The sequence below is a fragment of the Sinorhizobium sp. M4_45 genome (genome assembly GCF_002885915.1).
Lineage (GTDB): Bacteria > Pseudomonadota > Alphaproteobacteria > Rhizobiales > Rhizobiaceae > Sinorhizobium > Sinorhizobium meliloti_A.
In genome coordinates, this window is sequence record NZ_NWVE01000011.1 from 115,344 (window position 1) to 171,034 (window position 55,691).

Here is a 55,691-nt window from a genome sequence, read left to right on the forward strand (position 1 = left end):
GCGGCGAGGACAAGTGCCGCGGCCCCGATGGCGTAGGGCAATGCCGCGCGCCGGCCACGGGCGATCCGCCCGATCCAGCCGCGACCATTCTTTTCGTCCGCATCGAGCCGCACCGCATAGACGGCGAGCGGCTCGGGAATGTTCTTCGCCTGCCTCCGGCCGATGCTGTAGAAGAGCTTGCTGCGGTTTCGGTCGGCACTGCGGACCACCGCCTCGCTCACGAAAATGCCGCCCGGCTCGGCCATGGCTTCGAGCCGCGACGCGACGTTCACGCCGTCGCCGAACATGTCGCCGTCGGCTTCTATGACGTCGCCGAGGTTGATGCCAAGGCGCATGTCGAAGGGCTGCTCGGAAAATCCGTTCTGGATTTCGATCGCGGCATCGAGCGCCTCGTTGACGCTCGGAAACGTCGCGAGAAAACCGTCCCCCGTCGTCTTGAAGGTGCGGCCGCCGTGCTTCTCGACCGAAGGTATGATCAGTCCGCTGAACGTCGCCCGCAGGGCGGCATAGGTCGAGGATTCATCCTCGGACATTAGGCGGGTATAGCCGACGATGTCGCCAGCTACGATTGCTGCGAGTTTACGTTCCATCACGAGCCTCGACAGTCTTCACGCGCATCTTTATGGGACCGACCCCACCCGTCCACTCACAACTCCGTGTCCGCCGCATCGCCTGAGGAGCCTATCCTGCGGACAACGCGTACGCATTCCAGCTCGCCGCTGACAAGAAACCGGGATGATTGGCCGTAAGGAGGAAATGGCTACGCAGAAGGACGCGAACAGTCGCTCATACACTGCACAGGATTGCGGCCTTTGGGTGGCGACATTCCATTGCAGTCGGTCGGGTGCAGTCGGACGTTTCAGTGCTTCATCAAAACACTGAGACGCCCCAACCTTGAAGCTGCGCAGTTTCGGACGGAAACCGTTACACGCTTTTCCTGGATGCGCTCTCGCGCCACGCGAGGACCGGCCCCACGGCCTCGCGAAGCGCTGCGAGATCCGCCTCTTCGACCTTCCGGAAGGGGCGTCTGGAGGCTCCCCCGGGAAGACCCATGATGCCGAGCAGCGCCTTGGATCCCGGCATGACGCCGACCTTGATCAGCACCTGGATCACCCGGTTCGCCATGGCCTGCAACAGCCGGGCCTCCTCGATCCGCCCAGCCGCTACGCAGGCCCTGAGCACGACGAACAGATCGCCCATGAAGTTATAGGTGGTTCCTATCGCACCCTGTGCACCCATCGCGAAACCGGCCAGGCACATTTCATCATAGCCGTTGTAAACGATGGCGTCCGGTGCCGCATCCCGGATGCGTTCGAGCTGGAACATGTCGCTCGACGTATGCTTGATGCCGATGATGTTGGGATGGGAGAGAAGCTCGCCCAGTTCGGGCAAGGTGAAACCGCTGGTGCGGGCGGGGAAGTTATAGACGATGAGAGGCAGGGCCGAAGTATCGGCCAGCTCCCGGTAATGCGCCATGACTTCGGGCCGGGAGAAGTCGTAATAGAAGGGGGGAATGGCCGAGATCGCCTGGTAACCCGATTTGGCCGCGTGCTGCGAAAGCGTGAGCGCATCCCTCGTCGCGATCGTGCCGACATGAGCGATCAGCTTCAGGCGCCCGGACGCGGCGGTGGCAACGTCGGAGAGGTAGTCCGCGCGCTCGTCGAGCGACTGCAGCATCGCTTCGCCCGAGCTGCCGCCGACATAGACGCCATCGATGCCGAGCCGAACCTGAAAATCGAGGAGCGCCCCGATGGCCTGCCGGTCGATGCTTTCGTCTTCGCAAAACGGGGTAAGGAGGGCCGAATAGATCCCTTCGAGTTTCATCTTATGATCGCTTTCACTGGCTCGTGGAAAAAAAGCTCGGGCAATTGGCGGCGGGCGGCGGTGCCAAGCTCGATCACCGCTTCACCGGGGGCGGAACTATAGGGCCAGAGCAGCTCCGGCCCAATCGGGCACCAGCGGCCGGCGGCAGCCATCGCCTTGTCGAGTGCGGCGTTGGAAAGACCATATTCCACGGCAAGAGGCAGGACGTGCTCGTTCATGAAGCCGACGACGCGGGCCTCGAAGTCAAGAGCGCCTGCCGGGTCCTCCCGAAGATGATGCCACCACCTGACGGCGCCGGCGGGGCTCAGGCAGGCGACATTGGAATAGGAGCCGCGGCCGCCTGCGAGGCAGCCGCTCGCCATGAAATGTCCGGGAATGAAGACGGCGAGATCCGGCAGCTTGCGACGAAGCTCCCCATACCAGACTTCGTCGCCGCCCGGCAGTTTCGCCCCGATGAGCATCGGGAGACCGGCCTTTAACCTTGCGATCTCGTCGAGGCTCAGCCGGCACTTGGCATGAGGCGGGTTATAGACGATCAGCGGAATGTCAGGCGCAGTTGCCGCCATGCCGGCGAAGAAGACCTCCGCCTCGTCATAGCTCGGCGCCCACCAGTCCGGCAGGGTGATCTGAACGGCATCGGGTCGCAGAGAGGCGACGCGGGCCAGGCGTTCGCGCGCGACACGCCCATTCGAATGGGAAACGCCGATCTGGAACGGCAGGGCGACGGAATGGCAAAACTCGGCGACCAGCTGGCTCAGCCGGTCGAATTCTTCCTCCGTCTGGCTATGGAATTCGCCCGCAGTGCCGTTGGTGTAGACGCCCTGAAGTCCGCTTTCGCGAAGCGCGGAAAGCTGCTCGTCCAAAGCGGACCATTCGATTTCCCCTCGCCGGCCGACTGGCAGGAGCACTGCTCCCCAGATGCCTTCGGGCGGCTTGGCTTGGAGGCTCATCGGGCGGCTCCGAGCATCTGGTCGGGGATGAAGGTGACGAGCGCCGGAAAGACGGTGATCAGAACCAGGACGACGAAGAGCGGAACGAGAAGAGGCAGGATGCCGCGTGCGAGCACGCCGAAGGGAATGTCGGCAACCTTGGAGACGACGAAGAGCGCAACGCCCATGGGCGGCGTCAATATGCCGATCATCAGGTTGAACACGACCATGACACCGAAATGGACGGGATCCACCCCGAATTGGAGCGCGGTCGGGACCAACACCGGTACGATGAGCAGCAGGATTGCCAGGGCCTCGATAAACGTCCCGAGCGCAAGCAGCATGAGATTGACGAGGATCAGGAATGTCAGCGGGTCGTGCGCATAAGTGAGGAAGAACGTGGCGACGTGCTGGGGTACCTGCTCGCGCGCGATCACATAGCCGAATAGTGACACGCCCATGATGAGAAGGCCGACTGCGGCCGTATGGCTGACTGTCTCGCGCAGTACGGTCACGAGTTTGGCGAAGGTGATCTCACGGTAGACAAAGACACCGAGGAAGAGAGCATAGCTGGCCGCGACCACCGCAGCTTCGGTCGGCGAGAACACCCCTGCAAAGATGCCGCCGATGATGATGAAGGGCGTGATGAGCGGAAGCAGCGCATGCCAGAACGTGGACCACACACGGCGAAAGCCGGCGCGCTGGGCGGTCGCATAGTTCCGGCGCCAGGCGATCGCATAGACCATGATCATGAGCGAGGCCGCGCAAAGAAGCCCCGGTACGATCCCGCCGAGGAAAAGGCCTCCGATCGAGGTATTGGCGATCACGCCATAGACGACGAGGGGAATGGAAGGCGGGATGAGCGGGCCTATGATTGCCGATGCGGCCGTGACCGAACCGGAAAACTGCTCGTCATAGCCGGCGTCGCGCATGGCCTTGATCTCAAGCTGACCAAGGCCGGCGGCATCGGCGACGGCGGAGCCGGACATGCCGGAAAACAGCACGCTCGCCATGATGTTCACATGACCGAGCCCGCCCCTGATATGGCCGACGAGCGCCTTGGCGAAGTCGAAGATGCGCTCGGTTACGCCCGAAAGATTCATCAATTGTGCGGTGAGGATGAAAAAGGGGACCGCCAGCAGCGGGAAGCTGTTGAGGCCGGCGATCATGCGCTGGCCGGCAAAGTTCAGGCCCGTTCCCTGCCAGAGCATGTAGGCAAGCGCAGCCACGATCAGCGTAAATCCGACCGGCATGCCGGCAATCAGAAGGGCAAACCATCCCCCGAAAAGCGTCGCCATCTATAGATACCTTTCGAAGGGGGCTTCGGCCGAAGGGCGGCGGCTGCCGAAGAGCAGCCGGACATCCCGCGCCATGACAAGCATGATCCGGACAGCCGCCAGCAGGCCGAATACGGGCAAGGCGCCGTAAAGCCACGATTCCGGAACGCCGATCGCGATCGACATGACCTTGTGGGCGCGCAAGGTCCCGAAGAAACCGTAGTAAACGAGAACGAGCAGCGCGGTGAGCACCAGGACATCCAAAACGATCCGCAGGAAGAGCTGCGCCCGCTCCGGGAGCATTTGCGGCACGATATCCATGGTGATGTGTGTCCGTGAGGTGACGCCCTCCGCGGCGCCAAGCGCCACCAGCCAGACGAAGGCATAACGCGCAGCCTCCTCCGTCCAGAACATCGGATCCTGGAAGACGAAACGGGTGACGATCTGCAGTGCGATCACGACGAAGGCGAAGACCAGCAGGATCGTGGCCAGTGTCTCTTCGATATGGGCAAAGCTTCGCCAGCGGCTTGGATTGGCCATTTGTTGAACTCCCCGGAATGGAGGGCGCGGCCAGCTCTGGCCGCGCCTGCGGGTGGTTAACGGAGATCGAGCAGCGTCTTCACCGTGCCGGTACCGAATTTAGCGTCGAGATCGGCATAGACTGGCTTCATCGCCTCCTGGAACGCTGCCTTGTCGGGCTCGATCACGGTGATGCCGCGCTCGCGAAAATCGCTGACGAGGTTCGCTTCCTTCTCGCTTACCAGCTTGTCGTTCAGGGCGCCGCCCGCCTCGAATGCCTCCATAACGACCTTCTGGTCGGCGGGCTCGAGCGCATTCCACGTGTCTTCCGACATGAGGATGAGTTGGTCCTGCACCAGATGCCCGGTCAGGGAAACATGGGACTGCACCTCGGTGAACTTCATCGAGTCGATGATGGGTAGCGGGTTTTCCTGGCCGTCCACCTGATTGGTCTGGAGTGCAAGATAGACCTCGGCGAATGCGACCGGCGTGGGGCTCGCGCCCATCGCCTTTGCCCAGGTAAGAAGCGGCGCGGAGTTCGGGACGCGCAGCTTCATGCCCGCGAAATCGGCAGGCTTTTCGATGGGCTTCTTTGCCGTCGTGTGCCGCGTTCCAAAGTACCAGGAGTCGACCATGCGCCACTTGTGCTCGGTCCGCATCTCGTCGACGATCCCCTTACCCCACTCGGAGGCGATGATCTTCTGAAGGTGATCGAAGTCGCCGACGACGTAGGCGGTGCTCGCCAACACGGCCCGCGGAACCCAGGCGTCCATGCCGCCGAACGGATTCAGCGTGAAGTCGAGTTCGCCGAGCGTCACCTGCTCCATCATCTCGGTGAATGTCCCGAGCTGAGAATTCGGGAAGATTTCCAGCGTCAGTCGGCCGCCCGATTTTTCCTTGATGATGCGCGCGGCCTCCGTGACGCCCTCGAATTGCGGGTCGCCGGCCGTACCCTGCATCCCCAGGCGCAAGGTGCGCGCCTCTTGAGCCATGGCTTGCGAACCCATCAGCAGCCCCGCAAGCACGATCGTAATCAATCCCGTTTTCATTGTTGCTCCTCCCACTATCGGCCCGATGCTATGGGCTCGTTTGCCTGTATTTGCGCGCCGCACTCTCCAGGTGCTCGCGCATGACCCGTCCGGCACGCTCCGGATCGCGGGCGCGGATGGCCTCCACGATCACCACGTGCTCCTCGAAACTCTCCCGGTTGGAAATCTCCGGCCTGGTCGGCAGAGGCCTTTGGCCGATCAGCCAATCCACGAACGCATCGTGGACCGCGACGAAAATGGGGTTCGAGACCATCTGGGTCAGCGTGCGATGAAAGGCGACATCGGTGGCGGCAAAGGCGCGGGCCTTGCCGATCGCAGCCTCGTTGCGCGCCAGCGCGGCGTCGATCGCCTCGATCTGCTCCGCTGTCGCATGGGCCGCAAGATGGCGCGCGCATCCCTCCTCCAGAAACAGGCGGGCCTGCTCGAAATTGGCCACACCCTCGGGTTGGCCGAGCAGCATGCGCGCAGCGCCAGCAAGCGAAGACAGGAAATGGTCCGGCGTCGGCCGCGTGACTTTGGCACGCTCGCCCGTGCTGACCTTCACGAGCCCCATCCGCTCCAGGGCATAAAGCGCTTCCCGGATCGAGGGCCGCCCGACCCCGAACAATTCCATCAGGTCTCGCTCGGAAGGGAGCGTCGCACCCAAAGGATAGATCTCGTCGCGGATCATCTCCTCCAGTTTCAACCGGACTTCGTCGGAAAGCTTCTTGCGGACGGCGAGTGTGCTCATGGTGTGATTGTTAAGGTGTTATACCATATGAGTCAAGAGAACTCGCAGGCGCAGTCGACAACCGCGCGCTCACACCGCTTGCAGCAGCGCGGCGCCACCTATCCGCCGCCCGTGCGGACCGCAGCGTTCATCTGGTTCAATGTCTGCGAAGAAGATATCCGATCGCCAGGCCGAGACCGGCAAGGACCAGGATCGTTTGCAGAGGACGGCGAGGCTCGGCGGCGCCGGCGCGTTCGTCCGCGCGCCCGGCATCCGGGGTGTCGACCACCCTGGTATGCGGGCGATCGAAGCCGGACGCGACCTGCTCATGCCAACGTCCGGCGGGATCCTGGAATTCGATGGCCTCGGTAGAGCCGGGAAGCTCATGATGGCGCGCCGCGATCTCGGCTGCGGCCAGTGCATCGTCATGGGTAAGGAAGGTTTCGGAGAAGACGTCGTCTACCTTGTAGGCCCAGCCCCCGTCGTGTTCCACAATCTCATATCGTATCGTCACCATGGCGATGCTCCCGTTTGAAGGAGGAAAACATCCGGCGCCTTGCTTGGTTCCGCAATTATCGGCGTCCGCGAAGGTCGCCATGGTGACGAGACACTGGCTGCTCCGATCACCGGGTATTCCGACCGACCGATTTGCAAAGTATTCCCCTTGCTTGACAAAGCGCAACGATCGTAACATGCCCTGACGTGCCCTTCTGCGTGTAATACAAACTGCCGCTGCGACCTTTGCGCGTCCGACTGGACGTGTGGCGCTGCAGGCATAAATCTCGGAACGGCTCAGTGGCACGCGAAGCATTATGGGAGAAATTGATGAAACATGAACGGATTACCCTGCGCGGAGCGCAGATCGCCGCGCTCTCGGCAGCATTGTTTTTCTCGGGCAGCGCCGCGGCGCAGCAGAAATTCGTGACAATCGGCACCGGCGGCGTCACCGGCGTCTATTATGCCGCGGGCGGCGCCATCTGCCGGCTTCTGAACAAGGACCGCAAGACGCACGGCATCCGCTGTTCGGTCGAATCCACCGGCGGATCGGCGTTCAACGTGAACACGATCAAGGAGGGCGAGCTCGACTTCGGCATGGCGCAGTCCGATGTGCAGTACAACGCTTTCAAAGGCGAAGAGGCATTCAAGGAGGGCGGCGCGCATGCCGACCTCAGGGCGGTCTTCTCGATTCATCCGGAGCCGTTCACGGTGCTGGCGCACCCGAATGCCGGCGTGACGAAGTTCGAGGACTTCAAGGGCAAGCGCTTCAATGTCGGCAATCCCGGTTCCGGAACGCGCGCTTCCATGGAGCGCCTGCTCGGCGCCATGGGCTGGACGCTCGCCGACTTCTCGCTCGCATCCGAACTCAAGGCGGACGAGCATGGCCCGGCGCTTTGCGACGGCAAGATCGACGGCTTCTTCTACGGCGTGGGGCATCCCTCCGCCAATATTCAGGATCCGACGACGACCTGCGCGGCGAAGCTGGTGCCGCTGACCGGCGAAGTCGTCGACAAGCTGGTCGCCGACAATCCCTATTACGCCAAGGCGACCATTCCGGGCGGCCTCTACAACAACAATCCGGAGGACACGGAAACCTTCGGCGTTCTGGCGACACTGGTCACCTCCGCCAACGTTCCGGAAGAGAGCGTCTACGCGCTGACGAAAGCGGTTTTCGAGAATTTCGACGAGTTCAAGTCGCTGCACCCGGCTTTCGCCAATCTCGAGCCCGCCAAGATGATCAAGGACGGCCTCTCTGCACCACTGCATCCGGGTGCGGAAAAATATTACAAGGAAAAGGGCTGGCTGAAGTAAGCTTCGCTTTCTGACGTCTACCGGCGGGCCAAAGGCGGCTCGCCGGCAATATCGGCATGGGAGGGTGTCACGAGCGAACTTCAAGAACGGCAGGTCGATGTCGACCTCGAGCAACTGGTCGCCGAAGCGGATACCGGCGGACGCAACGCCAAAGGATTGACCGGGCAGATCTTGCTCTGCACCGCTGTGGCATGGTCGCTGTTCCAGCTCTGGTACGCGTCTCCCCTGCCCTTCGTCTTCGGCTTCGGCATTCTCAACGATACCGAAGCCCGCGCCATCCATCTCGGTTTCGCGCTGTTCCTGACCTTCCTTGCCTATCCCGCGCTGAAGAGTTCGCCGCGCGACCGGGTGCCGCTCGCCGATTGGGTGCTCGCGGCGCTCGGCGCCTTCGCGGGCGCCTATCTGTTCCTCTTTTATGGCGAGCTTGCCGGACGGCCCGGCCAGCCCTCGACGCTCGATCTCGTCACCGGTACGGTCGGGATCCTGCTGCTGCTCGAGGCCACGCGCCGCGCGCTCGGCCTGCCGATGGTGTGCGTCGCCGCCGTGTTCATCTTCTACACCTTCGCCGGCCAGTACATGCCCGACGTCATCCAGCATCGCGGCGCTTCGCTGGTGAAGTTCATCAACCACCAGTGGCTGACGACGGAGGGCGTTTTCGGCATCGCGCTCGGCGTATCGACGAGTTTCGTTTTCCTCTTCGTCCTGTTCGGAACGCTGCTCGAAAAGGCCGGCGCCGGCAACTGGATGATGCAGATCTCCATCGCCTTGCTCGGGCATCTGCGCGGCGGCCCCGCCAAGGTGGCCGTCGTCTCCTCGGCGCTAAACGGCGTCGTCTCCGGCTCCTCGGTTTCCAACGTCGTGTCGGGTGGCATATTCACCATTCCCCTGATGAAACGCACGGGACTTTCCGGTGTGAAGGCCGGCGCGATCGAGGCAACCGCATCGATCAACGGCCAGATCATGCCGCCGGTCATGGGCGCCGCCGCGTTTCTGATGGTCGAATATGTCGGCATTCCCTATTCGGAGATCGTCAAGCACGCGCTGCTTCCAGCAGTCTTTTCCTACATCGCGCTTCTCTACATGGTGCATCTGGAGGCGGTGAAGCTGAACATGCAGCCGATCCCCCAGCGTCCCACGCCGGCACGCGAAAGGTGGCTGCGCATGGGCCTGGGGCTTGCGGGCAGCGTGCTTGCAATCTGCCTGCTCTATTACGGCATCATTGCCATCCGGGCCGCATTCGGAGCAGGCGCGCCCTTGCTGCTCGCGATTGCGGGCGTGGCGCTCTATCTCGCGACGATCTGGTATTCGTCCCGTTATCCCGACCTGGAACTCGACGATCCGGATGCTCCTATCCTCGAACTGCCGCGCGCATGGGACGTTACACGGACCGGGCTCGATTTCCTCATTCCCATCGTCGTTCTGCTCTGGTGCCTCATGGTCGAGCAGCTTTCGCCGGGCCTCTCCGCCTTCTGGGCCACGCTGACGATCCTCGCAATCGTCGCCACCCGCAAACCGCTGATGGCGATCTTCCGGAAAGAGAATTTCGCAAGCGCGGTCCGTGCGGCCGCCTGGGACCTCGTCGACGGCCTGGCGCTCGGCGCGCGCAACATGATCGGCATCGCGGTCGCAACGGCGACGGCCGGCATCGTCGTCGGAACGATCACGCTTACGGGTCTGGGCCTGATGATGACGGAACTCGTCGAATTCATCTCGGGCGGAAACGTCATCATGATGCTCGTTCTCATTGCCGCGATCAGCCTTGTGCTCGGCATGGGGATCCCGACTACCGCCAATTACATCCTGGTGGCCACTCTCATGGCGCCGGTCGTCGTCGAGCTCGGCTCGCAGGCGGGCCTTGCCATCCCCTTGATTGCCGTCCATCTCTTCGTCTTCTATTTCGGCATCATGGCCGACATCACGCCGCCCGTCGGACTGGCCTCCTTCGCGGCGGCGGCGATTTCCAAGGAAGACCCGATCGCGACTGGCTTCCAAGGAGCATTCTACTCGCTGCGCACCGCGATCCTGCCGTTCGTGTTCATATTCAATCCGGCGATCCTGCTGATCGGCGTCGACACCTGGGCGCATACACTTTGGGTCGCCTTCGTCTCGCTTGCCGCCATCCTCATCTTCTCGGCCGCGACGATGAACTGGTTCGTGACGAAAAGCCGGCTGTGGGAGAGCGCGGTCCTGCTGCTCGTCTGCTTCACGCTGTTCCGTCCCGATTGGTGGCTCAACCAGATCTCGCCACCCTATGAGGAACTGCCCGCCTCAGAATTCCTGCGGTCCGTCGAGGAGGCTCCGGCAAAGGGCCGGATCAACTTCGTGGTCCAAGGCTTCGACCTGATGGGTGACGAGGTTCGCAAGACCGTCAACGTCCCGCTCGGCGAGCCCGGCGAGCCGCTTCAACGGCTGCAATCGATCGGGCTCACGGTCACACCGGCGGGCGACAGTCTGATGATCAGCAACGTCGACTTCGGCTCCTATGCCAAGCGCATCGGCCTCGATGTCGGCTTTGACGTCGTCGCAGTGCTGAGAAAAGCCGAGCAACCGTCAGGCGCCATCCCGGTGGGTATCGCGCTGGCCGTGACCGCGGGAATTGCCGGCTTGCAGTTCGCGCGCAGAAAGGCCGACCGCAGCGGAGCCGGTCTGACGGGCACCGCGCGCAAATAAGCGACAGTCATGCCGCCGAGGATTCCCGCACGACCAGTAGTGGCGGGGCGATCGCGTGCCGTTGGGGCTCATTGCCCTCCATCGCTGCGATCAGCACGTCGATCGCCGCTTCCGCGACCTGATCCAGATGCAGGTTGACAGCCGTCAATTGCGGCGTCGCGAGTTTTGCCCGCATTCCGTCGTATCGCGTCGCCAGTCGTAGACCATGCGGAACGGGACGGTCGAGCAACCGGGCGGCATCGAGCACGCCCCTGGCGAAAGCGTCGACAGGCACGCATAACGCGTCGATATCCGGATTGCTTCGCAGGAGCCTTTCGGCAGCGGCGGCAGCCTCCGATTCCCCGCCGCTTTCGTCGATGCGCACGGCAACCGGTGAAAACCCCCTCTCCGCGGCGTAAGCCGCATAGACGGCCTCGGTCTCGATGTAGGAATTGCGCCGCTGCTCGCCGGTAATCAGGCCGACCCGGCGGCTGTTCGCGCCAAGGTGCTCCAGCATCAGCCGGGCCGTCGCAGTGCTCTGAATATCCACCGACGGAATGTCCTCTCTCCCCGGCGCCCGCCCGATCGAGACAACGGGTACGCCGCGGGCAGAGAAGAAATCCAGTAACCGGTCTTCGACCATGGGTTCGATGATTATGGCGCCGTCGACTTCCAGCGCGTCGAGGTTGGAGTCGGGCTCCAAAGGCGGCACCAGGCAGAGGGCGAGATGCCGCGAAAGAGCCGTAACGGCAGCGGCGGCAGCGATCTCCATCAGGAAGCCCAGCCGCGCAGGGCCTGCAGCCACAGCAAAGGGCATTGACGATGCCAGGGCGATGATCCCCGCCCCGCCCGTTCTGAGCCTGCGGGCCCGGGGATTGGCCCGGTAACCCATCTTGTCCGCCAGCGCCACGATCCTGGCTTTCGTCTCGGGGTCGACATAGCGCCGTCCGCTGAAAGCGTGGGAAACCGTGGTCGGCGATACGCCCGCTGCCTTCGCCAATTCCACGATCGTCGATCTTGCCATCCGAACACCCCGTCCATGAACCGGCCCGGATGATGGCATTGCGGCGCGGCTTTTACAAATCGATTTGCCAGACCGCAAGAATGTGCTATCACACACCATGCAAAACGATTTGCATAGCCAGCGGGAGAGAGGCTGGCGTGGGAGGAGATCAAATGAGCGGGAACAAAATCGATTCTATCGACCCGACGGACCAAGTGCTGCCGCCGCGCAGCCTGCTTCTGTTCGGTCTTCAGCATGTGCTGGTGATGGCTGCTTCGCCGATCACCGCGGTGTTTCTTGTAAGCAAGGCGCTCGGCTTTTCCGATGCGCTGACCGTCTCGCTGATCAGCGCGACGTTTCTGATCTGCGGCCTGGGCACGATCCTGCAGAGTTTCGGACCGGCGGGCTTCGGCGCGCGGCTGCCGTTCATCATGGTGCCGGGTGGCGCGCCGATCGCGATCTTTCTGGCCATCGCCCAGCAGACCGACGTGCAGACCGCCGTCGGCGCGGTGATCCTCACCGCAGTCTTCTATTTCCTTGCGCTGCCGGTATTCCGCCGGCTGCTCCGCTATTTTCCGCCCATCGTGGTCGGGACCATGCTCCTTCTCGTATCGGTGAACCTCGTGCGCATCTACGGCGGCACGATCACCGGCAAGCAGGGGAGCGAAGGCTTCGCCGATCCGATGAATGTCGGGCTTGCCCTTGCGACGATCGCGCTGACGATAATCTTCGCAAGAGTCTTCACGGGCACGCTTCAGCGCATCTCGGTGATGCTCGGCCTCATCGCGGGTTCGGCGATCGCCATGGGAGCCGGGTATATGGATCTTTCCGGCATCTTCGACGGCCCGGTGATTGCCGTGCCCCAGCTTCTTCCGTTCGGAATGCCGAAGTTCGACTTTTTCGCCGCCCTTCCGCTGATCGTGTTCTCGATCATATCGATGGCCGAAGCGACCGGGCAGACCATTGCCACCGCCGAGATCGTCGGGCGTCGGGGCGACGCTCACGCGATCGTGCCCGCGACCATCCGCGGCGACGCCGTCGCCTCGCTCGTCGGCGGTCTGTTCGGAACCTCGCTTATCATCACCAGCGGTGAAAATGTGGGTATCGTCCGGGCAACCAACGTCAAATCCCGCTACGTCACCGCAACGGCCGGCGTAATCCTCGTCCTCATCGCCCTGTTTGCGCCGATCGGTCGTCTGGCGAATGCCCTGCCCGGCCCCGTCGTCGGTGGAACGGCTGTGATCGTGTTCTCGATCATCGGCGTGATCGGGATCGATCTTCTGCGTCGCGTCGATCTGCGCGAGCACGGCCCGATGTTCACGCTCGCGGCGGCGCTTTCCATGGGGCTTCTGCCGATCCTGGTCCCGGGCGTCTACAGCCAGTTCCCGCAATGGAGCCAGATGATCCTCGCCAACGGACTTGCCGCCGGAACAATCACGGCGGTGATTGTGAACGCTTTTTTTCAACACCTGCCTCTGGAGCAATTCCAGGCAAAGTGCGCAGCCGTTTTCCGTCCGGAGTAGCGGCAAAACAAGGATCAGAGCATTTCCGCGGTTCAAAGCGGGAATGCTCTGGACGCCTAAAAGGCAGCAGCCAGCAGCGTCGAAGCTGAAATTCAAAGGAATACAAAAGTGACGGAATTGCGCAACAAGTTACAGGGCAGCGGTGAATTCCTGCTTCACCCCGGCAAGGTTCTCCTGCCGGACGGGCCTCGATCCGGAATGGGGGTAGTGGTCCGCGACGGGCGCTTCACGGACATCGGGGCCGCAGGGCTTGTCGGCAGCCGGAACCCGGATCTGACACCGATCGAGCTGCCGCATCATCTGGTGATGCCCGGCTTCATCGATACACATACCCATCTGACCCAGTCGCTCGGCAAATCGCTTGTCTTCGGCGAGCCTTCCGAGATCTTTCGCCGGATATGGGTGCCGCTCGAAGGCAGTCTCGACGAACGGATGGTCTATCTTTCCGCAAAGCTTGCGGCGCTCGAGTGCCTGCGCGGCGGCTTTACCGCCGCCGTCGATGCGGGCACGCGTTCAGCCGGCCATATCGATGCGCTGATACGGGCGGCGCGGCAAACCGGCCTGCGCAGCGTCATAGGCCTGATCTGCAACGACCTCGGCGGAGCCGCCATCGTCCCCGAACGCACGACGATCCTCAAGAATGCGGCCAGGCACCTGGCCGCATTCGAGGGCGACCCTCTCGTTCATGCCTCGCTCGCCATTTCCATTCCGGAGGCTGCCAGCGACCATATGCTGGCCGACGTTTCCCGAATGGCCCGTGAATCGGGAGCGATATTCCAGACCCATGTCAACGAACACCTCGTCGCCGTCGAGCGCTCGCTGGTCGCAAACGGCCGTCGTCCGCTGGAGCACCTCGCCCATCTGGGCGCCCTCGGCCAGCATGTGCTGATCGCCCATTCCACGCTGGTGACGCCTCACGAGCTGAACCTGTTGCGCGACAGCGGCACGGCCGTCGCCTACAATCCGGTCGCCAGCCTCTGGAAGGGCAATGCCATCGCGCCCGCCCTGCAGATGGCCGCCCTCGGCATTCGCTTCGGACTGGGAACGGACGGGACGCGCGCCGACGGCTTCCGTCTGATGGATGCCGCCGAAGGCCTGCAACGCGCCGGCTTCGGCCTTGCGACAGGCGACGCCTCCTGCGGCGGCGGCTGGCTCTGGGTCGAGCGGGCAACAGCTCAGGCTGCGGACGCCGCAGGTCTCGCCGGAGTGACCGGTGCGATCCGCGAGGGGCTTGCCGCCGATTTCCTTCTGGTCGACCTGGATCGTCCTGAATTCACCCCCTCCCACGATCTCACGTGGGAGCTCGTGCGCTACGGCAATCGCGACCAGATCGATGCAGTCTTCACCGCCGGGCAACTCCGTCTATGGCAGGGCTGGCCGGTTGGATGGGATGCACGCGCTCTTCTTGCCGAGGTGCGCGAGGTTACGGCCGAGGCCATCGCAAGGGCGCCGATCCAACGCGTCCACAAGCCGTCGTCCGAGCATCGGGCGCTGGGGCATTTCGCATGACCCTCGGCCTTTTTGCGATCCTGAGCGCCGTGACGCTCGTCTCGTCCTTCATCCAGGGTGCGCTCGGCATCGGCTTCGCACTGATCGTGGCGCCCGTCGTCGGCATCCTGAAGCCCGATCTCCTGCCGGTGACGCTGCTTCTTCTGATGCTGCCGCTCAATTTCCACGTCGCCTGGCGGGAACGGTCGGCGGTCGATTGGTCCGGCGCGAAATGGATCACGCTCGGCAGGTTCGCCGGCACCTTTGCCGGCGTGTGGCTGCTCGCCGCGCTCTCGACGCAGCAGCTGGATCTGGCCGTCGGCTGGTTCACGGTCATCGCCGCCGCCGCCGCGCTCTTCGCGCCACCCTTCGAACCGGGCCGCCCGAGCGCGCTTGGCGTCGGACTGTTCACCGGTGTGACCGAAACGGCGACCGGCATTGGCGGCCCGCCGCTCGCTCTCCTTTACCAGCACGCCCAGGGGCCGATACTCAGAGCAACCGTGGCGGTGTGCTTCTTCGTGGGCGAAATCATGTCGCTCGTGATACTCGCCTTTGCAGGGCGTCTCGGAGCGGACCAGCTACTGGCTGCGCTCTACCTCGCACCGGCGGTTCTCCTCGGAAGCGCTCTGTCGCGGCTGACGCACGACCATATTCGCGGCCGCGGCCTGCGCTTGGGCGTGCTCACCTTCGCGCTGGCCAGCGGGGCTTTTCTGATCGTGAGATAGGCGCACGCCCTGCTTGCCGTCAGGCCGTGAAACCCTGGTCGCAAAGCTCTCTGAGAGCGGCGGGCGAGAAACGGTCGAGCGCAAGCTCCGGCAACAGGTCGTTATCGGCCGCGAGGTTGCGGTTCATGGCAGCGGAAAACAGGCTCGTTCCCGCTTCGTGCAGAACAGCGGGCTGGCCGGCGATCCTTCCAAGCAGACTGGTGGGGACGAGCCCGAAGGGCACGTCCTCGTAGATGTACCGGCTGTCGGCTGTCGCCGGGCCGAAACCGCCCCGTCCTTCGGTGTGCATCTGCTGATTCATGTCCGAGACCGTGCCCATCGGCACATGGAAAGACAGGGAGAAATGTTCGCGTACGGTTCTGACCGACAGACCGAAGGTTTCGGCGATCTTCAGCCGCTCCGCGTCGAGCGCTTCGATCAATTGTCCGACAGCCGGCGTCACATGCTCGCCCTGTCCCCATTTCTCGCCCTTCTCCATACGGGTCAGGTTGAGAAGCGCGATGCCCAGGTGGTTCTGCGGGTTGAGGTTGGAAAGCGAGATGGCCAGAAGTCCGTCGCGCTCGACGAAGCGGTCGCCGAAGAGTTCCGTGCACAGCGCCTTCCCCTCGGCTGCGGCAGCCTTCGGCAAAGTGGCGACGTCGATTTTCTGGCGGACGGTATTGACGGAAACGCTTGCGCCGTCCGGCTGCTGGCGGCCGGTCAGTAGGGTCGTGCCCCAGACGATGATGGGCAGGGAAACGCCCCGTTCGGCCAGCCGCTTCGAAAGATAGAGCGCGCCGAAGGAGCTGTGCGAGCTGACGATCACGGGCTGGCCGGACTTCAGGTGCGGCAGCGCCGCATCGAACGCCACGCGATGACCATTGGCTGGCAGCGCAACGATGACCGCGTCGACGTCGGCGACCGCCTCGCTTGCGTCACGGGCAACCGCCACCGGGCCGGAAAACTCGACGGCGCCTGTCGCCGTCAGCGGCTCCCCTTCCGACAGTTTGCGCGTGCGCGCACCCGAAGGAGACCACAGAACGGGGTAATGACCGGCTTTTGCCAGGAAAGCTGCCATGCCGAAGGCGATCGCCCCGGCGCCGAGAATACCAATACGCATCGTGGTTCTGTCTTCCTTTCTCAAATGGCGACGTGCTTTGCCGCCTTGCAATCGAGGTCGCCCAACACCGCTCTTCGCGAAGCATCCAGCGGGAAACCGGAGATTTTTCACTGGATAGCACCGAAAAGAAAAATTGTCCTTTGTCACTGGCGCTTAAGATACGTTTTATGCAGTATGAGACAGCTATAATGCACTGGGCGCATGATTGTGATGGAGATACGGGAACTCGAGGCCTTTCTTGCGGTGATGTCCACCGGCAGCATCACCGCCGCCGCCCGGCTGCTCGATCGCTCCCAGTCCCAGGTCACGCGCCTCATCCAGGACCTCGAAACCTCCGTCGGCTTCGCGCTCTTCGACCGCAACGGTCCGAAGATCGCACCGAGCGAAAAGGGGATCGCCTTCCACGCGGAAGCCGAGCGCTTCCTGAGCGGCATCGGCCATTTGCGGGAGCGGGCAAGGACGATAGCGGAAAAGGAGCCGCAGCCGATCGAGATCGTGGCGATCCCGGCCTTCGCCAGCGGCATCATCCCCTTGGCGCTCGCGGCGTTGCCGGAAAGGCTGCTGCCGCGAAAAATCCATCTGCGCAGCCTGCCGGCAGAGGCGGCGGTGCAATCGGTTTTGGCCCGCACGGCAGATTTCTGCGTCACGTCTCTGCCGGCCGACCAGCCCGGACTGGAAGTGCACGGGGTGTTTCAGGGACCTTGCGTTGCCGCCGTGGCGGAAGGTGATCCCCTTGCCGCCTGCGAAGTGATTTCGATCGCAGATCTTGCCGGACGCAACATTATCACGATGGCCAATCCGTTCCGCCTGCGCCACCGCGTGGACCTGGCGTTGGAGGCAGCGAATATCCGCCCGGCCAGGATCATCGCGACCAGCGTTTCGGTCAACGCGGTACAGATCGCATCGACGGGGCTCGGCGTGGCAATCATCGAGCCTGCGACAGCCTACGGCTTGAAGCTGGCCAATGTCGCGGTCCGTCCGCTCGACGTCGACATTCCTTTCCCGTGGGCGATCTTTTCGGCCGCCGCGCGTCCGTTATCCGACAGCTCGCGCGAACTGATCCAGGCGATCATACAGATTGCTTCCGCCCACATCCCGGGATTTACCGCTCACGACCCGCGCAACGTCAATCGCGTCGCCGATATGATCTTGGGAGGAGACCAGACCGACGCACGCTAGCCCGCGCCCCCCCTTCCAAATGCCAGGAAGTATCCAATGCATAACAACGAAACTAAGAACCAAAAGAGGAGAATGACATGAAAGACTTCACCGCAACCCGCCGCTCCACGCTGAAGCTTCTGGCCGCCGGCACGGGCGTCCTCGCGGCACCGGCAATCATTCGCCCGGCATTTGCCCAGTCCAAGGTCGTGAACATCACCACCTATGACAAATTCGTTCCGCAATCCTTTATCGACCAGTTTCAGAAGGATACGGGCATTGAAGTGCGCATTCGCCTGACAGACGACCAGGGCAAGCAGTACAACGTGCTGTCGGCCGAAGGCGAGACGCCTACGACGGATATCGTCACGGTCACCGGCCATCGTCTGCCGCAATTCATCGGCTCCAAGCTGCTCACGCCGCTCGACACCGGCCGGCTGAAGAACTGGGACAAGCTCGCCTCCGCCTACAAAGGCGCACCGCAGCTTACCGTCGACGGTTCCGTCTACGGGGTGCCGCTTTTGGCCGGCTTCGAGGGCCTCGCCCGCAACACGGATTATACCAAGGCCTCCGACAGCTGGGCCATCATGTTCGATCAGGAATACAAGGGCCTGACGTCCTACATCATTTCCGACTTCCTCCAGATTACCATGCGCTATCAGGGCAATGACGGCGACTTCGTCGCCTATGAAGGCAAGCCGGAGGAGGCGCAGGCCGCAACCAACAAGGCGCGCGACTACCTGATTCAGAACAAGGACATGGTTCGCAAATACTACGACGCCGGCTCCGAAGTTCAGCAGATGTTCGTCAACGAGGACATCTATGTCGCCCATAGCTGGTCGGGCCCTGCGTCGAAGCTGATCATGGACGGACATCCGATCGAAATATCGGTTCCGAAGGAGGGGACCTATGGTTTCCTCTACTCCTTCAACGTGGTGAAGAACGGCCCGAATACGGATGCGGCCTATACCTTCCTCGATGCCATCCTCTCGTCTCCGGAGATCGGCGCGGCGATGAGCCGGCAGTCGGGCTTCGCCTCCGCATTCGACGGCGTGGACAAGGTGCTGAACGACAAGGAGCGTGCTGCGATGACCCTGCCGCAGGAGCAGACCGAGCGCATCCAGTTCTTCAGCTCCGTCAACCGCGACATGAAAAACGAGATGGTCGACAAGGCGGTCGCCGAGATCAAGGCCGCCTGATCGATCGCCGAGGCCCATCCGACGCGGCCGGTCCCCATGGGATCGGCCGCGAGTAAGAGCATTTCCTGAGCCTGGAACGACGACAATGGTAGATACGACCACAATGCAAGCCCGATCCGCCGGTTCTCTACGGGTGCCCCGTTATGCCGGATGGATCGGCAAAGCCGTCGGTTCGGGCCTTTATCGCCACACCATCGGACGTCTTGCGGACAGCCGCCGTGCCCGCCTGGCGCTGCTTGCCGGCGTCCCTCTCTTCTGGATCGCGGCGCTGCACATCGGGCCTATCTTCCAGATGGGGCGGATCAGCTTCATGACGGATTACCCGCAAGCACCGGACGGAGGCCCCGCCTATACGCTGGCCAATTACGAGCTGTTCTTCTCCGACCAGCTCTATTTCATGCCCTTCATCCGCAGCCTCATCTTCGCGGCCGTCGTCACGATCTCGACCCTGGTGATCGTTTATCCGGTCGCTTACTACGTCGCGAAGATCGTTCAGCCGAAGAACCGCATGCGCGCGTTGCTGCTCCTGCTCATCCCCTTTTGGGCTGGAGAACTGATCCGCACCTTTTCGGTCATCATGCTTCTCGCCAATCGCGGCGCGGTCAACGTAGCGCTACGCGAACTCGGCTTCATCGATCGGCCGATCCCGATGCTCTACACGTCGTTCTCGCTGAGCTTCGGCGTCATCTATCTGCTGGCGCTCTACATGTTGCTGCCGCTCTATTCGGCCATCGAGAAGATACCGACACCGCTCATTCATGCGGCGGCCGACCTCGGTGCCGGCCCGTTCCAACGCTTCCGCCGCGTGATCCTGCCCTTATCGAAGGACGGCATCGTCTCCGGCTGCAGCCTCGTCTATCTCACCTCCGTCGGGGTCTTCGCGGCACCGCTCCTGCTCGGCGGCCCGAATACGGTCATCTTCCCCGAGGTGATCGCGACGCTCTTCCACTCCTCGAACGACAAATGGCCCGAAGGCGCCGCCTTCGCCATGCTGCTGCTCGCGGTTTCGCTCTCGACGGTCGGCCTGTTCATGCGGGTGATCGGCGGCCGTTCGGTCCGGCTGATGTAAGGAGGCCACGATGCGACCATACTTCGCCGATCTCCCGAAAACCGCCCTCGGTGCAGCCTACTGGCTGTTTGCGGTCTATCTCCTGCTGCCGCTGGCGCTGATGACGGCAATGAGCTTCAAGGATGCGAGCTTCGTCGCCTTTCCGATCACGGACTGGACGCTCAACTGGTATGCCCAGGTGCTGCAGGACAAGCAATTCATCGAAGCCTCGCTCTATTCGGTCGGGATCGCGCTGGCGACCACCGCCGCGGCGACCGTCATCGGCGTGTGGATCGCTCTTCTGGTCTCGACCGAGGGCATCTGGGGCAAGGCCATCATCTTCGCACTCGCCTGCCTGCCGGCGGTCGTCCCGGGCCTCATCAACGCAATCTCCATGCGGATATTCATCCGCACCGTCGACATCCCGACCGGCACGGCGGCGATCATCCTGTCGCATGCAGTCCATGCCGTGCCCTTCGTGGTGATCATGGTGCTCACGCGCCTGCGTTCCATGCCGGCCAATCTGGTCGACGCGGCCCGCGATCTCGGCGCCGATCGGTTCGTGGCCTTCCTCAGAGTCACGATCCCGTACCTGATGCCGGCACTTCTCGGCGGCATGATCTTCTGCGTGCTCACCAGTATCGACGACTTCGTCCGCACCTTCTTCCTCGGCGGCTACAAGCCCACGCTGCCGATGCTCATCTTCGCGAAGGTGCAGGGCGGCATGTCGCCGGAGATCAACGCCATGGCGACGATCGTGCTGGTCGCGACAGCCGCTGTCGGCGTTTACGCCGAGCACCTCACCCGCCGTTCAAGGAACTGACGATGCAGCCTGTGGTCCACTTCAAAAACGTCAACAAATATTACGGCGGATTGCCTGCGGTCGATGGCCTGGACCTCGCCGTAGAGCCGGGACAATTCGTGACGCTGCTCGGCCCCTCCGGTTGCGGCAAGTCTACGACGCTCAGGATGCTCGGCGGTTTCGAGCAACCCTCGTCGGGGGAGATCTATCTCGAAGGCGAGCCGATCTCGCATCTGCCGCCGAACAGACGCAACGTCAACATCGTCTTTCAGGACTATGCGCTCTTTCCGCACCTCAACGTCGGACGCAACATCGCCTTCGGACTGGAATTGAAAGGACTGGCTTCGGACGCGATCCACAAACGGACCATGGAGCTGCTGGCCCTCGTCAAGCTCCAGGATTTCGCCGACCGCATGCCCGACCAGCTTTCGGGCGGCCAGCGCCAGCGCGTCGCGCTGATGCGCGCGCTCGCCCCAGACCCGAACGTGCTCCTGCTCGACGAGCCCCTTTCGGCGCTCGATGCGAAGCTGCGCCAGCAGATGCAGATCGAGCTGAAAACCATCCAGCGGACCACCGGCAAGACCTTCATCTTCGTCACCCACGATCAGGAGGAGGCGCTGACCATGTCCGACGTGATCGTGGTGATGAACAAAGGCAGGATCGAGCAGATGGGCGGCCCGAACGAGCTCTATTCCCGGCCGCGCAGCCGCTTCGTCGCCAACTTCATCGGCCAGAGCAATTTCCTCGAAGGCAAGCTGCTTTCCGACGACGGCGCGACCGCGGCCATCGACTGGAACGGAAGCATCATCCACGCCGACCTCAACGGGACGAAGCTGGCGGCCGGCAGCGGCGCGACCGTCGCGCTTCGTCCCGAGGCCCTCTACTGCGTGGCGGAACAGCCGAAGGACCGGTTCGCCCTGAAGGGGCGCATCGTTCAGCGCGTCTTCAAGGGCGCCCATACGTCCCTGACCGTGCAACTCGAAAATGGCGCGGAGCTGGCCTTGCAGCTCGATCCGGTAGCGCTTTCGCACATCGGGACGGACGAGGTGTGGCTCGGCTGGCGCGAGCGCGACGCGGTCGTTCTTGCCGACTGACGCGCCTGTTTGGCGCAGACTTTTCAGGGGGCCGCCGGCAGCGGCGGTCCCGAAAGCGGATTTCAGGAGCAAAGGCTATTATGACGGATGAACAGCATGGGCGGCTCGCGGAACTGAATGCGAGGGTCAAACAGGACCTGGACTATCTCAATTACCCGCCTGCCAACTGGTCGAAGCCGGTCACGACGGCTGACGGACAGCCGGTGAGCGATGTCGTCATCATCGGCGGCGGCATGTGCGGCATGGTCGCCTGGCTTGCCCTGACCCGGGCAGGCATCGCCAATCTGCGCATCCTCGACCGTGCCCCCGAGGGCCAGGAGGGTCCCTGGGTCACCTTTGCCCGCATGGAAACCCTGCGCTCGCCGAAGAACCTGCTGGGCCCGGCGCTCGGCATGGCCTCGCTCACCTTCCGCGCCTGGTACACCGCATGCTTCGGTGAAGCGGCGTGGGAAACGCTGTTCCGCATTCCCCGCCCGATGTGGATGGACTACCTGAAATGGTACCGCGGGGTTCTGTCCATTCCCGTCGAGAACGACACGCATGTCACTCGCGTCCGCCCTCGCGAGGACGGTCTCCTGGAGCTGGAGATTGCCGGCGGCGGCAAGCCTTCCATCGTCACGCGCAAGCTGGTTCTGGCCACGGGCCGCGAAGGCCTTGGCGAGCCGGTCGTTCCGGCTTTCGTCAAAGGCATGAAGCGCCACGCGTCCTGGGCTCACTCCGCCGACGACGTCGATTTCGAGGCACTCAAGGGAAAGCGCGTCGTCGTCATCGGTGTCGGCGCATCCGCTGTCGACAATGCGGCCGAGGCGCTGGAGTCCGGCGCGGGCGAGGTCCGCCTGCTCGCGCGCCGCAAGGAGATGCCGACCGTCAACAAGCTGATGGGCATCGGCTCCTACGGGGTAACGGCGGGGTTTGCCAAAATCGATCCGGAGTGGCGCTGGCGGATCATGGACTATTCGGTCAAGCAGCAGACGCCGGCGCCGCACAATTCGACGCTGCGCGTCAGCCGCCATCCCAACGCCTTCTTCCACTTCGATTGCGCCATCGGCTCGATGCGGGAGGAAGGCGGCGAAGTGCTGATCACCACCACGAAGGGCCGCGTCTTCCGGACCGATTTCGTCATCCTCGGAACCGGTTTCACGGTCGATCCGCTCAGCCGCGACGAGCTCGCGCCCTATCAGGACCGGATCGCCTGCTGGGAGGACCGCTACACGCCGCCGGCCGGAGAAGAGAATTCAGACCTTGGCCGTTTTCCATGGCTCGATGACGATTTCTCCTTCACCGAGAAGGAGCCCGGCACCGCGTCATGGCTCAAGGACATCCACTGCTTCAACTATGGTGCCTCGATAAGCATCGGCAAGGTGAGCGGCGACATTCCGGCAATCAGCGAGGGCGCGCTCTGGCTGGCACGCGGGATCGCCGCCTCGCTCTTCATCCGCGACATCGACTACCACTGGAAAGCCCTGCTCGCCTATGAGAAGCCCGAACTCGACGGCTCCGAATGGACGGACGCGGACGCGCCGCAGCCGGCACACAAAACTGCTTGAATTTCTCGATGACGATTGCCCAAGCTGAAGGATTACGATGACCGTTTCCCCGAAAACAGATGTGATCGACGCCGTGCTCGGCCTGGATCCCTCCTCGCCCGTTCAGGCGCTGCGCGAACGGCGCGAAAAGCTCAAGCATTTCACGCAAACCAGTCATGACGCGGCGCTTCTCCCCGCCGAACCAGGTAATTTTTCCTACGCCATGAGGGCGGCTCTCGCGGCGCGCATCGCCGGCCTCTGGAAAGCGGCAGAGCTCCAGGCCCATTACAAGGCGCAGCTCGAGGAGAAGGGATCGACACCCGACCTTCGGTCAATTGCCGATCCGTCCTTCAGGCCCGAGGGCGACAAGCGGCTCGCAACGATGCTTGCGCATGTCGATCTGGTGACGCTCAAGCCGAAGGAAGCGACGCGCGCGAATATCGAAGCGCTCTACGCCGTCGGTCTCGACGACCGCGATATCGTAACCCTCGCGGGTCTCATCGCCTTCGTGAACTATCAGGTGCTGGTCGTGGCCGGCCTCAAGATGCTGAGGGACAACTAACATGTCGGAAGCCGTACACGAATTCACCCTGGAGCCGCTCGACTGGCAGCCCTATGTCAAACCTGTGAAGCTCGACGAGGCGACGCCGGAGCAGCTCGACGCTCTGAAAGTGACGCCCTCCAACACCAAGGTTTCGAACTATGTCCTGGTTCTGGCCAACGACGCCGAGATGCTCGCCGAACGTACGCCGCTCTTCAACGACATCATGTACAGCGAAGGCGGGCTCTCGCGCGGCGGGCGCGAAATCGGCGCGCTGGCGGCTTCCTTCGTCAACCGCTGCATCTACTGCGCCTCGGTGCATGCCAACCGCTACATCCAGCTGGAAAAACGGCCGGAGGTGGTGGACGAAATCTACAGAAGCGGCCTCGACGCCGACCTGCCGGATTTCGAGCAGGCGCTCTTCAATTTCGGCGTGGATCTGACGGCGCACCCGGACGATGTCGGCGTCTACCAGTTCTACCACCTGCGCGAGATCGGGCTCGACGATCTGGAGATCCTCGACCTGATCCATTCGATCGCAATCTTCGGCTGGGCGAACCGCCTGATGCATACGCTCGGCGAACCGCATCTGAAGGAGTGAGACGTTGGGCGTTGCGTAACGTAGAGGCCTTCAGCGCCGGCCTTCGTTCCGAATTCAACCGGTTTCGATGCCCATTTCTCCGATCAGCCTCTCCCGCGCGGCAAGGGCAGCGATGGCGCGTTCGCCCAGTTCGCGAGCCACGAGATTGAGTAGCCCTTCGCAAAAGACGATATAGGCTCCCATGCTGTTGCTGAAGAAACTGCTGGCGTGCGGGATGAAGAAGGCGTGCCGGGCGGGGGGAACGAGCGGCGAAGAACGGCTGTCCGTTACCGCGATCACCTCCAGTCCGGCTTTTTCTGCCACCGCCGCCACTTCCGCCACGCTGCGGGTATAGGGCGCGCAGCTCGCGACCAGAACCAGGTCTCCGGGAGAAAGCTGCGACAGCGCCTCCGCCTCGCCGAGACGCGGTGCGTCCAGCAGAGCGACGTCGCTGCGCAGCATTCCGAGGCCGTAGACCATAAAGCTCGCGAAAGCATGGAACTGGCGTACACCGTGCACGCGCACACGCGGCGCGGTCGCGAGCAACGCCGCCGCCCGCTTCAGCGTCTCGGCATCCGTCTGACCCAGAAAGCCGTCGATATTCGCCTTCGTCTCCTGGCCGATGCGTTCGAGGACATGGACCTCTTCCCGCTCGCCGCGCGTGACCGACATCAGACGGCCAGCCTGGCGGCTGTAGAAGTAGCGCTCGTCATCGGCGATCGCCTGGCGGAAGACGCTCTGGAAATCGCTGAAGCCGGCATAACCGAGCCGCTTGGCAAGCCTGGTAAGTGTCGAGGCGTTAACGCCCTGGCCGTCGGCGAGCTCTGATATGCTGCGCACCGCCGTCTGTTCGGGCGTATCGACCAGGCGTGCCAGCACGTCGAGCGCCTTGCTGCCGAGAGCCAGGTCGATTTCCTTGCGCCTGATCCTGAGCGTCAGGTCGCGCAGTTCCTCGATCGTGCCTGGCCGGGCGGATGCAGGGGGATCTGTGGGCGGTGCCATCGTGAACCTCAATCGAGCAGCGACCGCCTTTCCTCGAAGCGAAAGAGCGGTGCGGCATGCGCCCTGTCGTAGATTTCGCAGGCGATTCTGTCCATGTCGACGCGAAAGACCGCCGTCGCCAGCGTATTCTCGCTGTCCGGATCGTCAGGCTGTTCGCGATAGATCGGCAAGGCCGTCCGCTGCCGGTCCCAAAGGACCGCAAGAGGTTCGACGCCAGTCACGCCGCCGGCCAGAATTTCCTCTCCACGTTCCTGTCTGGAGCGGGAAGAGGCGGTGACGCGCTGGCGCTCCTCGCGCGTGCCGTCGTGAATCAGATGGTTGGCGTGCACTTCGGGCGCATCGACCTGCCGGACCGAACAGGCCGAATGGGTAAACTCGACGCTGGCTATGCCCCGATTTCCGGGCTGCGCCAGAGAAATATGGAAGGCGGCGGCGCGCTGCGAACTGCGCAGCATGTCGAGTGCCTCGCGGACCGTGCCGCAATCGAGCACGGCGCGGCAGAGGACCATGCGCGGCATTCCTGGTCCTGTCTGACGCGAGCGGATATTGTTGACGGCCATGGCGAGCCCGGCATCGTTGAGCGCGAATGTATGCCCCGGAAGCGAACCGGGATAGACGAAGCCGAAGAAGGCGCGGCCCCCTGCGGAAGCGATACGGACAATGGCGCAGCCCGGACGAAGGCCCGGATCTCCGTCTTCGTTATGAGCCAGCGTGAGCCTCTGGCCGGGCAGCATGACGGTGGTGCATCCGTCGGGGGCGATCGCCCGGATATCGCCGCGGCAGTTCCAAGCAAAGACCTCGTCAAAGGGCAGTTCGAGGCCTTTTGCGAGACCGTGCAGTTCCTCGAAATAGCGGGGAAAGTGTGCTTCGACCAGTGCCCTCGCCGCGACTATGCGTTCATGGCCGGCGAAGGCGATGACACTTGCCCAGCCGTGCGTCCTGATCAGATGGCGGTGGACGATGTCTCGGCCATGGCGGCCAAGCGCAACGCCGACCTCGAAGGGCGATCCGTTGATCTCGACCAGGGACAGGCTGCTTGGAACCTCAATGGACATGCTGGAGAAACTCACGAAGACGCGGATTTTCGGGATTATCGAGAAGTTCGGTCGGATCGCCGTCGACGGAAATCTTGCCGCCCTCCATGAAGATCAGCCGGGAGCCTACCTGGCGTGCAAAGGCGATCTCATGCGTGACGACGATCATCGTCATGCCCTCCTCCGCAAGCGATTGCATCACCCGCAGAACCTCATGGCGCAGTTCGGGGTCGAGCGCGGAGGTCGGCTCGTCGAAGAGCATGAGTTTCGGCTTGACGGCCAGCGCGCGGGCGATGGCGACGCGCTGCTGCTGGCCCCCGGAGAGCTCGGAGGGATAGTGATGGCCGCGGTCGGCCAAACCTACTTTGGCAAGCAGCTCGCGGGCTTGCCCGATCGCCTCGGCCTTGCCGACGCCACGCACGCGCCGCGGCCCGAAAGCGACGTTCGCGAGCGCCGTCATCTGTGGGAAAAGGTTGAATTGCTGAAACACCATGCCGGCTTCCTGCCGGATGAGTCTCACCTTGGAGCGCCCTTCGCGCACGCTGATGCCGTCGACCACGAGGTCGCCCCCATCGATCTCCTCGAGTGCATTGATGCAGCGCAGAAGGGTCGACTTGCCTGAGCCCGAAGGGCCGATGAGCACCACGACCTCACCGGCCTCGATGTTGAGGTCGACTTCCTTGAGCACGGTTACGTTGCCGAATGCCTTGGTGACGTTCCTGAATTCCACAATGCTCATAGGATGCGCATCCTCTTTTCCGTCACGCGCAGGATCAGGGTCAGCGTGCTCGTCATGATGAGGTAGAGAACGGCGACGGCGGACCAGATCTCGACTGCGCGGAAATTCGCCGCCATGATTTCCTGGCCCTGGCGGGTCAGCTCGCCGACACCGATGACGATGAAGAGCGATGTGTCCTTGAGGCTGACGATGAACTGGTTGCCAAGCGGCGGGATCATTCGCCGGAAGGCGATCGGGCCGACAATGTAGGCGAGCACCTTCCAGACCGGTAAGCCGAGCGCCAGCCCCGCTTCCTTCAGTCCCTTGTTCACCGAGAGCAGCGAGCCGCGAACGATCTCGGCAATATAGGCGCCCGCATTGACAACGATCGCCGTCACCGCCGCGGTCATCGGATTGACACGAAAATCCGCGAGCAGCGGCAGGGCGAAGTAGATGAACATCACCTGCACGACGATCGGCGTGCCCCTGATCACCTCGACATAGGTAAAGGCGACGGCGTTCAGGATAGCGTTGCCATAGGCACGCATGAAGCCGGCGACGACACCGACGACCAGGCCGCCGACGAGGCCCGCCAGTGCTATCAGAATGGTCAGCCGTGCACCACCCAGGAGAGCGGGCATGGCCTCCACGACCACAGACCAATCGAATTCCATTGAATTGCTCCGCTGCGTCGCGATCTGCCCCTGCGGCGATGGCGACGCTACCGATAGAGGTTATGGACGGCTGCAGTGGCAGCCGCCGCGGCTTTGTGGAAATGCTCTCGCCATTCCTGCGGGCGGGCTGGATCGATCCGGCCCGCCTCGATGCAGGAAACTCAGCTCTTCGGCTCGACGCCGAACCATTTCTTATAGATTTCAGCGTAACGGCCATCGGCCTTCAACTTGGCGAGCGCCTCATTGACCTTGGCGACGAGTTCGCTGCCTTTCGGGAAGCCGATGCCGTATTGGTGCGCCATCATCTGTTCGCCCACCGCCTTGACCTTGCCGCCGCCGGCAGTCGCCACGTAATAGAGGACGTTCGGCGTGTCGTGCATCGCGGCGTCGACGCGGCCGGTCTGCAGTTCGAGATAGGCGTTGTCGATGTTCGGGAACTGGCGAAGCTCGGTCTCCGTGAAGTTCTCCTTCGCATAGTCGGTGGCCGACGTGCCGGTCTTCACGGCCAGCGTCTTACCCTTGAGGTCCGACGAACCGGCAATGGCGCTGTCGGCGGGCACCATCAGCATGAATCCGCTGTCATAATAGCCATCAGAGAAGTCGATCACCTTCTTGCGTTCGTCCTTGATGGTGATGCCGGCGAGGGCGGCATCGACCTGCTTCGTCTGCAGCGCCGGGATGATGCCGTTGAAGTCCATCGGCTGCAGCGTGTAGGTAACCCCGATCTCGCTCGCGATCGCGTCCCAGAGATCGATGTCGAAACCGACATATTTCTCGCCCTGCTTGAACTCGAAAGGCACGAAGGCCGTGTCGGTGGCGACGACCAGGTCTTCGGCAGCTGCCGGGCCGGAAAGCGAGAGTGCCGCGGCGAAAAAGCCCGCGGAGATGTGGCGAAGTCTGTTTCTCATGGTGGCGTTCCCCTGTTTTGCATTCGGGCATCCAGCGTTTGCAGCCGGGCCCAATGCGCAAATATAGAATGCTTTTATGTTTTGTCGCCACGAAAATTTGCATTATCCGGATCTGTTTAGCGTCACGGCTGAAAAATGCAGCGAATAGTGGCCTGTTGCGAGGTCTGTGAAAGCAGATGCCCCTCTGGCCTGCCGACCAGAGGGCGCATTAATCTATAGCTCTGGTCCGCTTGCCCTAACCGGCAGCTTCAGTGAGCGAGGCAATGGCCGCATCCACGGCATCGCCCAGGCGCTCCACGATCTGGTCGACATCTTCCCGTCCAAGGATGAAGGGGGGCGCCAGGAGGACATGATCGCCGCGTTGCCCGTCGATCGTGCCGCCCATCGGATAGACCATCAGGCCCCGTGCCATGGCTTCCTTCTTGATCCGGGCATTGAGCTTCAGGCCAGGATCGAAGGGGGACTTCGTCGTCCTGTCGGCGACAAGCTCGACGGCACGGAAGAGCCCGCGGCCGCGAATGTCGCCGACGTGATGGTGATTGCCGAGCCGCTCGACCAGGCATCTTTCGAGATAGTCGCCCATCGATACGACGTTCTCGAGCAGCCCGTCGCGGCGGATGACGTCCTGCACGGCAAGGCCGGCCGCCGCGGCCATCGGATGGCCCATATAGGTATGGCCGTGCTGGAAGAAGCCCGACCCCTCGGCAAATGCCCGGAAGATTGCGGAGGACAGCAGAACCGCGCCGACCGGCTGATAGCCGCCGCCGAGCCCCTTGGCGATGGTCATGAGATCCGGGATGACGCCGTCCTGTTCGCAGGCATGCAGAGTCCCGGTCCGGCCCATGCCGCACATCACTTCGTCGAGGATCAGCAGCACTCCGTATTTGTCGCAGATCGCCCGAACGCGCTTCAAATAGTCCGCGACGGGGGGCACCGCACCGGCCGTGGCGCCCACCACCGTCTCGGCGACGAAGGCGATCACCTGATCGGAGCCCAGGTCGAGGATCTTGGCCTCGAGTTGGGCCGCGGCACGCGCGGCATAGTCCGCATCGCTCTCGCCCGCTTGCTGCAGCCGATAGGCGAAGCATGGATCGATGTGGTGGGTTTCGACGAGCAACGGCCGGAATTGAGCGCGCCGCCACTCGTTGCCCCCGGCCGCCAATGCGCCAAGCGTATTGCCGTGATAGCTTTGGCGCCGGGCGATGATGTGGCGGCGTTGCGGCTCGCCCTTCTCCACGAAGTACTGCCGAGCCATCTTCAGCGCCGCCTCGACGGCTTCCGATCCACCGCTCACCAGGTAGACGTGATCGAGCCCGTCAGGTGCATCGGCAACAAGCCGGTCGGCAAGCCGTTCCGCCGCCTCGGTGGTGAAGAAGCCGGTATGGGCATAGGCCATACGGTCGAGCTGCGCATGGAGGGCGGCGAGCACATCCGGATGAGCGTGACCGAGGCAGGAGACGGCGGCTCCCCCGGAGGCGTCGATATAGGCCTTGCCCTCGGCATCGAAGAGCCGGATGCCTTCGCCGCGGACGGCGACCGGCAGTTTCGCATGAATGGCGCGGTGGAGAAGATGGGTCATGGCGCTCTCTTGGAGTTGCGGGATTGGAGATGGGTGTTCAGCGCCGCGAGCTGTCCGTCGAAGCGCTTCAGAGCCGCGAGCGTGGCTTCGCCGCCCCGGCCTGCGATAAGCGCGCCGAGCACTTCGGCGACGGCGAAGGCCGGCGACATGGCGTGCAGGAAGGAAGGACTTTCGGTCGGCACCACGATGATCGTCTCGGCGATCTGCGCAAGCGGCGCCACTTCGCTGTCGGTCACCGCGACGACCGGTACGCCGTTGTCCCGAGCATATTCGGCAAGTTCGATCGTCGCCCGTGTATAGGGAAGAACGCTGGCCACGAGCAGCACGTCTGCACTCGTGGCACGGGCGACGGCATCCGCGCCGGTGCCGCCGATGCCCTCCAGCATCACGGATTTTTCGCCGACCAGCGAGAGGATATAGTGGAACTGCCAGGCGACCGCGTGGCTCGAGCGCAGCCCGAGGCAATAGACCCGCCGGGCATCGGCAATCCGCGTTGCCGCTGCAACGATGCGATCAAGCACCGCCGGTTCTGCGAGCCGCGAAATCTGCGTCCCGATGGCGCTCAGCATATCGGCTGCGAGCGCATGGTCGCCCCTGAGCTTCTGGCTTCGGGCCTGCTCGCCGGCCTTTCCGGCAAATCCTGCATCACCCTCCCGCAGCGCCTCGGCATAGCGTTCGCGGATGGCATCGTAACCATCGAAACCGAGCTGCTTGGCAAGGCGGGTCATCGTCGCGGGCTGTACCCCCGCCTGGCGCGCCTGCTCGCGCATGGAGAGAAGAGCGACGTCGCGGGGATGGTCGACGATATAGCGGGCCGCCGTCCGCAATTGCGACGAAAGCCCGTCGAATGCAGTGATGATCGCGTCGCTGAGCGGCCCCTTGTCCATGCTTCATTTAACAACGATCCCATGACCATTGCAACGAATGTTTCAGTGTGCAATTTTATGATTGCTGAAAATCATAGCTCGATGGTGCCCACATGAACGCTGGCGATGCTTTGCAGGGGATTTCGATCGCGGTCGCGCCGAATGGCGGGCGCCGGACGAAGGCCGACCATCCCGCCATACCCCTGACCCCGGAAGAACTCGCGCTTACCGCACGCGACTGCCTCGATGCCGGCGCGGCGATGATCCACGTTCACGTGCGCAAGGAGGACGGAAGCCATCTTCTCGATGCCGACGCCTACCGCGCCGCGATCGCAGCGATCCGGGCTGCCGTGGGCGATCGCATGGTGATTCAGATCACCAGCGAGGCGCTGGGCATCTACTCGCCGGCCGAGCAGATCGCAGTCGTCAAGGCGGTCCGGCCCGAGGCCGTGTCTCTGGCGCTCAGAGAACTGGTCCCGGACGAAACGCACGAGGCTGCCTTTGCGGATCTTCTGTCGTGGGCTGCCCGGGAGAAGGTTTCGCCGCAGATCATCCTCTACGATCCGGAGGAGGCGGTGCGATTGGACGGCATGCGGCGACGAGGTCTGCTTTCCCGCGACGATATTCCCGTGCTTTACGTACTCGGTCGTTATACGCCGGCGCAAAGATCCCTCCCCCGTGATCTGCTGCCCTTTCTGGCGCCGGGCATGCCCGCCTACACCCATTGGAGCGTCTGCGCCTTCGGACGCCACGAGGCGGCCTGCGTCACAGCCGCAGCGCTCCTCGGCGGCCATGTCCGCGTCGGCTTCGAAAACAATCTCTGGCTTCCGGAAGGAACGGCCGCCGGCTCCAACGCCGACCTCGTCCGCACGGTTGCAGCTGCGCTTCTGCCGCTGTCGGTCCCGTTGCTCCAGGGGCCGGCGCTCGCACAGATGCTTACCCGTATCGGTTCTGCGGGCCTGCCGAAAGGCTGACGCGCGCCCATTTTCCGTCGCCCGCCTTTTGGAACCGGTGAACGCCGGTTTCGTTCTCCCATGATGACAGCGCCTCGCGCCTTGTCCGGCGCGCAAGGGCGCCTGTAACACTTGGAGTGCTGCTTGCTTTCATCCTGATCGCCGGATTTACGGAAGCATGCAGCCGTATGGGAGTGCACCATGTTGACCCATGAAGATCGCAACATGCCCGAAAGGCGCGCCACAGCGGCATTTCCGATAGGCCTCATACTGCTCGCGATATGCGCCATCTTCGCCTATCTGGCGATCGGCGGCGCCATGTTGGAAGGTGAAACCGAAACGGTCGTCTACACACCGCCGATCGCCGACGCGCCGGCACCTCAATGAGAGGGAGACCTTCAATGACGCCCGATCCTATCGGTCCCGGCCCCGGGCCGGGAATAATTCCGCCGAACCCGGTTCCGCCACTCGGCATTCCCGATCCGCCGCCAAACGAGCCCGAGCCCGATAAGGGGCCCGAGGACGACACGCAGAATCCGCCCGACGAAAAGGAGCCGCCTCGGACCGACGTGCTTCCCCGGTGAGGCTTGACTTTCAGGAACGGCGATGAGAACATACCATGAACATTCTGGAGAGTCTCTCATGACCCATGCAGAGGAAGTGATCGAGCGCGCTATGGCCGCCGTCGCCCAGGCAAGACGCCGGCGGGAGCGCGAACAGGAGTGGCGCAGAAAAACCTTCGGACGGATTCAGGTCGGTATACCGCTCCCGCCCCTCAAGCGCGGCGTGCAGCTTTCGCTGCAGCTTGACCGTCCCGGTACGCAGTGAAGCCCGAAGCCGATCGGCTCATTCCGACAGGGCGACGAGGAAAACCGTAGCACGATTTTCCTCGCGATCGCCTCAGGCGGCAGCCAGTTCCGGCCGTTCCCTGGGGAAGGGCTTGAAGGTCAGTGCGATCAGGAAAGCACCGATGCCGAGACCCCAGGCGCCGATATAGAGCCAGCCGTAGCTGGCAAAAACGTCGTAGATCACCCCCCCGGCAACCGGGCCGATCGCCATGCCGAGACTGCCGGCCATTGCCGTGCCGCCGATGACGGTGCCCATCATGCGCAGCGGGAAATTCTCGCGGGCGATCACGGCGTAAAGCGGCATGACGCCTGCATAGATGAAGCCGAACACTGCAGCCACCGCGTAGAAGGCGCCGAGGTCGCGCACGAAGAAATAGGCGAGCGCACCGAAGGCCTGCAGCAGCAGTCCCGATACCAGGATGCGCTTGGCGCCGTAGCGGTCTCCGAGGATGCCGAAGGCGACACGGCCGCCCATTCCCGCCAGACCCTCGAGGCTGTAGATGGAAACAGCGGCCATCATCGGGATCCCGCAGCTCACGGCGTAGCTCACGGTGTGAAAAATCGGGCCCGAATGAGTGGCGCAGCAAAAGAAGTTCGTCAGCAGCAATATGACGAATTGCGGCGACCTCAGCGCCTGTCCAAGGGACATGTCCGGCTGCCCGTCACTTGCAGAGACGGCATTCGGACCTTCGAGGACAGGCGGGCGGCGCAGGAGCAACGCAGCCGGAATCATCGTGACGGCGGCAAGGGCGGCTATGATCTGCAGCGATGTCCGCCAGTCGTAGATCGTAACCAGCCACCCGGCCAGCGGCGACATGGTCATGGGCGCCATTCCCATGCCGGCCGATACAAGAGATACGGCAAGGCTGCGATGCGTATCGAACCAGCCTGTCACGCAAGCCATCATCGGCGCGAATATCGCCGCGCAGGCACCTCCGACGATCACCCCGAAGAGGAGTTGGAATGCGATCAGCGATGGCGCAAGGCTGGAAAGCGCAAGGCTCGCCGCAAGGAGCGCGGACCCGACCAGCACGACCGGGCGCGGCCCCCAGCGGTCCGAAGCGCTCCCCCAGACCATACTTGCCAGGGCCATCGCGATGAAACCCACCGTCATGGCACTCGATATGCCGGTCACGGACCATCCGGTATCCCGCGAGATGGGCACAAGGAAAACCGGCAATGAAAACATGGCACCGATTGCAATGCAGCCGAGCAGGCCGCCGGCAGCAACGATCACCCATCGATAATGCGCATCGATCATTCTCGTGTCTCCGCTCAGGGCAGTCCGGCGCGGCATTCATTGTCAGTCCACGCCCGGATTGCCGATCAAATCAAGGGCATTCTCCCGTTCGCGGCTGTGCCGCGCATACGATAGGACGAACGGCGCCTAAAGGCGCCGACATGGGGGTGGAAAATTTTCAGGCTGCATTGCGCTGGATGCGGTTGAACCATGTGGCCCTCAGCGGAATTCCCGAAGCCCCCTCTCCCCGCAGGCGGGGCGAAGGGACTCGCGGCAAGGTCCAGACCGAAGAGGATGCGAGGAGCGGCCCGCTTGTTCCGTCTCCCCGTTAAACGAAGAGGAGGTGCCGGCAGGCGGATGAGGGACGGAGGCGCCCGATCAGGCCACCGTGTTCGACGTGTCGACGACCTCGAAATCATGCGTGATGGTCGCCGTCTTTGCGAGCATCGCGGATGCGGAGCAGTATTTCTCGATGGAGAGGGCCACCGCGCGCTCGACCTTCTTGGCGGCCAGACCACGGCCCTTGACGATGAAATGCATGTGGATGCGGGTGAATACGCGCGGGTCCTGATCCGCCCGATCGGCATCCATCTCGACTACGCAATCTTCGACGGCCTCGCGGCCCTTCTCGAGGATGTGGACGACATCGAAAGCCGAGCAGCCGCCGGTGCCGATAAGCACCATTTCCATGGGGCTCGGCCCCGGTGTCGGGCTATCCGGGCCGGCGGCCGTGCCGAGCACGACCTTGTGGCCGCTTCCGGATTCTCCGACGAAAGTCCTGCCTTCGACCCATTTGATGCGTGCCTTCATCCGATTCTCCTTCCTGTCGCGATGCGTTCATCTTCGTTCCAATGACGCAAAACGCTCCCGATTTCCACCCACGCGCCAATCCGCTCAGCGCGCACCCCAGGTGTCGGTCAGCCGGTAGCCCTCGGGCCACGGGTCCGACGGGTCGAGCATGTGCTGATGGGTGCCGGTAATCCAGGCGCGGCCCGAGATTTCCGGCAGCACGGCCGGCCGGCCGCCGACTTCGGTGGTGCCAAGGATGCGGCCGGAGAAGGTGGAGCCGATCAGCGAAACCGCCGTCAGCCGGTCCGAGAGCCCCATCTGCCCTCGGGCATGCAGCACGGCCATGCGTGCCGAGAGCGCCGTGCCGGTCGGAGAGCGGTCGACCTTGCCCGGCTGGATCGCGACCGCAGCACCCGCCCGCAGGCCTTCCGCGGTACGTTCCACGGGGCCGGCAAAGAGGCAGAAGGAGAAATGCCGCCAGTCGGGGTTTTCCGGATGATGGAAACCGAACTGGGCATTTGCCGCGTTGGTGATCCTGACGCCAAGCCGGGCGATGTCGTGCGCCTCGTCCGGCTTCAGGGCGAAGCCCATTGCGGCAGCATCCACGATTACGAAGCTATCGCCGCCATAGGCGGTGTCGACTGTGAGGGTCCCGAGCCCCTCGACCTCCAGCTTCGCGTCCAGCCGCTCGGCAAAGCTCGGCAGGTTCTCGACGAAGATGCGTTCGGCCTTGCCGTCACGGCACTCCGCGCGCACGCGAACGAGACCGCCGGGCGCCTCGAGCGTGATCTCCGTCACCGGCTCCTTCATCGGCAGGATGCCGCTGTCGAGCAGCACGGTGGAGACGCAGATCGAGTTGGAGCCGGACATGGGCGGCGTATCTTCCGGCTCCATGATGACGAAGGCGGCATCCGCGTCCGGATGCTTCGGCGGCACCAGGAGATTGACATGGCGGAAGACGCCGCCGCGCGGCTCGTTCAGGACGAAGTTGCGCAGGGTCTGATCGCGGGCGATCCAGCGGCTCTGTTCCCAGATCGTGTCGCCCGGCGGAGGTGCGACACCGCCGACGATCACGTCGCCCACTTCGCCCTCGGCATGGGCGGAAATGACATGAATGGTCTTGGTGCTGCGCATCGCGAACTCCTCGTTTCAAAAGCCAGCGCGGTTACGAACGTCCGCCGCGCTTCAGGGAAGCCAGCCCGGCATCCGGGCCGGGACGCGCCCCGTCAAGGCCGCGGCGACGCAATCGGCAAGGCTGCCGAAGCGCACTGCGCGCCCGGAAAGACCGGGACCGTAATGGGCGTATTTGCCGGAGTTGGTCATGACCGCCCGGGTACGCGTCGGGAACACGGGCTCGGAGATTGAGCACCAACAGAGGTCCGGCAGCACCTGGACGCCGCTCTCCTGAAGCCGCGCGAGAATTCCCTCGCGGCGCGCCGCCGCAATGACCTCATGTCCGGCCGTGACGATCACCGCCACGTCCGGATGCCGCTTGCGGCCGTCGAGCGCCTCGGCCAGCGCCCGGCACTCGGCAAGGGACGCGTGCGGGCTGCCGATCGCCACGAGTTCGATTTCATCCGGACCCTCGTTCAGGGCGGACCACGCAGCCGTCAATTCGTCGCGGGTGATGGTCGCATGATCCGCGTCCTCAACCGCAGCACCGCCGGCCTCCGGCGTCACGCCCTCCACATGCAGCATCGGCGCGGCCGAGGTGGTGCCGAAGGCGGCGCAAAGCGCCTTCAAGTCGTCGCGCGAAGGCTCCGCCGGAGCAAGCCCGCGGATGAGCGGAATGCGATCTGGCGCCGCCCGCCCGGCGAGGTAGCCGATCAGCGGCCAGAAAGCGTCGTCGGCGCCCGCGGGCAGTTCGACGTCTATGATCCGCCGTGCCTTGCGGTGTTTGTCGAGATAGACGCCGGAGAGCGGCGCCCGTCCGGTAAGCGCGATGCAAAGGTCGAGGAAATCCGGGTGCTTCGCCGTCCGCGCACCGAGGACGCTGTTGGCGAAGATCACGGCATTGGACTCCGCCCAGGCGACGGCTTCGCCCGTTCCAGGCGCGCTGTCGAGCAGATAGGGCGAACAGGTGAAGGTCGGCCGGCAGCCCATGCGGACATAGGCATCGGCGAGCCGAGCCGCAGGGTCGCCGAAGGATGGCGGCACGCCTTGCCTCTGCCAGTTGGCGCGGTCCACGGAAATGGCGTTCATCGTCGCCGGGATCCGCACCTTCGCGCCCATCTCCGCCATCTTCTCGGCAAAGATCAGGTTCGCGGGACTGGCATAGATGCAGCCGTCGATATGCGCCTGCGTCACATCCACGAGGCCCTGTGCCCCCTGCTGCGCCGCCATGGCCGAAATGATGCGCATGGCCTGCGCAACCGCGACGCCTTCCTCTCCGTCGAGCATGGCGCGGTCGCCATCGGTCAGGTCGAGCGCGGCCGTAGCGGGCGGAACGACGGGGATCGTCAGCCCCTCGGCTTCAATCGTCCTGTCACCGATCCGCGCCGTCTTCGCGCGAGCGAGCGCCGCAAAGGCTTCGGGAGCAAGACGCAGCACCGGCAGCGGGCTGGCGAACATCTCGGAAGCGATCAGCGCGCCGAGGGTCAGCACATCTTCCGGTTCGGAAAATATGAGTGCGGCCGGGCCGCGACCGGTCAGCACGAGGTCGAGCAGCACACCCGAGCCCGTGCAGGACCCGCGGCTCGACGGCATCATCAGGATGGAGCCGGTGAGCGGGACGCCATGCAGCGGGTGGTGCACGTCGATCACGCAGCCCGTCGCGGGATCGACCCCGCCCCAGAAACTCAGCGCCTCCCCGGTCGCGATGACCGGGCCCTCGGCCGCCCCCTGAAGGATGCTGCGGGCGGGATCGAGGCCGCTCATTTCACGACGAAGCCGTGGGCGAAGGGATCGCGGTCATCGATGAAGATGGTGTTGATGCCGGTCATCCGCGCCCAGCCGGCGATCGACGGGATGATCGCATCGCGGTCGGCGACCTTCGCGGCCGCTTCGACGCGACCCTTGAAAAGCGAGCCGATGATCGACTCGTGGACGAACTCGTCGCCGACATTCAGCTTGCCCTTGGCGGCAAGCTGCGCGATCCGGGCCGAGGTGCCGGTGCCGCAGGGCGAGCGGTCGATGGCCTTCTCGCCATAGAACACCGCGTTGCGGGCATGGGCCTCCGGCTGCGTCGGCTTGCCCGTCCACTGGATGTGGCTCAAGCCCCGGATCTCCGGGTGTTCGGGATGGACGAACTCATATTTGGCATTCAGTGCGGCCCTGAGCTTGGGGCTCCAGCCGACCAGTTCTCCCGCCGTATGGTCGGCCATGTCGCGGAAGTTCTTCTGCGGCTCGACGATGGCGTAGAAATTGCCGCCATAGGCGACGTCGACCACGATCTCGCCCAGCCCTTCGACCTGCGCCGTCAGGCCTTCCGCATAAAGGAAGCTCGGCACGTTGGTAAGGCGCACCTCCTCGACGAAGCGGCCCTCCTGGCGGTAGGTGATGTCCACCTTGCCCGCGGGGGCATCAATCGACAGCTTTCCCGGCTCGCGCGGGGTGATCAGGCCGTTCTCGATGCCCATGGTGATGGTGCCGATGGTGCCGTGACCGCACATCGGCAGACAGCCGGAGGTCTCGATGAAGAGCACCGCCACGTCGCAGTCGGGCCGGGTCGGCGGGTAGAGGATCGAACCCGACATCATGTCGTGGCCGCGCGGCTCGAACATGAGGCCCGTTCGGATCCAGTCGAATTCCTTCAGGAAATGCGCGCGCTTTTCCAGCATGTTCGCGCCTTCGAGACGCGGGCCCCCGCCCGAAACGAGGCGGACGGGATTTCCGCAGGTGTGGCCGTCGATGCAGGAGAAGGTGTGGGTGGCCATGGTCGAAACCTCTGTCAGAATCTTTGCGGCGAAAAGGGTGCAATGTCGATGGCCGGAGTCCGGCCCGTCAAGAGATCGGCGACGATCCTGGCCGTCCCCGCCGATTGGGTGAGCCCGAGATGGCCGTGACCGAAGGCGAAGATCACCCGCGGCGTCGCGCGGGCGCGGCCGATGGCCGGCAGGCTGTCGGGCAGCGACGGCCGGAAGCCCATCCACTGCACCCCGCCTTCCGGTTTCAAGCCGGGCAGGAAGGCCTGCGCCTTCTTCAGCATCGCTTCCGAGCGGCGGTAGTTCGGCGGCAGGTCGAGCCCGCCGAGCTCGACCGCACCGCCGACCCGGATACCGGTCGACAGCCGTGTCACGACGAAGCCATGGCCGCCGAAGGTGATCTGCGTGCGCAGGTCGAACGCGTCGGCGGGAAGCGTCGTATTGTAGCCGCGCTCGGTTTCGAGCGGAATGCTTTCGCCGAGCGTGCGCGCAACCCGGTGCGAGAATGCGCCTGCCGAGAGAACCACCTGTGCCGCCCGCCGGGCCCTGCCGTCGGCGCTCAGGACTTCAACCGCCCCGTCGACCGGCTTCAGCGCAATGACCTCCGCGCGCTCGATCACCCCGCCGATCGTGCGGAAATGGTCGGCAAGGGCAAGCGTATAGAGCTTCGGATCGGCGATCGAGTACCAGCCGGGCGTGAAGGTGGCGTGGGTGAAGCGCGCCGCCAGGCCCGGCTGGATCTCGGCAACGCCTGCGGCATCGAGATGGCGGAACTCGATCCCATGATCCGCGCGCGCCTTCCAGCCGGCAAGCGACGCCTTGAATTCCGCCTCTCCCTCATAGACCTGGAGGTTGCCTTCCTTGCGCAGCATGGGCGCCGTGCCGGTTGCTCCGAGGAACGGCTCGAGTTCCGCTTTCGACAGGTCCATCAGCGCGGTCTGGGCCGCGGTCGAATGCGCCACGCGGGCCGGCTGACAAGCACGCCAGAAGCGGAACATCCATGGCGCGATCTTCAGCGCATAGGCGGGCGGCACGGTAAGCGGTCCGAGCGGATCCAGGAGCCATTTCGGCGCCTTTTTCAGGATGCCGGGCGAGGCAAGCGGAAGGATATCGGTGAAGGCGAATGCCCCGGCATTGCCGGCGGAAGCGCCGGCCGCCGGCCCCTCGCGGTCCAGAACGGTGACCGACAGGCCGCTGGCCACGGCGGCAATCGCAGCCGATAGGCCGACGACCCCCGCGCCGATCACGATGACGTCCGATTCGGCCATTTATCGTACGCTCGCCAGGAACTTCTGCGTCTCGGGGTTCTGCGGCGAGGCGAAAATCTGATCGGGCGAGCCGATCTCGGCCATGATCCCCTGATGGAAGAAGGCCACGCGATCCGACACGTCGCGGGCAAAGGTCATTTCGTGGGTAACGCAGATCATCGTCATTCCCTCTTCCGCCAGCATCTTCAGCGTGTCGAGCACCTCGCCGACCAGCATCGGATCGAGCGCCGAAGTCACCTCGTCGAACAGCATATATTCCGGCGACATGGCAAGCGCCCGGGCGATCGCCATGCGCTGCTGCTGGCCGCCCGACATGCGGTTCGGATAGACCTTGAGCTTCTCGCCGAGACCGACGTGGGTCAACTGCTTCACCGCAATCTCCTCGGCCTTGTCCTTCGAGAGGCCGAGCACCTTGCGCGGGGCGAGCATGACGTTTTCCAGCACGGTCAGATGCGGGAAGGCGTTCCATTGCTGGAACACGATCCCGACCTTGCGGCGCAGCCTGTTGAGATCGGTGCCCTTGGCATGGACATCGGTCCCGTCGATCACGATCCGGCCGGAGTCGATCGGCTCGAGCCCGTTGATGCAGGTGAGCAGCGTCGACTTGCCGGAGCCGGAGCCGCCGATGATGGTGACCACCTCGCCCTTTTCGACGGTCAGGTCGATGCCCTTGAGAACCTCCAGCGAGCTGAAGGATTTGCGGACGTTTTCGATCTCAATCATTGGGGGACCACCGTTTTTCGAGATACCCGCCAAGCCGGGCGACGGGGAAGCTGAGGAGGAAGTAGATGGCGCCGCAGATCAGCAGAATGAAGAGCGGCTCCTGCAGACGCGTGACCAATATCTGCGAGGCACGCAAGAGCTCGACCAAGCCGAGCCAGAGCACCAGTGCGGAGTCCTTCATCACGCCGAGCGTCAGGCCTATCCACGACGGAAGCGAGACCCGGGTGGCAAGCGGCGCCACGATGTAGCGCATGTCCTGCCACCAGGTCATGCCGAGGGAGCGCGCCGCACGGCGGGTCGTCACCGGCACCGACGAAATTCCGCCGCGCACGATCTCCGCGCAGAACGCCGCCGAGTAGAGCGAAAGCACCACGCCGGAGGTGGTGAATGGGCCCCAGCCGAGCTTGGCGATCGACTGGAAGGCATTGCCGAGCACGAGCTGGATCAGGAGCGGTACCGAGCGGAACACGTCGAGCAGCAAGGTCATCGGTGCCGACCAATAGGGTCCGATCTGGAACCGGATCACTCCGAAGAGGATGCCGAGAACGGTGCCGGCGGTGACGGCGACGGCGGTGACCGCCAGCGTCATTCCGGCGCCTTGCGCAAGAAAGGCGAGATCGTTCCAGGTGAGGGCAGTATCAAACATCTCTCACCCCTCTCAGTAGCGGAACATGCGCCAGGCGAAAGCCCGGGCTGCAAGCGTGACCGCTTTGGCGATCAGGTAGTAGATCACCGCAGCGAGCGCGAAGAATTCGAATGTGCGGAAGGAGCGGGCATTCAGCTCCTGCGTGATGCCGGCCAGGTCGGTGTTCATGCCGACGGTGACGCCCAGCGACGTCATCAGGATGGCCCAGACCATCTGGTTGGTCGCGGGCAGGAAGGCCACGCGCAGCATCTGCGGCAGAACGATCAGCCGGAACGCCTGCAGCGAGGTCATGCCGAGCGACCGGCCCGCCCGGGCCTGCGTATCCGGAATGGCCTTGAGCGCGCCGCGGAAGTTCTCGGCAAGATAGCCCGCATTGTTGAAGGCGATCCCGACCAGAAGCGCCGTATAGGGGCTCAGGTGGATCCCGAAATTGCCGAGGCCGAAATGGGCCATGTAGATCTGGAACAGCGCCGGCGTGTTTCGCGCGACCTCGACCCAGGTCGTGGCGATGCCGCCAAGGATACGGCTGCCGGACAGGCGGAACACGGTGAGCGCGATCGCGCAGGCGACGCCGATGACCATCGACAGCACCGCGACCTGCAGCGTGACCACCGCGCCATCCAGCATCTGCGGCAGCGCCCTTAGCGCCTGATTCCAGTGGAAGGTGTAGTTGAACATTCCCGTCTCACCCCTCGGAATGCAGCGACGGCGCGGGTTGCCCCGCACCGTCAGACGATCCCCGGATCAGCGGTAAACGCCGTTCACCGACAGGGACGGAGCCTCGCCACCGACCCACTTCTCGTAGAGTTCGGCATAGCGGCCGGTGCGGACCTGCTGATTGACGAACAGGTTGAGGTAGTTGAGGAAGCCGTATTCCTCGCGGTTGGTGAAGAGGGCCACGTAGTCGATGTCGAAGGGCGCCTTGTCGACCACGGAGATGCCGGGGAACTTGCCGCCCTTGACGTTGGACTGCGCGACCGTCGAGGTAGAGACGGTGGCGTCGAGCTGGCCCTGGCTCAGCGCCAGGAAGACGTCGGCCTGCGTCTGGTAGGGGCGGAACTCGCCCTCGCCCCAGGCCTTGACCTGGTTTTCGAGTGCGATTGCCTCATAGGTGCCGGCGGTGGCGCCCACCACCTTGCCCTTCATGTCTTCGAAGGACTTGATGCCGGACTTCTCGTTGGCGGTTACCGCCATTTCGAAGGCAAAGTAGGGCACCGTCATCCCGACGGTCTTGGCGCGCTCGAGCGTATCGGAGGTGGAGGCGACACCCACATCGACACGGCCGGACATCAGCGCCGGGATGCGCTCGGGAAACGGCGTCTCGACGATCTCGGCGGTGACGCCGAGCGCCTTGGCCAGATCGTTGCAGTAATCCACGTCGAAGCCGATCGGTTCGTTGTTCTCGTCGCGCGAGCCCATCGGCGGGAAGTCGAGCACCACGGCGCAGCGCAGCGTTCCCGAAGCGATGATGTCGTCCAGCTTGTCGGCATGGGCGGGGCTCGTCAGAGCGGTGGCGGCAACGAGGCCGAAGGCGAGGACCGAGGTCTTCATTCTTGTTCTCTCCCTTGAGTTGGCCGATCGGTGTGACGGCGCGCGCACTATTCCGCGTTGGAGAGCACAAATCAATTTAAAAATACAATTAGTATACAAAACGTATATAACAGGACGCCTTTTCGCAATGAAAAGGGGCTTTCCCTTGTGGAAAAGCCCCTTTCATTGCGCGGTCGACGGACTGGATCAGCCGAGGAAGTCCTCGGGCAGCAGCTCTTCCGGCATGTTCTGGTAAGCCACGGGACGCAGGAAACGTCGAATCGACATGGTGCCGACGCTGGTTGCGCCGAAATTGGTCGAGGCCGGATAGGGGCCGCCATGCACCATCGAATCGACGACTTCAACCCCGGTCGGGAAGCCGTTGACCAGCACACGGCCCGCCTTGCGCTCGAGCACCGGACGCAGACGGCGCGCCGTCTCCAGGTCGCCCGCATCCATATGGATGGTTGCGGTCAGCTGGCCCTGGAAGCCGCGCGCGAGCTCTTCCATTTCGGCCGCCGATCCCACTCGAACCACGAGTCCAAGCGGACCGAATACCTCTTCGCCGAGCGCATGGTCGGCCAGGAATTGCGCGCCCGTCGTTTCGAAGAGATTGGGCGATGCGTCACGGCCGGATGACTCGGTCGCAAGCAGCGGTTTCACGGCGTTGCGCGTCGCAAAGCGCGCCTGACCGTCGCGGTAGGCCTTGGCGATACCGTCCGTCAGCATGGTTTGCGGTGCCACCTTGGCAAGCGCCTCGACGGCGGCGGTGGTGAAGCGGTCGGCATCCGCACCTTCGGTGACGACGGCGATGCCGGGATTGGTGCAGAACTGCCCGGCGCCCATGGTGAGCGAACCGGCCCATCCCTGCCCAAGCGTTTCCGCCCGTGCCTTCAACGCTTCCGGCAGCAGGAACATCGGGTTGACCGAGCCGAGCTCGCCGAAGAACGGGATCGGTTCGGGGCGCGCTGCGCAAAGATCGAACAGGGCACGTCCGCCGGCAAGCGACCCGGTGAAGCCGACGGCTTTGATGTTGGGATGCTGCACCAGCGCATGACCAACGTCGCGGCTACCGCCCTGGATCAGCGAGAATACGCCGGGATGAACACCCGTCTTGCGGATCGCTGCGTCGACGGCCTCGGCGACGATCTCGCCGGTGCCGGGATGCGCCGAATGGCCCTTTACCACTACGGGGCAGCCCGCCGCGAGCGCCGCGGCCGTATCGCCGCCGGCGGTCGAAAAGGCGAGCGGGAAATTCGAGGCGCCGAAGACGGCGACCGGACCGACGGGGCGCTGGACCAGCCGTATCTCCTGACGGGGCGCCGGCTGACGCTCGGGCAGCGCCGCATCGACGCGCCGGTCGAGATAATCACCCTTTTCGATATGATCGGCAAAGAGCCTGAGCTGGCCGGTCGTGCGGCCGCGTTCGCCGTTGAGCCGCGCCTCGGGCAGGCCGGTTTCCTGGCTGCCGATCTCGGTAATGGCCTCCGCCCGGGCCTCGATCTCGTCGGCGATGGCGCGCAGGAAGGCGGCGCGCTCCTTGCGCGAGGAATAGCCATAGGTCCAGAAGGCTTCCTCAGCCGCCTCGCAGGCCCGGTTCACCAGCTCTACGGTGCCGACGGCAAAATCATGCGCCGGGCCATGCGCCGGAGCCGAGGCGAAGGTGCCTGCCCCATCGAGCCATTCGCCCGCGACGAGGTGTTTTCCTTTGGGGGTGAAAATCATCTGACTTTCCTTTCTCTGGATCACAATGACCCTGGTCGATTCGGCACAAGATCATAAAACGCGTCAATTCCCGTAACGAAACGGGGATTGCCGGCGGAAATTCGCATACACTCTCCTCGCCCGTTGCGGAACCGTTACCTTCCGGCGAACAGACGAATTGCACTTGCCGGGGGTTTGTATACTCTATGTATGCAGAACATCAACCGCCTGCCCCTGAATCAGGCCTAGCACGAGAGAGACGACATGAGCGAGACAACCACCCTGACGACCACAGCGCTTCAGGAGCGCGTCGAGGCGATCTTCCGCAAGGGCGGCCTTAACGTGGTGCAGGCGGGCGCTCTCGCCCGGGTGATCGTCGCCGGCGAACGCGATGCCTGCAAGTCGCACGGCATCTACCGGATCGAGGGCGCGCTGCGCACGGTCAAGGCCGGCAAGGTCAAGCCCGAGGCCGAGCCGGAAATCGTCGCGCAGGAAGCCTCGGCGATCGTCAAGGTGAATGCCAGGGGCGGTTTCGCCAATCCCGCCTTCGAACTCGGGCTGCCGGTGCTTGCCGAGCGTGCCCGCAAGCACGGCATCGCCGCGCTCGCCATCAACGACTGCACGCATTTTTCGGCGCTCTGGCCGGAAGCGGAGGCGCTCACCGGAGAAGGGCTTGCCGGGCTCGTCATGTGCCCGAGCTATGCCACGGTCGCACCGACAGGTGGCAACAAGCCGTTGCTCGGCACCAACCCCTTCGCCTTCGGCTGGCCGCGCGCGGGCAAGCCGCCCTACGTCTTCGACTTCGCGACTTCGGTCGCGGCCCGGGGCGAGATCGAGTTGCACCGCAGGGCGGGTAAAGCGCTGCCCGAAGGCTGGGCCATCGATGCGCAAGGCAATCCGACGACCGACCCGGAGGCTGCGCTCGCGGGCGCCATGCTGCCCTTCGGCGGACACAAGGGCTCGGCCATCGGCACGATGATCGAACTGCTGGCGGGCATCATGATCGGCGACCTGACCAGCCCCGAAGTGCTCGACTATCTCGGCACCACGACGCTCGCACCCTTCCATGGCGAACTCATCGTCGCCTTCTCCCCGGAGGCTTTCGCCGCCGGCCGTCCAGGCGACCCCTTCGCCCGGGCCGAGCTGCTGTTCGAAGCGATCGTCGGTCAGGGCGCACGCCTGCCTTCGCAGCGCCGCTTTGCCGCCCGAGCGAAGTCGGAGGCCGAGGGCATCACGCTGAGCGCGGCCGAGATCGAGCAGCTCGACCGGCTGCTTGCGCTCGGACTCGACGCCGTGGCGTGATTCTCGGCGGGCATTCTTCCACCCTCCTGTGGCAAGCATAGGAGGATTCGGGCACAGGAGGGATTCGGGGAATTCAGACATGAAGCGGCTGGAACGGGTACGCCGATGGGCAAGGGGCATCAAGCGAGACGTCGTCGTCCTGTGGCTCGCGGCGCGTGACCGCCGCGTGCCCTGGTATGCGAAGCTGGCGGCAGGCGCGGTCGCGGCCTATGCATTGTCGCCGATCGACCTGATACCCGACTTCATCCCGGTCCTCGGCTATCTCGACGACCTCATCATCGTTCCCGTCGGCATCATCGTCGTGCTGAAGCTCATCCCGGTCGATGTCCTTGCGGACCTGCGCGCCACCGCAATGAAATACACCGCGCAGCCGGTGAGCCGGGCCGGGCTGGTGGCCGTCGTTTCGATATGGGTTCTGCTGGCAGTTCTGCTCTTCTGGGCGGTGCTCGGCCCCCCTGCCGCCGCACGGTAAAAGAAAGAGGCCCTCCTGATGGAGAGCCTCCTCCGTCTCCGGCCCGATCAGGCCTTGTACTTTTCGACGGCGCCCGGGAGCTTGCTCCACTCGGCATACCAGGTGTTGAAGAGCTTGAACTGCGCCTCGACATAGCCGCGCTGGCTTTCGGTCAGCGCGTCGGTCTCGTTGAAGTGGAGCGTGTATTCCTTGTCTCCCTTCAGCACCATCATGTGCTTGAAATAGAGGACGAGGTCCGGCCCTTCATCGAAGGAGGAAAGCACCGCAAGCGCCTGCTCCAGTTCCTGTGCACGCTGGCGTGCATCGACATCGCCGGCAGCAGCGGCCTGGGACAGGTTGCAGAGGTGGATCACTTCCTTCGGCAGCACGTTGCCGATACCGGTGATGGCGCCGGTCGCGCCGCAGTTCACGAAGCCGTGGAAGACGGCCGTATCGACGCCGATCATCAGCGAGACGCCGTCGTCACGGCTGGTGATGTGCTCGGCCGCGTAGCGCATATCGGCATTGCCGCCGAATTCCTTGAAGCCGACGAGGTTCGGATGCTTCGCGCGCAGCGCGAAGAAGAGGTCGGCCCGGGTGGCGAACCCGTAATAGGGGCTGTTGTAGATCACGGACGGCAGGTCCGGGGCGGCAGCCAGGATCGCCTTGAAATGCGCCTTCTGTGCCACGATCGAGGGACCGCGCGACAGCACCCGCGGGATTACCATCAGGCCCTGCGCTCCGACCTTGTGGGCATGCGCCGCATGCGCGACGGCCGAGGCGGTGTTGACGGCACCGGTGCCGACGATCACGGGGACGCCCGCCTTGACCAGGCGCTCCACGCCTTCCATGCGCTGCGCATCGGTCAGAAGCGGCCAGTCGCCCATCGAACCGCAATAGACGACCGCCGACATGCCGTCGGCAATCAATGCCTTGCCCTTGCGCACGAGGGCATCGAAGTCGGGCGTGCGGTCTTCCCTGCAAGGGGTCATCAGGGCGGGGATCACGCCCGAAAAAATCTTGGCCTTCATTTCAAACTCCTATTGGCCTGACGGATGGCAGAGACAGGACGCCATCGCGGCGATTGCCTGTGCTTCGATATGAAAATACCATTTGTATTTTATTTGTCGACAAAAATCGTGCTCAGCTCACAGGGCAATTTCAAGCCGGTCGTTGCGGGCGAAAAGCTTTTGAATTTGCTGGACGATCTGCTCGGCATGAGTGCGGGCCAGCCGATCGGCCGCCTCGACATCACGTGCGGCGATAACGGCGATCATGTCCTCGTGCTCGTCGACGAAGCGCTGCGGCAGCCGGTCGTCATAGGACTGATAATAGAGCCGGAGGATCCGCCGGCCTTCGTCGAGAAGCCGGTTGAACAGACCGATGAAATAGGGATTGCGGCCTGCCTCGGCGATGGCCGAATGGAAGGCGGCATTGGTGGCGATCATCGCCAGCGCATCCTGCGCCTGGACCGCTGCGGCGAATTCCGCCTGACGGGCGCGGATCACCTCAAGATCCTCCGGACGGTGATGTTCGGCCGCCAGGCGCGTCGTGACGCGATACATCAGCACCAGCGCGTCGAAGAAAGTGTGCAGGTTCAGGAAATCGATATTCGATACCATCGTCGATCTGTTGGGCAGCGTAGCGATCAGCCCCTCTCCCGCCAGCCGTACCAGCGCTTCACGGATCGGCGTGCGCGACATCTTGAACCGTTCGGCAAGCTGCACCTCGTCGATCGGACAGCCCGGCGGCAGAACCAGATCGAGGATTTCGTCCCGCAAGAGGTCATAGACCATCTTCACGCCGGAACCGCGCTTGCGTTCGGGAGCTGAATTGGTGTCCGTATCCTTGTTGGTCATGCGGTCTCCTTCTTGTCGACAAAAGAAATACTTCTCCGCGACGATGGGATCAACGGGCTTGCCCGCATGTTTCGCGGTTTTCAGGCCCTTTTACCGATAATCTTTCAGGTCTCCGGCAGGGTAAAGACGGCGCAGGGCGCCGCGATGCCGCGCAGCGCGTGTTCGCCCAGCGGCACCAGCGGGGTTCGGGTCTCGGCGGCAAGTGCGCCGGAAATCAGCACGGATCGCCCGAGCGGCCGGCACAGGCCCTCCAGCCGGCTCACCAGATTGACGGCCGGACCGATGGCCGTGAAGTCCAGCCGGTCGATCGATCCGACATTGCCCCACAGTATCTCGCCAAGATGCAGCGCCGCGCCGAAGCGCAACGGCGGCAGTTCCTGTTCGTGGCGCAGAGCCTCGAGATGCGCCATTCCCGCGCGGGCGGCAACGACCGCGCGCACGGCCCGGTCGCAGGCCTCCGCCGGCAAATCGTTGACCGGGAAGATTGCCAGCACGCCGTCGCCGATGAACTTGAGCACCTCGCCGCCGAAGGCGTGTATCGCTCCTGCAAGCCGGTCGAACCAGTCGTTGAGCGCCGCGATCACACGGGCAGGCTCATGTTCCTCGGAAAGGCCGGTGAAGTTGCGCAAGTCGGCATAAAGCAGCGCCGCCCGGATGCTCTCTCCGGTGCCGCGGCTCAGCGCCCCGGCCTGCACACGGGCAGCACTGCGGCGGCCCAGATAGGCTTCGAGCAGCGCCGCGCGGGTCGCCCGCTCCGCCAGGACGGCCAAGGGAGCGGCTGCGAAGCGGGCGGTCTGACGCAACCGCGCGATCTCGGCCGGATCGAACCGCCTCGTCCCGGCCCAGCCCAGCACCACCTTCTCTTCCGTCTGGCCGACCACGTCCTCCTGCACCGGACCGAACCCCGCCAGCCAGTCGCGACCGGCGTGATCGACCGGCCCTTCGGCAAAGCCGAGCGCCTCGATGACCGCGCCGTCCTCCGCCCGCCAAAGCCAGGTGCGCCGCGCGATGATCGGATGCGGCACCGCCAGCGTCAGGGCACCGCCGGCCAGCGGAAGGCCGTCTGCGCGGAGCCGGTTTCCGAGCTCTGCCAGGAACGGGTCGGGGCCGGACGAGGTACCGGCCTCATCCAGAAGCCATGCGAGGGGTGCGGGCAGGTCCATTCGTTGATCATAGAGCAGTTGCAGGAAATGTGTGAACCGATCTGGCCTCGCGGCACCGATCCGAAAATCGCCCCGGCTCCGCAGGCAGTGGCGCGGGCGCTCCCCTCGGGATATGATCGTTCCCGTCCGGATCCGGCGCGCGGCCTTCTTTCTCGCCGGCGCTCGACGGCAACCGAAGGGGAGTCCGATGCAAGAAGCTCTCGTCGTCCGCCGAAGCCCGAGGGGCTTTATCTCGTCAATATTACCGGGGCCCGCTTCGCCCGCGGCTCCTTCCGCGAGGTGGTGCCGGTGCACCGCCTGGCTTACAGCTTCGGCTGGGACGACAGCGATGTCGTGCCGCCGGGCTCGAGCCTTGTCGAGATCGATCTGATCGAGCAGCCGGATGGAACGCTGGTGCGACTGACCCATTCGGGCCTGCCCAATGCCGAGCAATGTGCCGGCCATGCCGAAGGTTGGGCGCACTATCTCGATCGGCTTTCGGAAGTTGCCGCGGGACGCGACCCGGGGCCCGACCCGTGGCACGGCCGTACTGGGTGAGCCTGGGCCCCGGCCGCTGACCTGGGAGCTTCCGCCTCGTCCTTCTCGCGCGGAACTTTGCGGAGCCTGACGTGTTTGCCGTAGCCGCCGGCAACAAGGCGGCCCACAAGGTGTCGCGAGTGTTCGAATGGAATCGAGAAGGAACAGAACCGAGGAAAGATCGTCCGCCGCTCGAACCATGCCGAGGCTCGAGCGCAACATAAACGCCATCCTGAAGCGGCGCGAGGAAGACGAACGCGGGCGGAGGGCTCACGACAGGGTCGCCCAGGCGATCACGAACTTCGCAGGCTCCATGACTTTCGTCGGCTTGCACGTCCTGGCGTTCGGCGCCTGGATCGCTCTGAACCTCGGCCTGGTTCCCGGGATACCGGTGTTCGACCCGACCTTCGCCGTCCTCGCCATGGTTGCTTCGGTGGAGGCGATCTTCATTTCCACTTTCGTTCTGATCAGCCAGAACCGGATGGCCGAGAAGGACGACGAGCGCTCCGACCTCAATCTGCAGATTTCGCTCCTTGCCGAGCAGGAGGCGACGCAACTGCTCGCGCTTCTTCGTGAGATAGCCGGCCGGCTGGGCGTGAAGGTGGACGGTGAAGAGGACATCCGTGAACTCACCAAGGAGATCACCCCAGAAGAGGTCCTCAATCGGCTTGAGGACCAGAAGGTCCGGTCGGGCGATTAGAACCACGCCCGTTTGCCGCAGGAACAATCGGCCGGGCCCGTCATTTGACGACTGACAGCAAAAGGAGTCCGAGATGGAGGAGTCACAAGCTATTTCCCGTCCGCAACGCGCTTCCGACTATTCCGGTCGCCAGATGGACTGCATCGCCGCTCTGCGGCCGGCCGTGTCGGACCTGGCGGCGACATCACAGGAAAGCATCGTGGCGGCGATGGGCGGGGAGTTGACCGACGATCTGCTGGCGCTCGCCCATCGGGCCGAGGCGGCCGGTTGGACGTTCGAGGAGGCATCGGCGGCGATCGAGGAGCTTGCGCGCGAATATGAGGGCGCCAAAGGAACCATCTTCGATTGAAACCGGTTGAACCCGGCGATCTGCTTCCACGATAAGGAGATACAGGCCGTTGGCGAAACTCGGCGTTTTGACCTTCCACCGCTGCATCAATTATGGATCGTTCTGGCAGGCGCGATCTCTTGTCCACGGTCTTCGTTCGCTCGGCACCGACCCCATTGTCCTCGATCATCATTCCGCCCGCGTCACCCGGGCCGAGTGGCGTTGCGCGATGCAGCCGCTTCTGCCGGAGAGGACCCCGCGCGCCGACATTCCGCTCTACGCTTCCAAGATCAGAAAATTTCAGAGCGCCCTGGCTTCGGTGCCGATGAGTGCCCCCTTCGCACTAGACGACCCGGCCGGCGCCGAAGAATGCGACATCGTCGTCGTGGGCAGCGACGAGGTGTGGAACTTGCGGCACCCCTGGTACGGCGGTTGCTCGCTTTTCTACGGGGAAGGTCTCTCCGCCAAGAGAACCGTTTCCTACGCGGCGACGTTCGGAAACCACCCCGCGGCCGATGGCCTCGAACCATACTGGGCTGAAAGGCTGCGCAAATTCGATGGAATTTCCGTCCGCGACGACAATTCGAGGGCGATCATCGAAAAGGATGTGGGACGCGAGGCGACGCTCGTTCTCGACCCATGCCTGCAGTTCCCAGAGACGATTTCCTTCGGCCCCAATGCTCTGGCTTCACGCCCCTACATAGCCGTCTACGGACATTCGTTCCCGTCATGGTTTCAGCACACGATCCGCCATTGGGCGACGACGCACTCGCTGCCTCTCGTCAGCATAGGCTATCGCAACGAATGGGCGGACGAGCAGTGGCTCGATGCCGGGCCCTACGAGTTCGCCGCCTGCATGGCGGGTGCCGAGGCCGTCGCGACGAATTTCTTTCACGGCTGCGTCTTCTCCCTCCTCAACGCCAAGCCATTCGTCACGGTCCTTTCCGACTATCGTTCCAACAAGATCGCCGATCTCGCGCGCACCGCCGGCGCGGAACGGCACGTGGTATCGCAGGAGACGCCGCAAGCCGACTACGAGACACTTCTCGCGCAATCCCCGAGCCCGGCTGTCGCGCGAAGGCTCGCCGAACTCCGCCGGCAATCACGGATCTATCTGACAGATGTCCTCGCCTGAGCGACCCGCACCCGCCTCGGCCAGCGCCTCGCTCTCGCCGAGGCAGATGGCGAAATCCGGGCTCTGCATCGGTTGCGGCACGTGCATGGCGCAATCGAGCGGCAGCGCCGCGATGCGTCTCGACCGCTACGGCCAGCTCAAACCGGCCGCTGCACCTCGCCCCGACGGTTTCGCCGAGCTTTGCCCCTTTTCGCCCCACGCCCGAAGCGAAGACCAGATCGCCGAGGCGCGCTTCGGATCGGCGCGATTTTACGACCCGCGGATCGGCCGCTTCGAGGCAGCCTATGTCGGCCATGTCAGCGAGGGCAGCTTTCGAGCGGAGGGCAGTTCCGGCGGCATGGCCAGTTGGACCGCCGCGGAGCTTCTGAAGAGGAACCTGGTCGACGCGGTTGCGCATGTGGTTCCCTGTTCAGGCCCCGGCGAACGCCTGTTCCGGTATCAGGTCTCGCGGACCGCGGATGACCTGCGCAAGGGCGCCAAGTCGCGCTATTATCCGGTGGAGCTCTCCGGCGTCATCGCCGAAATGAAGCGGCATCCCGGCCGCTACGCAGTCGTCGGAATTCCCTGCTTCATCAAGGCGATCCATCTCCTCTGCCTCAACGACCCGGTGCTTGAGGAGCGCCTTGCCTTCACGCTCGGCCTGTTCTGCGGACACATGAAGAGCACCCGCTTCGTGGAAAGTTTCGCCTGGCAGATGGACACGGAAATGAACGCCGTCGCGGGCGTGGACTACCGCCTGAAGGATTCGGCAAGACCGGCAAACTGGTACACGGCCCATCTGCGGCTCAGGGACGGAAGCACGAGAAGCAAGGATTGGTGGCATCTGGTCGACGGCGACTGGGGAGCCGGGTTCTTCCAGAATTCCGCCTGCAATTTCTGCGATGACGTGGTTGCCGAAACGGCCGACATCTCCTTCGGCGACGCCTGGGTCGAACCCTATTCGTCCGACGGCCGCGGAACGAATGTGGTCGTCGTCCGCTCGCCCCTGCTGCAGACGCTCGTGGCCGAGGCGATCGACGCGGGAAGGCTCGACCTGAGCGCGGTCGACAGTGCCTTCGTCGTGGAGACGCAGGCTGCCGGTTTCAGGCAAAGACGGGAGGGGCTGGCCTTCCGGCTGGCCTGGCCGCGTTCCGGCATTCGACCGAGGAAACGCGTTGCGCCGAAGTGGAGGGGCTTGCCTGCACGGCGGATGCTGGTTTACTGGCTGCGCAGCGCGATCAGCGCAAACAGTCACCGTGTCTTCTGGCTTGCCAGAGCCCTGAACATGCCGGCCGCCTATCTGCGCTGGGCGTCGGCGATGCTCGCTCTCTACCAGGGCGTGACCTATTCACGCGGCTGGATCGGCAAGCTCGCCGATGCCATCGCGACGCCTTGGCGCAAGGGCTCGAAGGACGACGGGGCGGGCGCATAGCGCGCCGTCATTTCGGCACAGAATTCGGCAAATTCCTCCGGTACGAGGGGCGCGCTCGTGTGGTGCGGAGCGAGCCCCCGATGCTCGGGCGTGAAGCAGTAGGTAACGGTGACGTCGAAATCCTCGAGCGCCTCCATCTGGCGATCGAACCAGTCGAGCGCATTCGGCCGGAAGCGGTCGGCCCAGGAGAGCCCGGTGCGCAGATATGTGACGCCTAGGCGTTTCATCCAGGCGACGGCATCGTCGAGGCGCGGGTCCTCGAAATGGAACCATTGTACGAGCCCGATCTCCGGGGTGTGGCGGGCAAACTCCTCGAGCGCCAGTTTCGGCGTTCCGTCCTCGCGCAGAAGACCCATGTAGAAATGCCGGTAATAGGAAGAACCTTCGGCCTCCCGATGCCGCGTCGTCGCCGGCCAGGCCCGCGGCAGGTCGTAAAGGCTGTACCATTGGATCCGATCCGCCCGGCCCTTCAGGAGTTCGGCGGTTCGCTTCAGTCCCCAAAGCTGCACTTCCTCGGCGCCGAAGGTGGAGACGCCGACCTCGCTTACCCAGACCGGCAGTTCGGTGACGCTCTTCAGTTCATCGAGCTTCTGCGGCCATTCATGGATCTGCCAGAGGTTCCAGTCGAGCGGGAAACCATGGGCCGCGACGGCGTCGACATGGTCGAGCACGCCCTCCGATTTCATCAGAGCGAGGAAGTTCGGATCGATCGGCGAAATTCCGCCGAGCACGCGCGTGAGCCCGGGATTGACCTCCCGGATCGCAGCCGCGGCCAGCTTCGCCATATGGGCAAAGCGGCTCCAGTCCGGATCGATCTCCGGATCCCAATGCGACTTGTTGTTCGGCTCGTTCCAGATCATGGCGGCTTCGATCATGAGTACCTCCGAATTGCCGGAAACGCCGGCCGGCTCCCCGCATTTGCGGCACCGGGCGGACGCGGCCGGCCGGCTACGACACGTTTTCGTTCAACGTCAGGATTTTCGCGCCCCAATCGCCCATCACCAGCACCGAGACGGAGGCAGGGGCGATTTCGAAGCGCGGCCAGGCGTCGGCGGAAAGGCCTAGAATATGACAGACCAGGGTTTTGATGACGTCCGCGTGGCTGACCAGGGCGACCTTCTCCTGGCCGTGGCGCTGCGCAAGCGCCGCCACAAGTCCCACCGCCCGGCATTGCACGTCCAGCATCGTCTCCCCGCCCGGGGCACGCACGAGGCTTCGCATCGCGTTCCATCGCCGCCAGAGCGGGTCGGTATCGAGGACGTCGAAAGTCTTGCCCGACCAGTCGCCGAAATCCACCTCGTCGAGAGCTTCCGTGGTCGCGACCTCCGCGACTTCCGACGCCGCGGCGATCGCCGCGGCCGTTTCCTGCGTGCGCTTGCGCGGGCTCGCATAGATCGAGCCTATGCCTTCGCCGGCCAGACGGGCCGCGAGCCGCTGGGCCTGCTCGCGGCCCGCGGTGCCGAGCGGCACGTCGCCGGTCCGCCCGGCAAGAAAGCAGCCGACCCTGTCATGGGCGGCATGCCGCACCAGAAGGAAAGTGGTCGTCACTCGGCGGCCCCCAGGAGTGCGTCGGTATCGCCGGCGATGAATTCCTCGAGGCGTCTGCGCGCTTCGGCATCGGTGAACTGCCGCGGCGGCGACTTCATGAAGTAGCTCGAAGGGGCAATCAGCGGACCGGCGATGCCGCGGTCGATTGCGAGTTTGGCGCAGCGAACCGCATCGATGACGACTCCTGCGGAATTCGGCGAGTCCCAGACTTCGAGCTTCAGTTCCACGTTGAGGGGGACGTTGCCGAATGTCGTGCCCTCGACGCGAATATAGGCGAACTTGCGGTCGGCAAGCCAAGGGACGTGATCGCTCGGGCCCACGTGGATGTCGCCGGCCGCGAGCGGAATATCCATCTGGCTGACGACCGATTGGGTCTTGGAAA

Annotated in this window: 58 protein-coding genes (2 of these 58 cut by a window edge); 24 read left to right on the plus strand and 34 right to left on the minus strand. The window is 63.9% G+C overall.

Going from position 1 to position 55,691, the window contains the following annotated elements; translation table 11 throughout:
* From CN933_RS25780 to CN933_RS25815, 8 genes are all read right to left on the minus strand, one after another.
* Positions 1-590 carry the start of an adenylate/guanylate cyclase domain-containing protein gene (locus tag CN933_RS25780; protein ID WP_018097957.1) on the minus strand. 1,324 nt of this gene lie to the left of the window's left edge, so only the first 590 of its 1,914 coding nucleotides appear in the window; the start codon lies at positions 588-590; its stop codon lies beyond the left edge, outside the window.
* Positions 591-924: 334 nt separating this feature from the next.
* Positions 925-1,824 (minus strand): N-acetylneuraminate lyase, encoded by a 900-nt coding sequence (locus tag CN933_RS25785; protein ID WP_018097958.1) that lies wholly within the window; start codon positions 1,822-1,824, stop codon positions 925-927.
* Positions 1,821-2,774, minus strand: a complete 954-nt coding sequence (locus tag CN933_RS25790) for a dihydrodipicolinate synthase family protein (protein ID WP_018097959.1) — start codon at positions 2,772-2,774, stop codon at positions 1,821-1,823. The genes CN933_RS25785 and CN933_RS25790 overlap by 4 nt, the downstream gene beginning before the upstream one ends.
* Entirely contained in the window at positions 2,771-4,051 is a 1,281-nt protein-coding gene (locus tag CN933_RS25795; protein ID WP_018097960.1) for a TRAP transporter large permease, read from the minus strand. Before CN933_RS25795 ends, CN933_RS25790 begins: the two co-directional genes overlap by 4 nt.
* Positions 4,052-4,570 (minus strand): TRAP transporter small permease, encoded by a 519-nt coding sequence (locus CN933_RS25800; RefSeq protein ID WP_102762856.1) that lies wholly within the window; start codon positions 4,568-4,570, stop codon positions 4,052-4,054. It lies immediately after the preceding gene.
* 56 nt (positions 4,571-4,626) lie between these two features.
* On the minus strand, positions 4,627-5,598 hold the full coding sequence (locus CN933_RS25805) for a sialic acid TRAP transporter substrate-binding protein SiaP (RefSeq protein ID WP_018097962.1): 972 nt from the start codon (positions 5,596-5,598) through the stop codon (positions 4,627-4,629).
* A 28-nt stretch (positions 5,599-5,626) separates the two neighbouring features.
* Entirely contained in the window at positions 5,627-6,328 is a 702-nt protein-coding gene (locus CN933_RS25810) for a transcriptional regulator NanR (RefSeq protein ID WP_018097963.1), read from the minus strand.
* Positions 6,329-6,464: 136 nt separating this feature from the next.
* Positions 6,465-6,824: a hypothetical protein gene (locus tag CN933_RS25815; RefSeq protein ID WP_026168912.1), complete on the minus strand. Its 360-nt coding sequence runs from the start codon at positions 6,822-6,824 to the stop codon at positions 6,465-6,467.
* 308 nt (positions 6,825-7,132) lie between these two features.
* Here CN933_RS25815 and CN933_RS25820 point away from each other — a divergent pair, with 308 nt between their 5' ends.
* Positions 7,133-8,116, plus strand: coding sequence for a TAXI family TRAP transporter solute-binding subunit (locus CN933_RS25820; RefSeq protein ID WP_018097965.1), 984 nt, complete (start codon positions 7,133-7,135; stop codon positions 8,114-8,116).
* Between the two features lie 156 nt (positions 8,117-8,272).
* Positions 8,273-10,786: a TRAP transporter permease gene (locus CN933_RS25825; RefSeq protein ID WP_026168913.1), complete on the plus strand. Its 2,514-nt coding sequence runs from the start codon at positions 8,273-8,275 to the stop codon at positions 10,784-10,786.
* Positions 10,787-10,793: 7 nt separating this feature from the next.
* On the opposite strand, the gene CN933_RS25830 is transcribed toward CN933_RS25825, so the two are convergent.
* Complete coding sequence (locus CN933_RS25830; protein ID WP_102762857.1) at positions 10,794-11,789, minus strand: LacI family DNA-binding transcriptional regulator; 996 nt, start codon at positions 11,787-11,789, stop codon at positions 10,794-10,796.
* A 152-nt stretch (positions 11,790-11,941) separates the two neighbouring features.
* Here CN933_RS25830 and CN933_RS25835 point away from each other — a divergent pair, with 152 nt between their 5' ends.
* From CN933_RS25835 to CN933_RS25845, 3 genes are all read left to right on the plus strand, one after another.
* Positions 11,942-13,291 (plus strand): uracil-xanthine permease family protein, encoded by a 1,350-nt coding sequence (locus CN933_RS25835; protein ID WP_018097967.1) that lies wholly within the window; start codon positions 11,942-11,944, stop codon positions 13,289-13,291.
* A 108-nt stretch (positions 13,292-13,399) separates the two neighbouring features.
* Positions 13,400-14,800, plus strand: a complete 1,401-nt coding sequence (locus tag CN933_RS25840) for an amidohydrolase family protein (protein WP_018097968.1) — start codon at positions 13,400-13,402, stop codon at positions 14,798-14,800.
* Entirely contained in the window at positions 14,797-15,504 is a 708-nt protein-coding gene (locus CN933_RS25845; RefSeq protein ID WP_013850073.1) for a sulfite exporter TauE/SafE family protein, read from the plus strand. The genes CN933_RS25840 and CN933_RS25845 overlap by 4 nt, the downstream gene beginning before the upstream one ends.
* A 19-nt stretch (positions 15,505-15,523) precedes the next feature.
* Here the strand turns inward: CN933_RS25845 and CN933_RS25850 are convergent, their stop codons facing one another.
* Positions 15,524-16,603 (minus strand): NAD/NADP-dependent octopine/nopaline dehydrogenase family protein, encoded by a 1,080-nt coding sequence (locus tag CN933_RS25850; RefSeq protein WP_018097969.1) that lies wholly within the window; start codon positions 16,601-16,603, stop codon positions 15,524-15,526.
* Positions 16,604-16,804: 201 nt separating this feature from the next.
* Here CN933_RS25850 and CN933_RS25855 point away from each other — a divergent pair, with 201 nt between their 5' ends.
* The 8 genes from CN933_RS25855 to CN933_RS25890 all read left to right on the plus strand — a co-directional run bounded on the left by CN933_RS25855 (position 16,805) and on the right by CN933_RS25890 (position 24,572).
* A complete protein-coding gene (locus CN933_RS25855) occupies positions 16,805-17,782 on the plus strand; it encodes a LysR family transcriptional regulator (protein WP_018097970.1) in 978 nt (325 codons plus the stop codon).
* 77 nt (positions 17,783-17,859) lie between these two features.
* Positions 17,860-18,960, plus strand: a complete 1,101-nt coding sequence (locus CN933_RS25860) for an extracellular solute-binding protein (RefSeq protein ID WP_018097971.1) — start codon at positions 17,860-17,862, stop codon at positions 18,958-18,960.
* An 85-nt stretch (positions 18,961-19,045) separates the two neighbouring features.
* Positions 19,046-20,029 carry an ABC transporter permease gene (locus CN933_RS25865; RefSeq protein ID WP_018097972.1) on the plus strand — a complete coding sequence of 328 codons (984 nt, stop codon included), beginning with the start codon at positions 19,046-19,048 and terminating at the stop codon, positions 20,027-20,029.
* Positions 20,030-20,039: 10 nt separating this feature from the next.
* The gene (locus tag CN933_RS25870) at positions 20,040-20,831 is read left to right on the plus strand and encodes an ABC transporter permease (RefSeq protein WP_018097973.1); all 792 of its coding nucleotides are present in this window, start codon (positions 20,040-20,042) and stop codon (positions 20,829-20,831) included.
* A 2-nt stretch (positions 20,832-20,833) separates the two neighbouring features.
* Positions 20,834-21,904, plus strand: coding sequence for an ABC transporter ATP-binding protein (locus CN933_RS25875; RefSeq protein WP_018097974.1), 1,071 nt, complete (start codon positions 20,834-20,836; stop codon positions 21,902-21,904).
* 80 nt (positions 21,905-21,984) lie between these two features.
* Positions 21,985-23,451, plus strand: a complete 1,467-nt coding sequence (locus tag CN933_RS25880) for an NAD(P)-binding domain-containing protein (RefSeq protein ID WP_018097975.1) — start codon at positions 21,985-21,987, stop codon at positions 23,449-23,451.
* Between the two features lie 37 nt (positions 23,452-23,488).
* Positions 23,489-23,992: a CMD domain protein gene (locus CN933_RS25885; protein ID WP_018097976.1), complete on the plus strand. Its 504-nt coding sequence runs from the start codon at positions 23,489-23,491 to the stop codon at positions 23,990-23,992.
* 1 nt (position 23,993) lies between these two features.
* Entirely contained in the window at positions 23,994-24,572 is a 579-nt protein-coding gene (locus tag CN933_RS25890; RefSeq protein ID WP_018097977.1) for a peroxidase-related enzyme, read from the plus strand.
* A 54-nt stretch (positions 24,573-24,626) separates the two neighbouring features.
* Here the strand turns inward: CN933_RS25890 and CN933_RS25895 are convergent, their stop codons facing one another.
* The 7 genes from CN933_RS25895 to CN933_RS25925 form a co-directional block, all read right to left on the minus strand.
* Positions 24,627-25,553, minus strand: coding sequence for a MurR/RpiR family transcriptional regulator (locus CN933_RS25895; protein WP_018097978.1), 927 nt, complete (start codon positions 25,551-25,553; stop codon positions 24,627-24,629).
* Between the two features lie 8 nt (positions 25,554-25,561).
* Positions 25,562-26,608 carry a C45 family autoproteolytic acyltransferase/hydrolase gene (locus tag CN933_RS25900; RefSeq protein ID WP_018097979.1) on the minus strand — a complete coding sequence of 349 codons (1,047 nt, stop codon included), beginning with the start codon at positions 26,606-26,608 and terminating at the stop codon, positions 25,562-25,564.
* The gene (gene glnQ, locus CN933_RS25905) at positions 26,598-27,326 is read right to left on the minus strand and encodes a glutamine ABC transporter ATP-binding protein GlnQ (protein ID WP_018097980.1); all 729 of its coding nucleotides are present in this window, start codon (positions 27,324-27,326) and stop codon (positions 26,598-26,600) included. Before glnQ ends, CN933_RS25900 begins: the two co-directional genes overlap by 11 nt.
* Entirely contained in the window at positions 27,323-27,979 is a 657-nt protein-coding gene (gene glnP / locus CN933_RS25910) for a glutamine ABC transporter permease GlnP (RefSeq protein ID WP_018097981.1), read from the minus strand. Before glnP ends, glnQ begins: the two co-directional genes overlap by 4 nt.
* A 161-nt stretch (positions 27,980-28,140) precedes the next feature.
* The gene (gene glnH, locus CN933_RS25915) at positions 28,141-28,887 is read right to left on the minus strand and encodes a glutamine ABC transporter substrate-binding protein GlnH (RefSeq protein ID WP_018097982.1); all 747 of its coding nucleotides are present in this window, start codon (positions 28,885-28,887) and stop codon (positions 28,141-28,143) included.
* Between the two features lie 235 nt (positions 28,888-29,122).
* Positions 29,123-30,466: an aspartate aminotransferase family protein gene (locus CN933_RS25920; RefSeq protein WP_018097983.1), complete on the minus strand. Its 1,344-nt coding sequence runs from the start codon at positions 30,464-30,466 to the stop codon at positions 29,123-29,125.
* Positions 30,463-31,353 (minus strand): MurR/RpiR family transcriptional regulator, encoded by an 891-nt coding sequence (locus tag CN933_RS25925; protein WP_018097984.1) that lies wholly within the window; start codon positions 31,351-31,353, stop codon positions 30,463-30,465. The genes CN933_RS25920 and CN933_RS25925 overlap by 4 nt, the downstream gene beginning before the upstream one ends.
* Positions 31,354-31,445: 92 nt before the next feature.
* Here CN933_RS25925 and CN933_RS25930 point away from each other — a divergent pair, with 92 nt between their 5' ends.
* The 4 genes from CN933_RS25930 (at position 31,446) to CN933_RS25945 (ending at position 33,113) form a co-directional block, all read left to right on the plus strand.
* Positions 31,446-32,306 (plus strand): beta-keto acid cleavage family enzyme, encoded by an 861-nt coding sequence (locus tag CN933_RS25930; RefSeq protein WP_018097985.1) that lies wholly within the window; start codon positions 31,446-31,448, stop codon positions 32,304-32,306.
* Positions 32,307-32,486: 180 nt separating this feature from the next.
* A complete protein-coding gene (locus CN933_RS25935) occupies positions 32,487-32,672 on the plus strand; it encodes a hypothetical protein (protein ID WP_018097986.1) in 186 nt (61 codons plus the stop codon).
* 14 nt (positions 32,673-32,686) lie between these two features.
* Positions 32,687-32,869, plus strand: a complete 183-nt coding sequence (locus CN933_RS25940; protein ID WP_018097987.1) for a hypothetical protein — start codon at positions 32,687-32,689, stop codon at positions 32,867-32,869.
* A gap of 58 nt (positions 32,870-32,927) precedes the next feature.
* A complete protein-coding gene (locus CN933_RS25945; protein WP_015243438.1) occupies positions 32,928-33,113 on the plus strand; it encodes a hypothetical protein in 186 nt (61 codons plus the stop codon).
* A 72-nt stretch (positions 33,114-33,185) separates the two neighbouring features.
* On the opposite strand, the gene CN933_RS25950 is transcribed toward CN933_RS25945, so the two are convergent.
* The 11 genes from CN933_RS25950 to CN933_RS26000 all read right to left on the minus strand — a co-directional run bounded on the left by CN933_RS25950 (position 33,186) and on the right by CN933_RS26000 (position 44,917).
* Positions 33,186-34,394 (minus strand): MFS transporter, encoded by a 1,209-nt coding sequence (locus CN933_RS25950; RefSeq protein WP_018097988.1) that lies wholly within the window; start codon positions 34,392-34,394, stop codon positions 33,186-33,188.
* A 357-nt stretch (positions 34,395-34,751) separates the two neighbouring features.
* Complete coding sequence (locus CN933_RS25955; RefSeq protein ID WP_018097989.1) at positions 34,752-35,183, minus strand: OsmC family protein; 432 nt, start codon at positions 35,181-35,183, stop codon at positions 34,752-34,754.
* A gap of 84 nt (positions 35,184-35,267) precedes the next feature.
* Positions 35,268-36,296: a trans-3-hydroxy-L-proline dehydratase gene (locus CN933_RS25960; protein ID WP_100672501.1), complete on the minus strand. Its 1,029-nt coding sequence runs from the start codon at positions 36,294-36,296 to the stop codon at positions 35,268-35,270.
* A 51-nt stretch (positions 36,297-36,347) separates the two neighbouring features.
* Positions 36,348-38,039, minus strand: a complete 1,692-nt coding sequence (lhpI, locus tag CN933_RS25965; RefSeq protein ID WP_018097991.1) for a cis-3-hydroxy-L-proline dehydratase — start codon at positions 38,037-38,039, stop codon at positions 36,348-36,350.
* On the minus strand, positions 38,036-39,037 hold the full coding sequence (locus CN933_RS25970; protein WP_018097992.1) for a 4-hydroxyproline epimerase: 1,002 nt from the start codon (positions 39,035-39,037) through the stop codon (positions 38,036-38,038). Before CN933_RS25970 ends, lhpI begins: the two co-directional genes overlap by 4 nt.
* 14 nt (positions 39,038-39,051) lie before the next feature.
* The gene (locus tag CN933_RS25975; RefSeq protein WP_018097993.1) at positions 39,052-40,293 is read right to left on the minus strand and encodes an NAD(P)/FAD-dependent oxidoreductase; all 1,242 of its coding nucleotides are present in this window, start codon (positions 40,291-40,293) and stop codon (positions 39,052-39,054) included.
* Positions 40,294-41,016 (minus strand): amino acid ABC transporter ATP-binding protein, encoded by a 723-nt coding sequence (locus tag CN933_RS25980; RefSeq protein WP_018097994.1) that lies wholly within the window; start codon positions 41,014-41,016, stop codon positions 40,294-40,296. It abuts the gene before it with no gap.
* Positions 41,009-41,662, minus strand: coding sequence for an amino acid ABC transporter permease (locus CN933_RS25985; protein WP_102762858.1), 654 nt, complete (start codon positions 41,660-41,662; stop codon positions 41,009-41,011). Before CN933_RS25985 ends, CN933_RS25980 begins: the two co-directional genes overlap by 8 nt.
* 12 nt (positions 41,663-41,674) lie before the next feature.
* Entirely contained in the window at positions 41,675-42,340 is a 666-nt protein-coding gene (locus CN933_RS25990) for an amino acid ABC transporter permease (RefSeq protein ID WP_010975155.1), read from the minus strand.
* A gap of 66 nt (positions 42,341-42,406) precedes the next feature.
* Positions 42,407-43,213, minus strand: a complete 807-nt coding sequence (locus CN933_RS25995; protein WP_018097996.1) for an ABC transporter substrate-binding protein — start codon at positions 43,211-43,213, stop codon at positions 42,407-42,409.
* Between the two features lie 186 nt (positions 43,214-43,399).
* The gene (locus CN933_RS26000) at positions 43,400-44,917 is read right to left on the minus strand and encodes an aldehyde dehydrogenase (NADP(+)) (protein ID WP_018097997.1); all 1,518 of its coding nucleotides are present in this window, start codon (positions 44,915-44,917) and stop codon (positions 43,400-43,402) included.
* 243 nt (positions 44,918-45,160) lie between these two features.
* Between CN933_RS26000 and CN933_RS26005 the strand changes: the two genes are divergently transcribed.
* Positions 45,161-46,198, plus strand: coding sequence for an Ldh family oxidoreductase (locus CN933_RS26005; protein ID WP_102762859.1), 1,038 nt, complete (start codon positions 45,161-45,163; stop codon positions 46,196-46,198).
* Between the two features lie 79 nt (positions 46,199-46,277).
* Entirely contained in the window at positions 46,278-46,670 is a 393-nt protein-coding gene (locus CN933_RS26010) for a YkvA family protein (protein WP_102762860.1), read from the plus strand.
* Between the two features lie 47 nt (positions 46,671-46,717).
* Here CN933_RS26010 and CN933_RS26015 read toward each other — a convergent pair whose 3' ends face one another.
* The 3 genes from CN933_RS26015 to CN933_RS26025 form a co-directional block, all read right to left on the minus strand.
* Positions 46,718-47,680: a dihydrodipicolinate synthase family protein gene (locus tag CN933_RS26015; RefSeq protein WP_102762861.1), complete on the minus strand. Its 963-nt coding sequence runs from the start codon at positions 47,678-47,680 to the stop codon at positions 46,718-46,720.
* Between the two features lie 117 nt (positions 47,681-47,797).
* Positions 47,798-48,508 carry a GntR family transcriptional regulator gene (locus CN933_RS26020; RefSeq protein ID WP_018098001.1) on the minus strand — a complete coding sequence of 237 codons (711 nt, stop codon included), beginning with the start codon at positions 48,506-48,508 and terminating at the stop codon, positions 47,798-47,800.
* A 104-nt stretch (positions 48,509-48,612) separates the two neighbouring features.
* Entirely contained in the window at positions 48,613-49,671 is a 1,059-nt protein-coding gene (locus tag CN933_RS26025) for an adenylate/guanylate cyclase domain-containing protein (RefSeq protein ID WP_102762862.1), read from the minus strand.
* A gap of 27 nt (positions 49,672-49,698) precedes the next feature.
* On the opposite strand from CN933_RS26025, the gene CN933_RS32460 reads away from it, so the two are divergent.
* The 5 genes from CN933_RS32460 (at position 49,699) to CN933_RS26050 (ending at position 53,761) form a co-directional block, all read left to right on the plus strand.
* Complete coding sequence (locus tag CN933_RS32460) at positions 49,699-50,208, plus strand: SRPBCC family protein (protein WP_348627624.1); 510 nt, start codon at positions 49,699-49,701, stop codon at positions 50,206-50,208.
* 127 nt (positions 50,209-50,335) lie between these two features.
* The gene (locus tag CN933_RS26035) at positions 50,336-50,887 is read left to right on the plus strand and encodes a DUF1003 domain-containing protein (protein WP_018098004.1); all 552 of its coding nucleotides are present in this window, start codon (positions 50,336-50,338) and stop codon (positions 50,885-50,887) included.
* Between the two features lie 73 nt (positions 50,888-50,960).
* Positions 50,961-51,236 carry a hypothetical protein gene (locus tag CN933_RS26040; protein WP_102762863.1) on the plus strand — a complete coding sequence of 92 codons (276 nt, stop codon included), beginning with the start codon at positions 50,961-50,963 and terminating at the stop codon, positions 51,234-51,236.
* 49 nt (positions 51,237-51,285) lie between these two features.
* A complete protein-coding gene (locus tag CN933_RS26045) occupies positions 51,286-52,350 on the plus strand; it encodes a polysaccharide pyruvyl transferase family protein (RefSeq protein WP_102762864.1) in 1,065 nt (354 codons plus the stop codon).
* The gene (locus CN933_RS26050; protein WP_180980822.1) at positions 52,337-53,761 is read left to right on the plus strand and encodes a Coenzyme F420 hydrogenase/dehydrogenase, beta subunit C-terminal domain; all 1,425 of its coding nucleotides are present in this window, start codon (positions 52,337-52,339) and stop codon (positions 53,759-53,761) included. The genes CN933_RS26045 and CN933_RS26050 overlap by 14 nt, the downstream gene beginning before the upstream one ends.
* Here CN933_RS26050 and CN933_RS26055 read toward each other — a convergent pair.
* From CN933_RS26055 to CN933_RS26065, 3 genes are all read right to left on the minus strand, one after another.
* Positions 53,674-54,636: a glycoside hydrolase 5 family protein gene (locus CN933_RS26055; RefSeq protein WP_018098008.1), complete on the minus strand. Its 963-nt coding sequence runs from the start codon at positions 54,634-54,636 to the stop codon at positions 53,674-53,676. The two genes, CN933_RS26050 and CN933_RS26055, sit on opposite strands and share 88 nt — an antisense overlap.
* 73 nt (positions 54,637-54,709) lie before the next feature.
* A complete protein-coding gene (locus tag CN933_RS26060; RefSeq protein ID WP_102762866.1) occupies positions 54,710-55,309 on the minus strand; it encodes a histidine phosphatase family protein in 600 nt (199 codons plus the stop codon).
* Positions 55,306-55,691, minus strand: partial view of an inositol-3-phosphate synthase gene (locus CN933_RS26065; protein WP_102762867.1) — the 3' portion only. The gene runs 718 nt beyond the window's last position; 386 of the gene's 1,104 nt are visible here — the last part of the coding sequence; the start codon falls outside the window, past its right edge; it ends in the stop codon at positions 55,306-55,308. The genes CN933_RS26060 and CN933_RS26065 overlap by 4 nt, the downstream gene beginning before the upstream one ends.

Bases quoted from the DNA above. Each gene is read 5' to 3' on its own strand.
- CN933_RS25945 (WP_015243438.1), top strand. From the start codon at position 32,928: ATGACCCATGCAGAGGAAGTGATCGAGCGCGCTATGGCCGCCGTCGCC.
- CN933_RS25790 (WP_018097959.1), bottom strand. From the start codon at position 2,774: ATGAGCCTCCAAGCCAAGCCGCCCGAAGGCATCTGGGGAGCAGTGCTC.
- CN933_RS26010 (WP_102762860.1), top strand. From the start codon at position 46,278: ATGAAGCGGCTGGAACGGGTACGCCGATGGGCAAGGGGCATCAAGCGA.
- CN933_RS25900 (WP_018097979.1), bottom strand. From the start codon at position 26,608: ATGTCCATTGAGGTTCCAAGCAGCCTGTCCCTGGTCGAGATCAACGGA.
- glnQ (WP_018097980.1), bottom strand. From the start codon at position 27,326: ATGAGCATTGTGGAATTCAGGAACGTCACCAAGGCATTCGGCAACGTA.
- CN933_RS26015 (WP_102762861.1), bottom strand. From the start codon at position 47,680: ATGAAGGCCAAGATTTTTTCGGGCGTGATCCCCGCCCTGATGACCCCT.
- CN933_RS25990 (WP_010975155.1), bottom strand. From the start codon at position 42,340: ATGTTCAACTACACCTTCCACTGGAATCAGGCGCTAAGGGCGCTGCCG.
- CN933_RS25970 (WP_018097992.1), bottom strand. From the start codon at position 39,037: ATGGCCACCCACACCTTCTCCTGCATCGACGGCCACACCTGCGGAAAT.
- glnP (WP_018097981.1), bottom strand. From the start codon at position 27,979: ATGGAATTCGATTGGTCTGTGGTCGTGGAGGCCATGCCCGCTCTCCTG.
- CN933_RS25835 (WP_018097967.1), top strand. From the start codon at position 11,942: ATGAGCGGGAACAAAATCGATTCTATCGACCCGACGGACCAAGTGCTG.
- CN933_RS25810 (WP_018097963.1), bottom strand. From the start codon at position 6,328: ATGAGCACACTCGCCGTCCGCAAGAAGCTTTCCGACGAAGTCCGGTTG.
- CN933_RS25995 (WP_018097996.1), bottom strand. From the start codon at position 43,213: ATGAAGACCTCGGTCCTCGCCTTCGGCCTCGTTGCCGCCACCGCTCTG.
- CN933_RS25930 (WP_018097985.1), top strand. From the start codon at position 31,446: ATGAACGCTGGCGATGCTTTGCAGGGGATTTCGATCGCGGTCGCGCCG.
- CN933_RS25850 (WP_018097969.1), bottom strand. From the start codon at position 16,603: ATGCGTATTGGTATTCTCGGCGCCGGGGCGATCGCCTTCGGCATGGCA.
- CN933_RS32460 (WP_348627624.1), top strand. From the start codon at position 49,699: ATGTGTGAACCGATCTGGCCTCGCGGCACCGATCCGAAAATCGCCCCG.
- CN933_RS25950 (WP_018097988.1), bottom strand. From the start codon at position 34,394: ATGATCGATGCGCATTATCGATGGGTGATCGTTGCTGCCGGCGGCCTG.
- CN933_RS25855 (WP_018097970.1), top strand. From the start codon at position 16,805: ATGATTGTGATGGAGATACGGGAACTCGAGGCCTTTCTTGCGGTGATG.
- CN933_RS26035 (WP_018098004.1), top strand. From the start codon at position 50,336: ATGGAATCGAGAAGGAACAGAACCGAGGAAAGATCGTCCGCCGCTCGA.
- CN933_RS25935 (WP_018097986.1), top strand. From the start codon at position 32,487: ATGTTGACCCATGAAGATCGCAACATGCCCGAAAGGCGCGCCACAGCG.
- CN933_RS25795 (WP_018097960.1), bottom strand. From the start codon at position 4,051: ATGGCGACGCTTTTCGGGGGATGGTTTGCCCTTCTGATTGCCGGCATG.
- CN933_RS25815 (WP_026168912.1), bottom strand. From the start codon at position 6,824: ATGGTGACGATACGATATGAGATTGTGGAACACGACGGGGGCTGGGCC.
- CN933_RS25875 (WP_018097974.1), top strand. From the start codon at position 20,834: ATGCAGCCTGTGGTCCACTTCAAAAACGTCAACAAATATTACGGCGGA.
- CN933_RS25785 (WP_018097958.1), bottom strand. From the start codon at position 1,824: ATGAAACTCGAAGGGATCTATTCGGCCCTCCTTACCCCGTTTTGCGAA.
- CN933_RS25980 (WP_018097994.1), bottom strand. From the start codon at position 41,016: ATGATTGAGATCGAAAACGTCCGCAAATCCTTCAGCTCGCTGGAGGTT.
- CN933_RS25870 (WP_018097973.1), top strand. From the start codon at position 20,040: ATGCGACCATACTTCGCCGATCTCCCGAAAACCGCCCTCGGTGCAGCC.
- CN933_RS25940 (WP_018097987.1), top strand. From the start codon at position 32,687: ATGACGCCCGATCCTATCGGTCCCGGCCCCGGGCCGGGAATAATTCCG.
- CN933_RS25925 (WP_018097984.1), bottom strand. From the start codon at position 31,353: ATGGACAAGGGGCCGCTCAGCGACGCGATCATCACTGCATTCGACGGG.
- CN933_RS26040 (WP_102762863.1), top strand. From the start codon at position 50,961: ATGGAGGAGTCACAAGCTATTTCCCGTCCGCAACGCGCTTCCGACTAT.
- CN933_RS25860 (WP_018097971.1), top strand. From the start codon at position 17,860: ATGAAAGACTTCACCGCAACCCGCCGCTCCACGCTGAAGCTTCTGGCC.
- CN933_RS26020 (WP_018098001.1), bottom strand. From the start codon at position 48,508: ATGACCAACAAGGATACGGACACCAATTCAGCTCCCGAACGCAAGCGC.
- CN933_RS25805 (WP_018097962.1), bottom strand. From the start codon at position 5,598: ATGAAAACGGGATTGATTACGATCGTGCTTGCGGGGCTGCTGATGGGT.
- CN933_RS25820 (WP_018097965.1), top strand. From the start codon at position 7,133: ATGAAACATGAACGGATTACCCTGCGCGGAGCGCAGATCGCCGCGCTC.
- CN933_RS25975 (WP_018097993.1), bottom strand. From the start codon at position 40,293: ATGGCCGAATCGGACGTCATCGTGATCGGCGCGGGGGTCGTCGGCCTA.
- CN933_RS26050 (WP_180980822.1), top strand. From the start codon at position 52,337: ATGTCCTCGCCTGAGCGACCCGCACCCGCCTCGGCCAGCGCCTCGCTC.
- CN933_RS26025 (WP_102762862.1), bottom strand. From the start codon at position 49,671: ATGGACCTGCCCGCACCCCTCGCATGGCTTCTGGATGAGGCCGGTACC.
- CN933_RS25885 (WP_018097976.1), top strand. From the start codon at position 23,489: ATGACCGTTTCCCCGAAAACAGATGTGATCGACGCCGTGCTCGGCCTG.
- lhpI (WP_018097991.1), bottom strand. From the start codon at position 38,039: ATGAGCGGCCTCGATCCCGCCCGCAGCATCCTTCAGGGGGCGGCCGAG.
- CN933_RS25800 (WP_102762856.1), bottom strand. From the start codon at position 4,570: ATGGCCAATCCAAGCCGCTGGCGAAGCTTTGCCCATATCGAAGAGACA.
- CN933_RS25880 (WP_018097975.1), top strand. From the start codon at position 21,985: ATGACGGATGAACAGCATGGGCGGCTCGCGGAACTGAATGCGAGGGTC.
- CN933_RS26055 (WP_018098008.1), bottom strand. From the start codon at position 54,636: ATGATCGAAGCCGCCATGATCTGGAACGAGCCGAACAACAAGTCGCAT.
- CN933_RS25845 (WP_013850073.1), top strand. From the start codon at position 14,797: ATGACCCTCGGCCTTTTTGCGATCCTGAGCGCCGTGACGCTCGTCTCG.
- CN933_RS25895 (WP_018097978.1), bottom strand. From the start codon at position 25,553: ATGGCACCGCCCACAGATCCCCCTGCATCCGCCCGGCCAGGCACGATC.
- glnH (WP_018097982.1), bottom strand. From the start codon at position 28,887: ATGAGAAACAGACTTCGCCACATCTCCGCGGGCTTTTTCGCCGCGGCA.
- CN933_RS25955 (WP_018097989.1), bottom strand. From the start codon at position 35,183: ATGAAGGCACGCATCAAATGGGTCGAAGGCAGGACTTTCGTCGGAGAA.
- CN933_RS25830 (WP_102762857.1), bottom strand. From the start codon at position 11,789: ATGGCAAGATCGACGATCGTGGAATTGGCGAAGGCAGCGGGCGTATCG.
- CN933_RS26000 (WP_018097997.1), bottom strand. From the start codon at position 44,917: ATGATTTTCACCCCCAAAGGAAAACACCTCGTCGCGGGCGAATGGCTC.
- CN933_RS25960 (WP_100672501.1), bottom strand. From the start codon at position 36,296: ATGCGCAGCACCAAGACCATTCATGTCATTTCCGCCCATGCCGAGGGC.
- CN933_RS25920 (WP_018097983.1), bottom strand. From the start codon at position 30,466: ATGACCCATCTTCTCCACCGCGCCATTCATGCGAAACTGCCGGTCGCC.
- CN933_RS25865 (WP_018097972.1), top strand. From the start codon at position 19,046: ATGGTAGATACGACCACAATGCAAGCCCGATCCGCCGGTTCTCTACGG.
- CN933_RS25890 (WP_018097977.1), top strand. From the start codon at position 23,994: ATGTCGGAAGCCGTACACGAATTCACCCTGGAGCCGCTCGACTGGCAG.
- CN933_RS25985 (WP_102762858.1), bottom strand. From the start codon at position 41,662: ATGTTTGATACTGCCCTCACCTGGAACGATCTCGCCTTTCTTGCGCAA.
- CN933_RS26005 (WP_102762859.1), top strand. From the start codon at position 45,161: ATGAGCGAGACAACCACCCTGACGACCACAGCGCTTCAGGAGCGCGTC.